Genomic DNA, 45,453 nt, shown 5'->3' on the forward strand with positions numbered 1-45,453 from the left:
ATTACTCGCTAATAATAAAGAATTTAAAGAAGTGCGGTCAATCATTTTTTTAATTGCTTATGGTTTTTAAATTTGCGGCAAGAAGAAGAACCAAATTATTTAAACCAATTATCCATGATAAAGACCATCGATACAGGTGTATTTTCCGAGATCGGGGAACTGGAAGGTGTAATCTTACACACGCCGGGGAAGGAAGTGGAAAATATGACACCGTCTAATGCTGAACGCGCATTATACAGCGATATATTGAATTTATCTGTAGCAGTTGAGGAGTACAGGCAATTCAGTGGTGTACTAGATAAGGTGACGCAAACCTACCAGGTGAAGGATCTATTAGCCGAGATTTTAGAGCAACCCAAAATCAAACTGAGCCTTATAGAGAAAATATGCACCTATGAACAGGTATTAAACATTAAAGAAGATTTATTAGAGTTGCCGGCTCGTGAGTTAGCTCGTCAATTAATCGAAGGTGTAAGTCTTAAGACTGATTCTTTAACCACATTCTTATCGGATGATCGTTATTCACTGAGGCCATTGCATAATTTCTTTTTTACCCGCGATGCCAGTGTTACAATGTATGATAAGGTGTTGATATCGAAAATGGCCAATAAAGTTCGTGAACGTGAAGCGATTGTGATGGAGGCAATTTTCAATCATTCAGCTCGATTCAGAGCGCAAACGGTCAATCCATTGAATTTTTACAACGTTGGTGCAGAAACAATGATTGAGGGAGGTGATGTACAAATTGCGCGTGAGGATATATTGGTTATTGGAAATAGTACCCGAACATCATCGCAGGGGATTGATTTTATTGTTAATCAATTGAAGCAGAAAAAGGAACGTCATTATGTAGTGGTACAACAACTGCCTGATAAACCAGAGTCTTTTATTCATTTAGATATGGTGTTTACTTTCCTTGACAAGGATGCATGTATGGTTTATGAGCCTTTGATTATGAAGGATAGCAGATATAGTACCATTCTGATTACGGTTGATAACGGGGAAGTTGAGTCCATTCAGAAGAAAACAAACCTGGTGGAATGCCTTAAGGAACTGGGAATGGATATGAAACCGATTTTTTGTGGTGGATCAAGCGATATTTGGACGCAAGAGCGCGAGCAGTGGCACAGTGGAGCTAACTTCTTTGCCATGGGACCTGGAAAAGTGCTGGGTTATGCAAGGAATGTTTACACCATGGAAGAGATGAATAAAAATGGTTTTGAAATAATTAAGGCCAATGATGTTATTGAAGGTAAGGTAGAACTTACTGAATATGAAAAGTATGTAGTGACGATTGGTGGCTCTGAACTTTCACGTGGCGGCGGCGGGGCTCGTTGTATGAGTATGCCTGTACGGCGCAAACCTGTTAAGTGGTAGTGTGTAATTTCCAGATAAGAAAAGAGGGATTATCATCAGATAGTCCCTCTTGCTTTTATTGAAAGTCAAAGTTAATTAACAATTTTCTGAACCAAATCAGAGGCCTCTTTTAATGTGATGGCAGAGTATACTTTCAAACCTGATTCGTCGATTATCTTTTTACCACCTTCTGCATTAGTACCCTGAAGTCGAACAATAATCGGAATATTAATCTCACCGATATTCTTATAGGCTTCAACAACACCATTTGCAACCCGGTCACAACGTACAATTCCACCAAAAATATTGATCAGGATAGCCTTTACGTTTGGATCATCTAATATGATTTTCAATCCGGCCTCTACAGTTGTTGCATTGGCACCACCACCCACATCTAGGAAGTTAGCAGGCTCACCACCTGATAATTTGATAATATCCATGGTCGCCATTGCTAAACCAGCTCCATTTACCATACAACCAACATTTCCATCCAGTTTGACAAAGTTCAAATGACTCTTTGCAGCTTCTGTTTCAGCCGGATCTTCTTCTGATAGGTCACGCATGGCTGCATAATCCGGATGACGGAACAAGGCGTTATCGTCAAGATTTACTTTGGCATCTACAGCCAGAATTTTATCGTCCGATGTTTTAAGCACCGGATTGATTTCAAACATGGATGAATCAGTATTCACATAAGCTTCATATAAAGAGCTTACAAATTGAGTCATTTGTTTAAACGCTTTACCCGATAAACCAAGGTTAAAGGCAATTTTACGTGCCTGAAATCCTTGCAAGCCTATTCCTGGATCAACTTCTTCCTTATGGATCAGATAAGGCGTTTTTTCAGCAACTTCTTCAATGTCCATTCCTCCTTCTGTGGAATACATGATTATATTACGTCCCGTACTTCTGTTGAGAAGAACACTCATGTAAAATTCGTCAGTTTCACTTTCTCCGGGATAATAAACATCCTGTGCGATCAGAACCTTATTTACTTTTTTACCTGCAGGTCCTGTCTGGTGTGTGACCAGGTTCATTCCAATTATATCATTGGCTCTTTCTTTTACCTCTTCAAGCGATTTAGCCAATTTAACACCACCACCTTTTCCGCGACCGCCAGCATGAATTTGGGCTTTAACTACCCACCAGCTAGTTCCGGTTTCTTCTTGTAATTTTTTTGCGGCTTCCACCGCTGCATCTGGATTGTCGGTAACAATACCTTCCTGAATTGCTACACCAAATGATTTTAATATCTCCTTTCCTTGGTATTCGTGTATATTCATAATTAAAGGGATTTAGTAATCCTAAAAGGGTACGATTATTATTCGATTACATATAGAAACAGGAATAGTACTATTTTTGTTGTCAAAATTGCCAGTAATGAGAAAATTAAGAACAAGCGAACTGAATCGTTTAACGATAGATGAGTATAAGAACGTTGAGAAAATGCCCATTGTAGTGGTGTTGGATAATATAAGAAGTTTGAATAATGTTGGCTCTGTCTTCCGGACATCAGATGCACTAAAAATAGAAAAGATTGTGTTATGCGGCATTACAGCGACACCACCCAATAAAGAGATTCATAAGACAGCACTTGGAGCCGAAGATGCTGTTGAATGGCAATATTTTGAGGATACAATGGATGCTGTTAAGCATTTAAAATCTGAGGACTGGAAGATTTGTAGTCTGGAACAAGTGGAAAACAGCACATCTCTTCTTGATTTTAATCCTGTTATAGGAGAAAAGTATGCGATAATACTTGGCAATGAAGTGAAAGGAGTTCAACAAAAGGTAGTGAATGCAAGCAATGTTTGTATTGAAATACCACAATATGGGACCAAACATTCATTTAATGTTTCCGTTAGTGCGGGAATTGTATTGTGGGAGTTATTTAGGAAATTAAAGTAGAAGAATTATGGGAATGGTAAAAAGAAAGGGGTGAACATATTGTTCACCCCCTTTTTTATCAGGTAATTATTAATTACTGAACGATAGATTTGAAAGTTGCATCTTCGAAGAATTTAGCAAATTCCATATCCGTTGTAGCTGCAGCTTTGAATTTAGCATCTAGTTCACAAGCTTTACGTAAGCTATCGAACATCATGTCGTTTTCAGCAGTTCTTGCTCCAACAATTGCTTTTAAGTAGTATTTGAAACCTACTTCTTTAGTGTTAGCATTGATTGTTGATAATGCAGCGTCATATTTAGTAGCTAAGATTTTAGCAAGAGCAGCGTTACAGCTTGTATTATTACCGAAATAACGGATAGCAGCGTCGTAGTCACCTTTATGAATTGAAACAATACCTAAGTTGTTGTCTAATTCAGCACCAGCACCAGCAGCAGCTCCGAAATATTCTTCAGCTTTTGCAACATCACCTTCACGAAGAGCGATAACACCAAGGTTGTTGTTTACTTCAGCAACACCAGACTTTAAGCTGTTAGCTTTTTCAAAAGCAGCTTTAGCACCAGCTAAATCACCTTTAGTGTAAAGTGCACAACCGATATTATTTTGAGCTCTCCAGCACTTAGGGAAGTTAGCTGCAGCATCTTTGTAAATCTTTAATTGCTCATCAACATCTTCAGTTAATGTAGCAGCATAAAGAATTTCTTCAATGTTTAACTCACTTGGATTGTTAGCAGCAAATTCTTTGATTTCTTCATCGCTCTTACCAATTACTTCAGCATTGATAGACATTTTTGAACGACGTAATTTAGGAAGAATCTCTTCAGCAATTACACTGAAAGTTTCTGACATATTCTTGATTTCACGCTCACGTACTTCAGGATCGCTATACATTGAAAGAACACGTAAGATCAATTCTTTATCCTGAATGTTCGAAGCTTCCATTTGCTCTTTGAAACCTTCCCAGTCTTCTGGTGTGTTTTTCAAAGTGTACATAGCCTCATCAGTACCACCTTCAACTTTAGCTTTTTTCATTTCGCGAGCTAAGTAATCTTTAGCAACTTTTTCACGACGAGTAGCTAGTTTGCTGTTTAAGTCAGTTGGTCCATCAGGAGAAGCATATGCAGAAATGTCAATACCTTTGAAGTTGATATTTTCAGCAGCTTCAATCTCTTTCATATATTCTTTAAGAGCAGCAATGTCTTCTTTTCTTAACTCAGAACCACGAATATTTGATTGCTGGATTAAGAAGAATAAATCAGCAGCTTTAGATTCAGCAATGATTCTTTGGAAAGCATCCTCACCAATTGCAGACTGAGCACCTTGGTCAGCTACTAATTCAGAAGTAGAAATTACACCATCGGCAATTTTATAATCATCAAATTCTTTAATAGTACCTTTTTTAGTTGCCTTAATGCGAACAACCAAATCAGAAACTCTCATGTTCTCATTATAAGGAACAGAGTTGCTGTAAGTATAAGTTCCACCAGTTGCGTTAGAAATAACTTTGTCGTTACCATCAACATTTTCACCTTGAACACGGTATGATGGGAAAGCAGTTTCGCCTCCTTCATAAACTAATACAGGTGTAGCTTCAACACTTACATTTTTATCGAAGTATTTTTCAGGAAACTGTACAGTCACATCTAAGTTAACTTTACCAGCATGAGCTTCTAATACCGGAGGATTTACCGAATAACTAACGTCCTTAGCACCTTTGTTCATTTTGTCTAAACCAGAACAGCTAGCTAACAAAGCTGCTACAGCTAGAGATGCAATTAGAGAAATTCTAATTCTTTTCATAATGTTTACCCAATTATTTGTTTTGACTTTAATCTACAGTGTTTCCTGCAAAATTAAAAATGTTTTTAAAAAATTAAATATAGATAGGTCATTAATTGACACAATCAATCATTAAAGATAAATAAATAACAGTAAATATGAAGTTTATTCAAAAAAAACGCTGAATTAATCTTGAATAACCAAGTTGTCAGTTAATCATCTCAAAGAAGATTGAACGGTCAATGTAATTTGAATTCGGATTTATTTAGCTGATTTAGTTTCAAAATAATTATAAATTCTTAATTGTTGAGTTAGCTAATATAGCTGTTGATTTTTACGAAGCGTATTTTCTTTTAATTTACCAGAAATATATCCAAATATTAAGCCAACAGCCCAACCAATGCTTATTGTTCCTGCAATTGAGTTTTCGACGATGAAGTAACTATAAATAAATGCAATAAAAGTACCAATGGCCATGCCAATTGTCGTATAAGTTGAGGTTACTCTTCCCTTTACATGTTGTTGATGTCGAACCTTTAAATGCTTTTGAGCCTCATCAGCCCATTGCTCGAAACTTTTGCTCATTTTTATGTTTTGCTCGAATAAAGGTCGAATGTTATTCACAAAATCTTCACCTTGGCGTGAGTGCTTCAAACATTGTGGACATGATTCTTGCTGCTGATCCAGTGCATTCATTAAGCGAGGCAACACAGCAAGACTTACCGTTCTGATTTGTGCTTTTGGTATATCTTTTATTTGTTCGTTGAGTAAATCAAATGCTTCTTCATGCTTCATTGGTAACGAATCTAGTAATATAAACCGTAAATTATTAAAAAGTATGCAGACAACAAAAAGGCCATCCTGTTAAGATGGCCTTAAATGACTAGTTATGTTGCTTTAGTCTTTCTTTACTTTTGGTTTTTCTTTGCGCTCTGGCTTTGGTAAAAGAACCTTACGCGAAAGTTTTAGTTTACCGGAACGTTGATCAACTTCGATTAGCTTAACTTCTACTTCTTCTCCTTCTTTAAGTGCGTCTTCTACTTTTTCAAGTCGGCGCCACTCAATTTCAGAGATATGTAATAAACCATCTTTTCCGGGAAGTATTTCGACAAACGCTCCGAAAGGAACGATTGATTTTACTTTACCACGATAAACTTCTCCAACTTCAGGAACTGCAACTATTGCTTTCACTTTTGCAACTGCTGCATCAATAGAATCTTTGTTTGAGGCAGAAATAGCTACTTTACCCAAATCACCTTCTTCTTCGATTGTGATTACAGTATCGGTAGTAGCCTGAATTTCCTGAATAATTTTACCACCAGGACCGATAACAGAGCCAATCATGTCCTTAGGAATATCAAAGTTCACGATGCGAGGAGCATGTGGTTTATAGTCCTCACGAGGCTGAGTAATAGTCTCATCTAATTTATCAAGAATATGCATACGCCCATCTCTGGCCTGGTTTAACGCCTGTTCCAGAACCTCGTATGATAAACCATCAACCTTAATATCCATCTGAGTGGCTGTAATACCATCTCGGGTACCGGTCACTTTAAAGTCCATGTCACCTAAATGGTCTTCATCTCCTAAAATATCAGAGAGTACTGCAAACTTACCTGATTCTTTATCCGTAATCAGACCCATTGCAATACCTGAAACCGGCTTCTTAACAGGAACACCTGCATCCATTAAAGCTAAAATACCAGCGCATACAGTTGCCATAGATGACGAACCGTTTGATTCAAGGATATCTGAAACAATACGTACAGTATATTCATAATCCTCAGGTAGCATTCGTTTAAGGGCTCTGAATGCCAGGTTACCGTGACCAATTTCACGTCGGCTGATACCACGTGCTGGACGGGCGTCGCCAGTTGAGAATGGAGGGAAATTGTAGTGAAGTAAGAAGCGCTCATAGCTCTTATTCATTACATCATCCACAAGCTTCTCATCCAACTTGGTTCCAAGTGTAACAGTGGTTAATGATTGTGTTTCACCACGTGTAAAAACTGCAGAACCATGCGGTCCTGGTAAGTAATCTACTTCACTCCATATAGGTCGAATTTCATCTGTCTTACGACCATCTAAACGAAACTTTTCTTCAAGAACAACTTTACGAACAGCTTCTTTTTCAACGTCGTGGTAATATTTCTTAATTAAGGTTTCAGGAACTTCTTCTTCTGAATCTTCAGGGTAGTTTTCTGCTATAAATTCATCACAAATAGCACCGAAAGCATCAATGCGTTCGTGCTTGTTCGGATTAGCTGATTTTGCTACAGTATAGGCTTTATCATAAGTTGCTTCCCAAACTTTCTTCTCAAGTTCTTCATCATTTTCCTCGTGACAATACTCACGCTTTTCAGTCTTTCCAAGCGCTTCCATCATTTCCATCTGCGCCTGACACTGAACTTTAATCGCATCATGCGCCACTTTCATGGCTTCTAATAGCTCAGCTTCTGACACTTCTGACATTTCACCTTCTACCATCATAATGTTGTCCAAGGTAGCTGCTACAATAATGTCCATATCAGCACTTGCCAACTGTGTAGCTGTTGGGTTAACTAATAACTCACCATCAACACGGGCTACCCGTACTTCAGAGATAGGTCCATTAAAAGGTATATCAGATACGGCTAAACATGCAGAAGCTGCAAGTCCGGCTAATTGATCTGGTAATATTTCTTCATCAGCCGAAATCAGATTAACAGTCACAAATGTATCAGCATGATAATCGTCCGGGAACAATGGACGTAAAGCTCTGTCGATAAGACGTGAAACTAATATCTCATAATCAGATGGACGCGCTTCTCTTTTCTGAAATCCACCAGGGAAACGTCCAACAGCTGCGTATTTTTCTTTGTATTCAACAGTTAGCGGCATAAAATCTACATCTGGCTTTGCTTCTTTTGCAGAAACAACTGTCGCTAACAAATAGGTATTACCCATTTTTACAACTACCGATCCGTCAGCCTGTTTTGCTAACTTTCCTGTTTCAATGGTAATTGTTCTGCCATCACCCAGTTCAATAACTTTTTCAAATGGTTTAATCATGACAATTTTCTTAATCTTTTTTTATCCTTCTTTTATCACCGCCAAAGATATGATTTATACTTTGATTACTATAATAGTTGGAAGGGAATGTTTTGATTTACACTCAATAAATTAGGTGAGAATGGATTGAACATGAGGGCCTCTGAGGTGAGTGCAAAAAAAGAAGGCAATTATCTTTCTGATAATTGCCTCCTGAATAATTTCTTGATTGCTTACTTACGTAATTCAAGTTCAGCAATAATTTTACGATATCTTGTGATATCTTTTTTCTTTAAGTAGTCTAATAAGCTACGACGCTTACCTACTAGCTTAATCAATGCGTGTTGCGTGCTATAATCTTTGCGATTTGACTTTAAGTGTTCAGTCAAATGAGCAATACGGTATGAAAATAATGCAATCTGGCCTTCAGTAGAACCAGTATCAGAATTCGACTTCCCGTACTTCTCGAAGATTTCTTGCTTTTTCTCTTTAGTTAAGTACATGATACTTTATTTAAATATATTTTGCGAGCGCAAAGATAAGCAATAAATTTAGTGTGGCAAGCAAATGAAAATTAGTTTTTTACAGAAAAGGCAGATTAACGATCGCTAATCTGCCTTTTTTAATATTTTTCTTAGTCATTGGACTAGAAGCCACGCTCTTCAGCCATTTTTTGCATTTCCTGATTGAAAATCTCCTCAAACTTGGCTTTATCGTAATCAACTTGTAGCTTTTGGTTTTTAGACATCTTATTGCTGATACCATTTAAAATATCCTCTTTACTAACTTCAACAGCTACAAAACCTCTGTATTTTCCGTTTGGCAATACGCTTTTTTTCTGGCATGCCACCACCACATTTGAAATAGTTTCGTCAGCTACTTCACGTGTTAAATTCTCAAATTTTTGTTCGAATTCCGATGCATCACCAAATTCTCTTTCATTTACATAGCGGTCGGTTACAGATTTAGTATTTGAGCTAATCAAAGTTACCAGTCTTTGTTTCGCATTAAGAAGAGCTTTTTCTTCGGCAAGACTTAAATCAGAGCTGGTAGCCATTGCACTGGCGCGGAAGTAGTTTTTATCTGAACGACCAGCATCTTCGCATGGCATGTCTTCAAGGATGGTTCCGACCTCATTGTTTGTCGAAACTTTTTCTTTCGATTTACAGCTGTCTAAACCAGCTATTACAACCAAGGATAAAATAGCTATTCCAAAAAATCTTTTTGTATTCATAATTTATAAGTATTTGGGTTTCTAATTAAATATTACCGTCGAATGGCTATCAAAAAGCGAACCAAAAATACGGTTTGTAAATTTTAAATGTGTGTTTAAATTAAAGTGCTGTATACTTTAAAACTTCAAAAAAGGTTCGGACAGAATGCATAAAATAAATTAACGAAGGTTTTACAATCAGCTGCTTATTGCTGGTTGTGTGTCTGTTAAGATTGATTCAAATTGCTCTATTTGTCCAGGTGAACCTAGAACAAATAATTTATCTGCAGGCGTGATTTCAATATCAGGAGAAGGGTTAAATAAATAAGCTCCTTCAGCCGTTTTGATACCTACCAAATTTGCTCCTGATTTTTCACGAAGCCTTAATTCTCTTATCGTTTTTTTATAATTGGATACCGTTAGTTTATTGCAATCAATCTCCATTAATTGCACATCTTTCGAGCGTTGCAAAAGAATATACTCAACAAATTCAACCACATCGGGCTGTGTTACCAATTTAGCCATACGCTGACCACCGATTCGATCTGGCATTATAACGTTGGTTGCACCAGCTCTTCTTAGTTTAGTGTCTGATCTGAAGTCACTGGCACGACTAATGATCTTAATGGCAGGATTCATTTCGGCAGCAGTTAACACGACAAACATGTTGTCGGCGTCGTTTGGTAAAGCAGTAATAAGTGCCCGGGCCTTACGAATTTGTGCGGCATCCAGAACTTCCTCAGAACTGGCATCACCTTGTACGTATAATAGTTCCGGATCTTCCAATATCCGGGAAACAACATGATCACGCTTTTCGACAATTACAAACTGCTCGCCATGCTCTGCTAATTCAACACAAGCCTGGTAACCGTTTCTGCCAAATCCACAAACGATCACATGATCTTCTAGTTTTACAATCTTTTTTCTCAACTGATAAGCTTTATATGATTGATGTAATACCCCTTCAAAAATTATTCGGGTTACTTGTGTAATGACATAACCAAAAATTCCTAAACTAAAAATAATAAGAAAAACCGTAAAAATCTTTCCCGCATCTGTTAAAGGTATCACTTCCCGAAATCCAACAGTAGCCATTGTTATCACGGTCATATAAACAGCATCAACAAAACGGTAACCTTCGATAATCATAAAGCCGGCGGAGCCAATGGCGATGGTTAAAAACAATAATCCCCCTGCTGTAAGCAATGCCCTAATAGTGTCGTGATATACTGTGTTGTTTTCTACGTTTTGCATAAAACCTGATGACCAATATGACAGTTTAAACACTTCCTGTTATTGCAATAGATGTTCTTCAGATGTATGAGAGCTTGTGCCTGCGCTTCATTTTCTGAGATAACACCAATTTCAGCCCACTTATCAATGATATTATTCCTTTCTGTGGGCTGATGATAAAGATAGTAAATGATTTTTTCTTTTTGATCTTCCTGGTTGTGTTTTACTGCATAAATAAACAGGTAAGGGATGATCGTGTTATAAATTATTCGACTAAGTGATTGCTTACCAAGTGTTTTTTTTGATTCTTTTTTTGAAGAGATACCTAGCTGGTAATGAGATAGCCAATAGTTAGATGTGTCAATTGTTAAGTCGCTAAGAGGATTTGAGGATTTATCAAGTTTCAACAGATTATCAAACTGACCCTTTGTAACATGAATTAAGTTGGCTAATTGTGCAATTCGAATGGTTGGAAAATTAACCGGACGCAGTCGTAAGAATTTCCATAAATGACGATCAATATGTTTTAAGTTGTATTTAGTTTTCAGAAAATGGTATTCTTTCTGAAGTTCAATCGCATAATCATCAGTTTCTTTTAAAGGATTTAAGAAGCCTGACTGGCCAAACAGCAGAGCTTCGAGCTGAAATAAGTTATCAGCATGTTTTAATAGGATTTTAAGATCGGTTTGACGTGCCATCAGCTCAAAAGGTAAACCATTGAGACCAAACCCAAAACTTCGAGCTAATAAGATAAAAAAGACCTGATCCCAATTGTTTTTATTGCTTTCAAGCAACGAGTTAATAAGTTTGCTTTTATCTTCTAAGCGCTCAATCAATAACCTGTCCAACCATTGATTAAGCTCAAAGTGGTTGACTGCAGTAATAGTATGCTCACAAGCTACCCATTGTTTATTGGAATTCAGTTTTTGATATCGCTGCACGAATTCTTTGCTCATATGTAGTTTACAAACTGGTATTTTCCTGTTTTTCGAATTAAGTGTATCAGTAGATGTTTGATTAACAACGTGCAGAATAACATTGTCGTAAGCCGAATCAAGGTGGTGGTTGTGCTTATACCAATCGTTATCATTTAGATGAATCTCTACATTACCGGCCCAGAGTGTGCCATCAATTTTAATTTTGGCATTAAAGAAATCAGGGCCGCCATCGGTGTTCTTAATTCCCGGGTGGATGACTTCAATTGATTGTCCTTCAGATGATAAAAGTTCTGGCTGATAACTTTTGTGTTGCCAGGCGTATTGCAAAAGATCTTCGTTCATAGAGGTTTGGTTTTATCTATGAATGTAATTTTTATTAATAAAAGAGTCAAATAAAATGATCAAAGGCATTAAAAAACCCGAAGTATAATATACCCCGGGTTTCAATATTTTCTTGTGGAGAGTTTAAATTAAGCCATGTTCTTTTAATAGTTTCTCCATGTCCTTTTGCACTACGATGGCATTTTCTCGCGCTTTATCAGCGAAATCTTCGGCATCGCTGGCGTAAATAATGCCGCGACTTGAGTTAACTAATAAACCACACTTGCTATTCATACCATTTTTGGCAACTTCTTCAAGGCTTCCACCTTGTGCGCCTACACCAGGTACCAATAAAAAGTGATTTGGAATTAGTTTACGAATATCTGCCAGCATCTCAGCTTTAGTTGCGCCAACAACATACATCAGGTTTTCTTCTGTACCCCACTGAGCACTCGTTTTAATTACTTTCTCATATAGCTTTTCATCATTCTCTTCCATAAACTGGAAGTCGAATGCCCCTTTGTTCGAAGTTAAAGCTAAAAGAATTACCCACTTGTCAACATGTGTTAAGAATGGTTTAACCGAATCTTCACCCATATATGGAGCAACAGTTACCGAGTCGAACTCCATGTGATCAAAGAATGCCTTTGCGTACATGGCAGATGTATTACCAATGTCACCTCGCTTTGCATCTGCGATAATGAAAATATCAGGGTGGTTATATTTGATGTAGTTAACAGTTTTCTCTAAAGAATTCCAGCCGTTGACACCCAGACTTTCGTAGAAAGCCAAGTTCGGTTTATAGGCTACTGCTACATCATATGTCGCATCAATAATCTGCTTATTGAAAGCAAAAATAGGATCTGTCGTGTCTAATAAATGACGTGGAATTTTATTGATGTCGGTATCTAATCCAACACATAAAAAACTCTTTTTCTTTTTAATGTTTTCAAAAAGCTCTTGTGGTGTCATGTTTTCTAAGTATCAAGTATTAAGATTTACAGTTGTCTTCGGTCTTATGTCTAAAATTTTACATTTCGCTTGCTTTCAATCGTTCAGCATTTTCTTCAACAATAAGTTTGTCAATAATTTGCTGAATATCACCATCCATAACAGCTGGTAAATTATAAAGCGTTAAGTTGATGCGGTGATCAGTAACACGACCTTGTGGATAATTGTAAGTACGGATTTTTGCTGAGCGGTCTCCTGACGATACCATTGTTTTACGCTGAGATGAAATCTCATCCAGATATTTTTGATATTCCAGGTTGTAAAGACGCGTACGTAATTCTGCCATCGCTTTGTCAAGGTTCTTTAGCTGTGACTTCTGATCCTGACAAGTTACTACAATACCTGAAGGAATGTGTGTTAATCGAATAGCAGAATACGTTGTGTTAACAGACTGTCCACCAGGTCCAGATGCGCAGTAGGTGTCTTTACGGATGTCTTCTGTTTTTAATTCTATATCAAACTCTTCCGCTTCAGGAAGTACTGCAACTGTGGCGGCTGATGTGTGAACGCGGCCTTGTGTTTCGGTTTGCGGAACACGTTGTACACGGTGAACACCGGATTCGTATTTTAAGATACCATAAACCCCTGTACCAGTTACATTCATCACCACTTCCTTGAATCCACCTGAAGTTCCTTCGTTACTGTTGGTAATTTCAACGCGCCATCCTTTATCCTGACAATATTTGGTGTATAAACGAGCTAACTCACCGGCAAAAATACTGGCTTCATCACCACCTGTTCCAGCTCTGATTTCCAACACTGCATTTTTGCTATCCTGGGGATCCGCTGGGATTAAAAGTACTTTAATTTCTTCTTCCATTACAGGAAGCTTGGCTTCCAGATCGTCCAACTCAATCTTAGCCATCTCCTTCATTTCAGGATCTGTCTCATCTTTGAGCATCTCTTTGGTCGATTCGATATTGTTCAAGGTATTCTCAAATTCATTACGAACCGCTACAACTTTTTCAAGTTCGGAGTACTCTTTATTAAGCTTTACGTATCTTTTGGTGTCTGCAATCACTTCTGGGTTGGTAATCTGTTCAGATACTTCTAGAAAACGTAATCGAAGACCTTCCAGTTTTTCAAGTAAATCGTGTTGTGCCATATCTTAATTGTTGACAATCATTAAACAATGATAAGAGTATAACTCTCTAAATATTAAAAGTCATCAATGACGACTAGTATTCAAAAGTGCCAAATTCACTTTCAATGGTCAGTTTTTTACCATCGTGTGCTTCTACGCGACCAACAATTTGTGCATCAATACTAAATGACTTAGCAATTTCGATAATTCTGTCCGCTTTATCAGGTGACAGATATATTTCATAGCGATGACCCATGTTGAACACTTTATACATCTCTTTCCAATCAGTTCCCGATTCTTCGTGGATGGTTTTGAAAAGAGGTGGAACATCAAACATGTTGTCTTTAATCACATGAACATTGTCGACAAAATGCAATACTTTAGTTTGAGCACCACCGGAGCAGTGCACCATTCCATGAATATCGTTTCGCATTTCATCCAGTACTTTCTTAATAACAGGTGCATAGGTTCTGGTTGGCGATAATACCAGCTTACCAGCATTAACGGGCGAATCATTAACACTATCAGTTAACTTGTAGTTGCCTGAGTAAACTAGATCATCAGGTACAGCACCGTCAAAACTTTCCGGATATTTTTCAGCTAAATATTTAGCAAAAACATCGTGGCGGGCAGATGTTAAGCCATTGCTTCCCATGCCACCGTTGTATTCTTTTTCATAGGTAGCCTGACCTGAAGAAGATAACCCAACAATAACATCACCAGGTTGGATGGTGTGATTTGAAATGATATCACTTCGCTTCATTCGACAAGTTACCGTGCTATCGACAATCACAGTCTTGACTAAATCACCAACATCAGCTGTTTCACCACCGGTTGGGTATATGCTGATGCCCATTTCCCGTAATTCTGCCAATAATTCATCGGTGCCATTAATAATAGCAGAGATTACTTCACCAGGAATAAGGTTTTTGTTACGACCAATAGTTGATGAAACCAGAATATTTTCGGTTGCCCCTACGCATAATAAATCATCAACATTCATGATGATGGCATCTTGAGCAATGCCTTTCCAAACTGATAAATCACCAGTCTCTTTCCAATATAAATAAGCTAATGAGGATTTGGTTCCGGCACCATCAGCATGCATGATGTTACAATATTCATCGTCGCCTCCCAGAATGTCAGGAACAATCTTACAAAAAGCTTGTGGAAAAATACCTTTGTCGATGTTTTTAATGGCGTTGTGTACATCTTCTTTAGAAGCTGAAACGCCGCGTAGGTTGTATCTCGAATCTGAGCTCACAAGTATAAATTTATCAGTTTTTTACCCTATTTCGGAGTGCAAAAATAGTACAATCTTTCGGCATCATCAAAAAAAGACCAGTTCTGTTCTTTGTAATAATTAAAACTAATTAAGTAGCTTGATTTAATCGTTCGGGTTAAGAGAAATAATCGGTATTAAGAGTTCAGTATAGTGTACAAGTGTTCTTTCTGATTCCAATTCTGGAAGTTCGTTTGTACAATTCATGAAAAAATTATTCCTTTAAATGTTAAAATTATTTAAATTGCAGCGGTACATGTTACTTTGTTAACATAGAAAGTGGTGAGCCTTTTATTGAAAAGAGGCAATAAAGCTATTAGGTATAGGAAATTTGAATCTTTTACGGGGAATCGGGATTGAAAACTAAATTGAAAAATAAAGGTTCTGACAATTCATTATTAGAAGATGTTCATGGAGAGCATTTTGAAGAATTGTATTTTAAGTATCATGGTCGTTTAGTGCTTTATGCCAATAAATACTTGCACGATTTAGAGTTAGCAAAGGATATTGTTCAGGAAGCCTTCATTGCTCTATGGGGGAAAAATGATAAAACGGTAGTAATAGAACATCCCAAGGCTTATCTCTTTCAAAGTGTAAGAAATAAAGCTTTAAATCATATTCGGAGTAATGCGAAAGAATTGGTAAACGATTATGATGTAAGTGAAATACTTAACTTTCATGAAAGAAGAGTGTTATCTGATGCTAAAACTCCATTTAATAGTTTATTAGAACTCGAATTAGAAGAACAGTTTTCTATAGTTAAAGATAAACTACCTAAAGGTTGCCTGCAGGTTTTTGAAATGAGCAGGAGCGAAGGTCTTAAGAACTTTGAAATAGCAGAAAAGTTAGGGGTGTCAATAAAAACTGTAGAAAAGCATATATCTAAAGCTTTAAAGATTTTTCGTAAAGAACTTCTTCCTTATTTATCACTATTGTTTTTTGTATAAGAGTGCTATTCATTTTATTGGATATGCAATAGGCTAAATAGCTTATTGTACATCTATTTCTTCAATTATATTTACATTCTAATGTGGGGATAAGTATTTATAATTGAGGTGAGTATGATTGTATTTGTAAAAAAGTGTAAAAAAATATCAAAGTAGAGGTAGGGTGTTTATTCGATTTTGTGTCTAAGCAGTGAACAACAAATATCAATGGAACTAACCGACAATACAAATAGAGTAATAAAATACCTTGAGGGTAAATTATCAAAAGAAGAAACCGGTGATTTAGTCAAATGGGTACAAGAGAGTGAGGCTAATGCCAGATTTTATGCAGAAACTAAAGATATTTGGGAAGCAAGTATTGTAAATGCTAATAAGGTAGCAAATACAAGCACCGAGTGGAAAAAGTTTCAACTTCAGGTAAAGCATGTATCAACAAATGTTGGTTCACAACTAAAACGCTCATTGAGAATCTGGCAGTCAGTCGCTGCTATATTAATTGTAATGCTAACTGTTGCCGGTGTTTTTGTTGGACTAAATGTGTATAACCAAGGGTATGATGATAATTTAGTTGTACAGACAATTGTTCCAAGCGGAGAAAAAAGCCAGATTGTACTTCCGGATGGTACCAAAGTATGGGTGAATTCAGCTTCTGTTTTAAGTTATAATACTGGTTACGGTAAACAAAATCGTGATGTAACCATTGAAGGAGAAGCTTTCTTTGATGTAGCTCATAATGCCGAAATGCCATTTAAAGTACTTACAAAGGATTGTGAGGTTAAGGTACTTGGGACTAAATTCAATGTTAGATCATACGACTCAAATGACCAGACTGAGACTGCATTATTAGAGGGGAAAGTAGAGGTTACCTTATTAAATGGAAAACAAGTTGATTTAAATCCGGGCCAACTGGCTGTTGCAAATAACGTTAAAAACGAATTAAAGGTAATTCAAAAGAGTGTTAGAAATAGTATTTGTTGGAAAGATAATGTTCTCAAGTTTGATAATACTCCATTACCTGAAGTAATCGAAAAACTCAACTATTGGTATGGCATTAATATTCACTTGTCGAATGCACAACAGTTCGAAGAGGAGCGATTTACATTTACAGTAAAAACAGAATCCTTAAGTGAATTACTTAGTATTATGAAGTTAGCCCAACCAATGGAATATAAGATTAAAGGAGAAGATGTTTATATTGATATAATAAATAATTAATAGAAGCCTATGTAGAAAAATTATCTATGAGATGAAAAAAACAGGAACATGCGCCAACATGCTCCTGATTAAAAAAATTAAACATCCAATTAGTAGTTGGATATTTATTAACCTTCATTACAAAATTATGAAAAAAAATGCAGAAAAAATCTGTGTAAGGAGATGGTATTCTTCTCACATTAAAACCATAAGGTTTATGAAACTACTATCCTTGTTAATTTTAGTAGGAACACTGCAGGTTTCAGCAAGTGTTTACTCGCAAAACACAAAAGTAAATTTACACTTAAAAAATGCAACCTTAAAAGAGGTTCTGGAAGAAATTGAAAAGCAAACCGATGTGACTTTTATTTATAGTGATAGCAATATCGACGTGAATAAAGCAGTTACGGTTGATGCTAACAATAAGGATTTAGATCGTTTACTGAATGATTTATTCAATAACGATCAGGTTAGATATTCTATGATCGAAAAGCATGTTGTTTTATCAGCAATAGTTGAAGATAATAATACAACAATGCAACAAACTATTAAAATTACCGGTAAAGTTGTTGATGCTAACGGCGATCCACTGCCAGGTGTAAATGTTTATGAGAAAACAAACCCTCAGCATGGTGTAATTACCGGTATCGATGGAACTTATTCAATTGAGGTTGATTCACCAGAAGATGTACTCATTTTCTCTTTTATCGGTTTTGATGATCAGGAAATTACTGTTGGAGGAACTCGTCAGATCAATGTAACTTTAATGGAGGAAGCAACAGGTTTGGACGAAGTTGTTGTTACAGCCCTTGGTATTAAGCGTGAGGTTAAGAAACTTGGTTTTGCGATGACTGATGTTGAAGGTGATGAAATATCATCGGTAAACACAGTAACGGCAGTAGACGCTTTGAAAGGTAAAGCAGCAGGTTTATCAATCGGACAATCTGATGGTGGTTTATTCGGTAACCAGAAAATTCAGATTCGTGGAGTATCCGTGATGAACTCTAATAACAACAACCCAATCTTTGTAATTGATGGTGTTATAGTTGAAAATACTGTTTCGACAGCACATGCTGATTGGGCAGGAAGTTCGAATGACTTTGGTAATATCCTTAAAAACCTTAACCCGGATGATTTTGAGTCCGTTTCAGTTTTGAAGGGTGCGGCAGCAACCGCTTTATATGGTTCTCGTGGTATCAATGGTGCCATTGTTATCAAAACAAAAGATGGTACAGGTCAAAAGGGATTAGGTGTTCGAGTAACTCAATCTTTTGGTATCGACCATGTATATAATCAACCAGATATTCAGTATGAATACGGACCAGGAGCATTGCCAGGTTACACTAACTATGGTGAGAAAGATGAAAATGGTGATTACTACCGTTTCTCAACTAACCAGTTTTATACAAATGAAGATGGAGTTCCAACCAAACAAGGACATCCATGGGAGTGGGCTGGTTATGGACCAAAGTATGACGGCCGCGAGATAATTGATTATGATGGAACCATGACTACATACAGTCCAGCTAAAGATAATATGATGGATGCTTATGAAACTGGTTTTAACAGTAATACTTCTATTGCTCTTAGTGGTGGAAATGATAAAGGAACATTCTACCTGTCTGATTCATATCAGAAGCGTACTGGTATTTTCCCATCAAATGAGTTTACAAGAAACGCATTGCAATTTTCTGGTTCATATAAGCTGGCAAAATGGTTAAAGGCAGATGCTTCTATTTCATTTACAACATCTGTTCCTAAAAACCCACGTAATGACCTGGGTGGACGTTTTGTGTTAGGAGACTGGGTTAACTGGTATGATACTAACAAATGGAATAAACGTGAAGTTTATCAGGCTCCTCATGGAGGTACTCCAAGTAGTGCTTATGGTGATGATTTTGCACGTGTACCAGGTAATAATGTATGGTTTGCCTACAACTTAAATGAAAGTCAACGTACAGAGCAGGTAACTCGTCCGATCGTTCGTTTAACTGCAGATCTAGCTAAGTGGTTAACTGTTACAGCAGAAGGTAATATGAATCACTATTCTATTGCTTATGAACAGAAAGATTTAGGACAAGGTTATGCAAATGAAGGTGGTTACTATGAAATAAACCATACTGTTGATGTAAGCCGCACTGGTAAGTTAAACTTTAATATTAATCGCCAATTAACAGATGAGATTTCAACAAATCTTATTTTAGGTGGTGAAATCTGGGATCAGGAAAAGTCATATTCACGAGTACGCACAGACGGTGGTCTGATCGTTCCTGGACAATTCTTTATGGGCAACTCGAAAAAAGCGTTGTTATCAGAAGCAAAGATTTTTGATACAAAACAGATTAATTCTTTATACTTCCTGGCTAATTTTGGTTGGAGAGATCAGCTTTATTTAGATATTACGGGTCGTAATGACTGGTCAACAGCTTTAGTTTATACTGATGGAACTGGTAACCACTCATACTTCTATCCATCAGTAAGTACATCATGGATATTCAGCGAAACCTTGAATATGCCATCATGGGTATCATTTGGTAAGTTACGTTTGTCTTGGGCACAAGTAGGTAATGATACAAGTCCATACTATATCAATACAGGTTATAGCATTGAAAACTATGAATTAGATAGTGGAAATATCTATGCTAATAAAATGCCGGATAGAATTGTAGATCCAAACATTAAGCCAGAGCGTAAAAACTCGATTGAGGCAGGTTTTGATGTTCGTTTCTTTAATAATCGTTTGGGAGTTGATTTTGCATGGTATGATGAAACTATTACTGAGCAAATTGGCCAGGTGCCACTACCAGGAGAGAGTGGATTAAGTGGAGGTTTAATTACTAACGTTGGTACTTTAACAAATGAGGGTATTGAATTGTCTGTTGATGCAACTCCTCTTAAGACGCACAACTTTAGTTGGAAAACCACATTCAATTATTGGAATAATACAACTACGGTAACTGATTTACATGAGAGTTATGGAGAGTACCGCACATTGGATGGATATGTGAATTATGGTAACTTTAGAATTGGTTCAGTAGCCTACGATGGTGGAGAATATGGTGTTCTAATGAGTGATACCAAGCCACTTGAATGGAATAACGAAAATGATGCCAACGATCCTCGTAACGGAATGAAAGTGTTGAACTGGAGTGATTCACGTCGTGGAGCTTATTATGAAAGAAGTTACGAAGTACAGAAAGTAGGTAAACTTCAACCAGACTTTGAAGGATCATGGAACAATGAGTTTACATATAAGGGACTTTCTCTTTCAGTATTATTAGATGCTCGTTTCGGTGGTCATATTGGTTCATACAGTAACAAATATGGTACATCATACGGATGGATGGAAACATCATTGAAATATCGTGATGCTTCTCATGGTGGTATGACCTGGACATCTGGATATGCAGATACGCAAGGTAGAACTTATAATGATGGTATGATTCCTGATGGTATTTTTAAAGAGGGTCAGACTGTAACAGCACCTAATGGTTCTACTGTAGATGTAGGTGGTATGACGTATCAAGAGGCTTATGATGCCGGTTATGTTGAACCTACACATGCGGGTTTTAATACTTACTTTAATAACTCATGGAGTCGAGGTACTGTTAATGATGACTGGTTTAGTGAAGTGAAATATATAGCATTACGTAATATTTCAATTGGTTATAACTTACCAAAGTCATTCGCTGAGAAAATCAAAGCACAGAATGTATATGTAGCGTTTAATGCACGTAACCTTGGATACTTGTACAATTCACTTCCAAACAATTTGAATCCTGAAAGTTTCCGTGGTACATCTAGTAGTATGGGATTCCTTGAGCGTTCAATGACACCTTATACGGCAACTTACACATTCACGGTATCACTTGATTTCTAATTTAAAAAGAGAAGACTATGAAAAGTATATATTTAGTAATATTTGCCTTGATGCTATTTATAGCATATGGGTGTGATAAAGATGAATTCGCCGAAATAAATACCAACCCGGCAACTTTGTCTGAACCGGATTTAAGGTTCTCGGCCACGAAAGCAATCCAACAAATGTATAATAACGATTATACAACTTGGTTCTACGATAACTTCCAATATATTTACCCTTGGACTCAGGTGACAACCACCCAAGGCGGTAATGGCCCGGCTTTTCATGAAATGGGAGCTTACTCAGGTGGTCAGGGATTATATGGTGATTTGATGCGTCAAACACGTGATATTCAGTTCAGAGTTGATGCTTTGCCTGAAGAAGATAACGCAATTCACCAGGCTTTAAAGGCAATTTCTTATGCAATGCAGATTCAGCCAGCTATCACGAATATTGATAATAAAGGATCAATCTTTTATTCAGAAGCGGTAATGGCACCCTTTACAAATCCTCCTTTGTTAACCCCAAAGATGGATACCCAAGAAGAGTTATTTAATACCTGGTTAAGTGAATTAAATGCTGCTATTGCAGTTCTTGAGGATACTGAAGGTCAAGTTACCTTAGGTCAGCAGGATTTAGTTTACGGTGGAGATTATTCAAAATGGGCCAAGTTTTGCAATTTGCTTAAGTTGAAAATAGCAGCGCGTCTTGTTAATGCCGACAGAAGTAAGGCACTTGATATTGCGGAAGAGGTTGCTAATTCTTCAGTGGGTTATATGAATGATTTGTCTGATGACTTCGTTTATCACAGAGGAATCAAATATCATGGAACAGGTAATGGTTTTTGGATTGGATATGGTAATAAAACTCTTGTTGATTTCTTAATCAGCAATAAAGATCCGCGAGTTCGTTTCCATTTCAAGAAAAATAATTTCAATGCCGAAGTGGTTCAAGCCTTTGTTGATGTAAGTAAAGATTTACCTCCTTATGTTGAGCAGTACGTTAATTTTGATGGTGACGGTAATTTCGATAGCTGGAAAGCACCAGGTGAGCCATGGGTACGTTTCCACGGTGCTCCTATTTCACCAGATGCCACAATTGACGGAGATAATGATATCTATTTCAACCAAGGTGTTCTTTACCGTATCACAATGGATGGTGTTGAAAAATCTTATTCAGCTACTTCATTGTTTAATGAAAAAGTAACAAGAACAACTTATGATTATACCTACCCTACTAAACCAGGTGGTCGTATTATCGAGTTGAAGGATAATGATCCTCCTTTAAATGTAGTTTTAGGAAGTGCAGCTGAAACAAACTTGTATTTAGCAGAATTTAAGTTGTTAGGTGCAACACTGCCATTAACAGCTCAGGAATACTTCAATAAGGGTGTAGAATTGTCAATATTAAGAGCAGATGCATTAGCAAAGAATAATCAATTGCCTTATTACGATTCTGATCCTGTATATACTGATCCAATTGAGGCGGAAGCAGCAGCTACTAAATTAAGATCTAACGAAATTACGGATCTATTGGCTTTACCAATTTGTGATTTAGCAGTTGATGGACTTGAAAAAGTATATATTCAACAGTATATCAACTTTATGAATACACCTGGAGACATCTGGACAACTGTTCGTCGCTCAGGTATTCCTAAGAAAGGTAGTGCTTATTTACCATGGGAATCATTCTTAGCTTCCGGAGCAGAAATGACTATCCCACGTAGATTTGTTGTTGGTGAGCCAACTGAAGATGACTTGAACTATGCTAATAAGAAAGCTGGTATCGACGCTCAGGGCTTTACCACAGGTACAAACGATCCTGGAACATTAAATACAGAACGTTTGTGGTTTGATAAGAGTAACCCTAACTATGGTGAGGGACCTAAATAATGAGAAAGAAAAGAGGCTGTCCATTTGGACAGCCTCTTTGGTTTTTATCCATTAATAAGAAGAATCTTACTCCTCAATTCGAATATCATCATTAGCCGTATTATAGATGGCTGCTTCATCAAATGAAGTCATTTTATTGAACATAGCCACGCTACCTTTAATTATCGAATAAGCAACAGCTGCTCCGGTTCCTTCTCCTAATCTAAAACCTAAATCAAGTATAGGATGACCTTTCATAAAGTCAACCATATATTTGTGACCTTGTTCCTGAGACTGATGCGAGAAAAAGGCATAATCAACTACCCGTGGATTAATGGCATGAGCAGCTAATAATGCAGAAGTTGTAATAAAACCATCCGTAATTATCACCATACGGCGAGCAGCTGCTTCCAACATACCACCTGCTATGGTAGCAATTTCAAGCCCCCCAAAACGGGCAAGGTTTTCAATCGGATCATCAGAGATACCGTGTTTTTCAATTGCTTCTTTAATTACCTTCGCCTTGTGCTTTACGCCATCTTTGCTTAAACCCGAACCAGGCCCAACACTTTTTTCAATACTCAACCCTGTATAAACTGACAGCAATGCTGATGCCGGAGAAGTATTACCAATGCCCATCTCACCAAATCCAATGACATTACTTTCTTCGTCAGCGAGTTGTGCTATTATTCGTCGTCCGTTAGTTATTGCTTGTAAGCATTCCTTCAAGGTCATAGCAGGTTCCTTCAGGAAGTTACGTGTACCTTTTCGAATTTTTGCATCAATTAGCTTAGGGTGTGGCTTGAAATCATAATTAACGCCCGCATCAACTACTTTCAGGTCCATGCCATATTCACTTGCAAATAGCCCGATACCACCACCCCCGTTTAGAAAATTAAGACATTGTTGCCAGGTGATTTCTATAGGACAAGGACTGACACCTTCTTCGCAGATACAGTGGTCGGCTGCTACCGTCAACATGACAGGCTTTGTGAGCTTAGGAGACATACTTCCTTGTATTAACCCAATTTGTAGTGCAATCTCCTCCATTTGGCCCAAAGAACCAATTGGCTTGGCTTTTTGATCTATTTTATATTGTAATTGTTCTTCCAATTCGCGATGAAGCGGCTCAATATTTAGATTCTCTAATTTTATCATCTTATAAATAATAATTGATTGCCATTGTCAGGATAATGCTGACAGTACATACCAGGTGATTTATTCGTGCACTTGTTTGAACGTCACTGTATAATAGCTGGCGATTGTCGTATCCAATATATGGTTTGTCGATTAATTGTCCGTGATATACATTTGGCCCTCCAAAACGAACATTCAGAATTCCTGCTAATGCTGCTTCAGGATATCCGGCATTGGGGCTGCTATGTTTGTGACCATATTTAAAAATAAACAATATAGCACGCGATGAGAATGCTCCTGCTGCCATTAATAAAGCGGTTAGTCTGGCTGGTATATAGTTGGCTGCATCATCAATGTAAGCAGCTACTCGTCCGTACAAAAGGTATCGATTGTTTTGATAACCAATCATCGAATCGAGTGTATTAACCATCTTATAGGCCATCATACCTGGTATGCCCAGCAAAGCAAACCAGAAAATGGGAGCCACCACACCGTCACTCAAATTTTCCGCCATAGTTTCCAAAGTTGCCTTTTTTATTTGTTGCTCATTCAATTGTGAAGTGTCACGACCAACTATTCTGCTTAGTTGTTTTCGACCGGCATCAAGGCCATTCTTCTCCAATACCTTGAATACATCTTTGCCTTCTTTGATGAGTGTTTTATTGGCAATACCGTAAAAGAAGAAAAGGCAAGTCAGGAATAGATAAATTACGGGAGATAATTTCCATGCCCATGTCATTAAAAAGAAAAACAGGCAAAAAACAGTCAGAATCAGAATTATACTGCTCATTGCCCCTTTGAATAATCGGTTTTTACCTTTATTCATTCTCTTCTCGGCCTGGGATATAGCTTTTCCAAAATAAACAATAGGATGTGGTAATTTCACAGGATCACCCAAAAGCAGGTCGAGGAGGTAGGCCATGCATACAGCTATTATAGTTATAATTGCCTGCTTATCCATTATTGAAAAATGGTTTTAAAAGCCTTGATCAGGAGCTTATTCTCTTCACGGCTTAATGTTGCCAATCGAATATGGTAATCACTAAGAGTTCTGAAATTAGAAGCATCACGAATAAGCAAACCATATTCCTCAATCAGGATATGTTTTAATTCGGCTGCAGGCGCTGGTGTTTTTAAAAGAAAAAAGCCTGTTGACGTCGGAAAGGTTTCAATGCCATTAATACATTCCAACTCAGATCTCAGGTCTCGCGCTAAACCAAGGTATTGTATTAATTCTTCGTTTGAAATAAGCCGATGGTTCAATGCAAATTCACCCGCTTTTAATGCCAGACAGTTAACAGACCAAGGTGGTCTTATGTTTTCCAGCTCTTTAATCCTCTGCTGGTGCCCTAATATATACCCCAATCGCAGACCTGGCAGGCAGTGATTTTTAGTTAAAGATTTTAGTATAAGCAGGTTTTTATATTTACCAATGAACGGAACCATAGAGATATCTTCAATACAGAAATCAGCGTAGGCTTCATCAATTATAAAAAGTGTCTGAGGGTTATTATTCAATAAATCAATAAGTAGCTCTTTTGAAAATAACTGCCCTGTTGGATTATTGGGATTGCACAACCAAAAAATATCTGTTTTGGTATACATACCTTCTGATACAAAGTTTGCTCCACAAAAGCTTATTTGATGTTGATAGGTTTGACAGGCATGCTCATATTCAGAGAATGTTGGGGTGATGATGCGACTAGAAGCTCCTCCATGAGCCTGAGCTATATAAAAAATACCTTCAGCCGTACCATTGCAAACTAATACCTGATCGTTCGCCAGATGATGATAATCGGCCAACATGGCTGTTAATGACTCACTTTGTAGTTCGGGATATGACGCGATATCACCTATTTCCTTTCGGAGCAACTCAACGAGGTCAGGGTGAGGTCCCAGATACCAGGTGTTCGTACTGAAATCAGCCTTTATTTTATGATGAAAACGATACCCATCGTTGCCATGGTCAAAACAACCGCTCTTATTTACTGTAGATAGTTGCGCTTTCATATATGGCATTGATATTAATATGTTGACGTAAGTGATCGGCTAATCGATCATATTGCTGATCTTTAAATTCACGGTAGGAGAAGTCTTTTCCTTGTTGATTGGTATATGGCGCCAGTATACTGTTAATGACTACTTGATTATCCAATATTCCATGCATATATGTTCCCCAGCATTTCTCATTGATGTAAATGCCATCTTCCTGCCCGTCTGTTGTGGTGACCAATGGTTCGGCTTCTTTCAATCTTTTACTTTGCCCCATGTGTATTTCATATCCTTCGCATAATGTTTTATTCTTCAGGAAGAAAAATTGTTGTTGAACGGTTGTCTTTTCCCTGGTAATAGTGGTTTCCATTGGCAACAGTCCTAAACCTTGCGTTTTGTCAATACTTCCTTCGATATGATTTGGATCGCTTATGCTAACACCCATCATTTGGTAGCCACCACAAATACCAATGATGCTTTTCCCTTCCTGATGCATTTGGTGAAGTTGCTTTGGTATACTCTTGCTTTTAATGAATTCCAGATCCTTAATCGTACTTTTCGAACCAGGTAAAATAACTATATCGGCCTTTCCTATCTCGCTGACATCATCAGAATAAAAAACGTGGTTACGCTTATCAAATTCCAATGCATTAAAGTCTGTGAAATTCGACATTTGTTGCAATTTTACAATAGCCACATTCACCTTGTTTTCGACTGCTTTATTCTTTCTTGAATCAAGTACCACCGAGTCTTCATCTTCTATGTAGATATCTTTAAAATAAGGTACTACCCCCACCACAGGTATGCCTGTTAAGTCTTCGATAATCTGCTTGCCTTCATCGAATAAGCGTACATCGCCTCTGAACTTATTAATGATGATGCCCTTTATAAAGCTTCGTTCTTCTTCACTCAGTAGCATAACGGAGCCATACACACTCGCAAAAACACCACCTTTATCAATATCAGCAACCAAATATACATCGGCACCAACACGTTGTGCCATTCGCATATTAACAATATCTCGCTTTTTCAGATTAAGTTCTGAAATTGAACCGGCTCCCTCTAATACAACAGGTGAGTAATGGTTTTTCAGGCGTTGAAAGGCAGCATATGCCTCATCAAACAATTGTTTATTGTCATCTTTTCGGAAATACTCATATGCCGAACGATTACCTATCGGTTTTCCATTGACTATCACCTGCGACATCATCTCACCGCTGGGTTTTAACAGCACAGGATTCATATCGGTGTGACAAGCAATTCGGCATGCTTCAGCTTGGGTAGCCTGTGCCCGTCCTATCTCATAACCTTCGGGCGTTGCATAACTGTTTAAGGACATATTTTGTGCCTTAAAAGGTGCCGGATGATAACCATCTTGTAAGGCAATTCGGCAAAATCCCGTATTGATAACACTTTTACCAGCATCGGAGCAAGTGCCAACAAACATGATTGGCTTAAGCTTATTCATAAAGCAAGGGTAAAAAATTCGAGCAAATATAGCAATTAATAAGGGTTGCTAAAATGACTTAAGTAGTCGTGCTTCAATATTATTTCATTGGTAACCTTAATCAAATCATAAACAACAATTCTATTCTTATAAAGCATTGGCACTAAATGAGAAATTTATGGCCCTGAATGAAAAAATAGTGGTCCTCAATCATTTTCAGGTGGTCCTGAATGAAATGCAAAAGGTTCCCTGTCATTTTCAGATGGTCCCGAATGGAATATTTGTGGTCCTCAATGAAATATGTGTGGTTCCCAATCATTAGTAAGTAGTACTGAATAAAATGTTGTAGGTCTTTAGTTATTTGTAACTCGTTCCCATGAAAGATTAGTGGTACTTTGTTATTTTTAGACTGTTCCCAATGGAGTATTGATAAAACAGTATATCTTTAAAGCTGATTGTCTAAACCCATTTACTTAACGAATGAACGAATCAAATCCCAGCCCTCAAGAATTGATCAGGTGTAAAAACTGTGACCATCAATTCACAGGGAAGTACTGCTCAAATTGCGGTCAATCGGTGAAAGAACTTGAACGTCCCATACGCTTTATGATAGCTGATTTTATGGGGACTATTATCACATTTGATACGCGACTGGTTAAAACGCTTGTTACCATTTTATTTAAGCCCGGTTTTCTAACCCTTGATTTTTTGGCAGGGAAGCGAGCGCGATACATGCCTCCATTTCGTTTTTACTTGTTCATTAGTTTCGTGATGTTTTTGTTAATGTCCACCGTAACAAACCAATCAATTAAAAACAATTACGATGACACCAAAGAGGAACTTAAAACCGGAACTGAAGCATTGACTGCCATTGCTGATTCAGTAAAGCATAGCAATGATTCGGTGTATGTCGTTACACGTGAGGCCATCAAAACAGAACTGGATAGTGCTGCCATTGATTCCAGTGATATAGATGGAGTTGATGAAATCGTTTCAACCATAGAAGAAGTTGTTGAAGGTGTTGAGAATGATGAATCGAAATATGGAAAAACGGCAAAAATGATCCGCGACTATCCTGGGCTATACATCAATAAGCTGTACCAGTTCACTTCCTGGTCACTGTTCTTATTCATGCCCATCTTTGCTTTCTTTTTATGGATTTCGTTCTTCAGAACCCGCAAGCTTTTTATTGGTCATTTGATTTTTGCACTTAATATTCACTCGTTTATATTTACTATAACTGCCATTGTTATTGCTGTTAACCTTATTTTTAAGAACTATCCAACAGCTTGGATTGGCTACTTGTATTTTCTGGTTCCTATTTACCAGGTAATAGGTGCCAGAAGGCTGTACAAACGCAAATGGTTTAATTCATTTATGAAAATGACATTGGTTTGGATGATGTATGGATTTGTTTGGTTAATAGGTCTAATTGCAATTGCTGCTTTGTCGTTTGTTGGATTGAACTAACTTTTGAATGAAGATTAGGGTCTTGTTAGACGTATATATTTATAAACCATATAAATAGTCTTGATACTTTGTACTCCATACTTGATACTTATATTTAATGCCTGAAATCTAATGATCTATTGTATCTTTGCAGCACTCAATAAAAAATGTTGTAATGATTCAGATTGATGATAAGATAATTAGCACTGATATTTTTGAAAAACGATTTGTTTGTAATCTGGACAAATGTAAAGGTGAGTGCTGTGTAGAGGGTGAATCAGGAGCTCCTCTTGAGGATGAGGAAACAACTAAACTGGAAGAGATTTATCCAATTGTTAAACCTTTTCTGACAGAAAAAGCTGTTGAAGAAATCGAGAAACAAGGTAAATGGATTATTGATTCAGATGGTGACAAAGTAACGCCCATCATTAACGGACGCGAATGTGTTTACACCTATTTTGATGAAAAAGGCATTTGCAAATGTGCAATAGATAAAGCCTATCAGGAAGGATTGATTGATTTTAAAAAGCCGGTATCGTGTCATTTGTACCCAATTCGTATAACAAAATACCCCGATTTTGAAGGGCTTAATTACCATACGTGGCCTATCTGTCATCCGGCACGTGAGTTTGGCAGTCAGTTGGGAGTGCCGGTTTATAAATTCTTGAAAGAACCTATTATCCGCAAATATGGCGAAGCATTCTTTAAGGAGATGGAAGATGTGGAGCAAACCCTTATTAAACAAGGCATTTTAAAATAGTCTGGAATCAGTAAAGAAAAATGTTCATCAAGCGATAATATTCTGATACTAATTCGCTCGATGAACATTCTGTATTTATTGCGCTAATGTTTGCGATTTCACCTTAAGTCTATAGACCAAAGATCTTTTATTATTTAATTGGAATATAAATCGCAGTTAACCAGTTTTCAGGATTAGTTTCCTTAGTAGGATCATTCAGATAAATTTCGATCGGATCTATCTTTTTGTTCATTTTGAGTTTCTTATATCTCAAATAACTAAATGCAGCAGCCCATCCATTTCCCAGGTGCTCATAATCACCTTTAAAGGTCACCTTAACAGCCTTAATATTAGGGTATGAATCTTTATAAAAACCATCAGTAAGGTTCAGATCTTTTGTTACTGGTACACCCGAAGAGTAGGTACACTCAGGATCGGTAAAATCAAATTTGTGATAAATTGAAAATGCTGTCTCATTCTCAATTGATTCGTTACCACATAACTCATTGATTTTTCCAAAAGTAGCTTTCATCGACGGACCAACTTCATACATTGGACAGGTTTCTTTAATAGCTACAAAATCAAAGGCATCCAAAGAACTTACTCCTTCAATGTTCACTTCAGAGGCAATCGAACCTTTTTCAAGCAGGTCTTTAATCATCTTTAAACCTCTTTCGTAATCCATACCAATCCATGGTTCCATCTTTTTTGCCATAAACTTAAAGAAGAATGGCATGACACCTTTCATTCCCCAACTAAGCTCACAACCATCTTCCGCTTCGGCAAATGTCCAATACACTTGTGACTTTGATTTGAAAGGCTTGATAAACCTAATTTCTTGATTAATAGATTCATTTTCTTTCAATTCAAGATGTTCTATTTCGCCGGAACCAACCAGGTCGCCCACCCAGCTATTTATAGCTCCAACACCTCTACCATCTTGAGATATGTCAACCTTAGCATCTGGTTCCATACAAAGCCATGGTGACCATGTTTTCCAGGTTTTATAATCCGATACCAGATCATAAACGGTACTTACCGGTGCTTTGATCTTCATGGACTTTTTCACATGATACGAACCATCAATGCTGATTAGCCAGATGATTGCACCAAGCAGAATAACACCAACTACGATTAAAACTATTTCCATATTGTATAGGTTAAATTAGTAATGGCCTTAAGTTAGAAAAGATTTCCATGCTGTTCAAATGTTATTTTTTAAGAACCCATCTTTCTTACTAAGCAAACTATATTGGCTGAGCAATCCCTAATTAAGTTGTAACAAGGTCACTTTGACATTGAGGAACTCTTTAATCTTAATAATATATACGCACGGGCTCACTTAATGGTCCCTCTGCATTATAGCTATTTAAATTTGCCACGCGAATCAGATATTCTTTCTTTAGATTCGACTTCTTTTTGGGTAATTTAAACCGATTATTATAGCTGATAGCGTAAATAAACTCTGGATTTGAAGGATCAAAAGCCTCGAATGGACTATATCGATACACAATGTATTTGCGCAACAAACCTTTCTTTTCTCCTTCAGTTTTCCATTTAATTCGTTTTGAATTTGCTTTAAGACTGATTATTCGGGAATTTTCAGAAGTATCCTTATTACCAGGCAATTGAGGCACGAGAGCTTGATGTTGGTAATAATAATTTATCAATGAATCCTGAAATCCCATTAAATCCCTTTGCAAGTGCTTGTAGCTAAAGTAAACACTGCCATTCAGATGATCTTTTTGTCTAACATTCTTCAATTGTGTTGGTAACTGTTTAGGATCTTGCCAATCCGGTTTATCATTTCCAATTTTATAGATGCCATGGCCAATGTACACCGGAACATTGTAATGGTTTTCATTCCACCAATCAACCAGCTTGTTGTAATTGGCAACCGGATGTGATGTTCCCCAATAAAGCTGTGGTACTACATAATCAATCCACTTATTCTCCATCCATTTCAATATATCCGCATGTAGCGCATCGTAATTTGTGGCTCCGGCTTTAGTATCAGAACCTTTTGGATCTTCAGATTTGTTTCGCCACACGCCAAAAGGACTTACTCCAAATTGTACCCAAGGCTTTGTGTTACGAATGGTTGTCTGAATGGATCGAATGGCCTGATCTACGTTATCGCGTCGCCATGCATTAATATCATCAAATTGCTTACCATATTTCCGGTATGTTGCAGAATCAGGGAACTGTTTGTCTTTTATCGGGTAAGGATAAAAATAGTCGTCCATGTGAAGTCCGTCAATGTCGTAGTTTTCAACCAACTCTTTAACGACCTTACTGATGTGGGTAATGGATTGGGGATGTCCCGGATTAAAATATAGTTTATCACCATATTCAACAAACATCTCGGGGTTTTGATGATAAGGATGTAGTTTGGGCAAATCGTCATTCAGATTCATCGAAGCGCGGTAAGGATTGATCCAGGCATGCAACTCAAGACCATGCAAATGGGCTTGCTCAATCCAATACTTCAACGGATCGTACCTTGGATTCTTTCCGGCGGTGCCACTTAAAACTTTCGACCAGGGCTCATAAATAGATTTGTATAATACATCAGTTGAAGGCCTTACTTGCAGAAAAATAGTGTTTAACCCGATCTGCTGACAGTGTTGTATAATCGCTAAAGCTTCCTTTTTTTGTGTCTTCACCGGTAAGCCTGGCTGGCTTGGCCAATCAATATTAGCAACAGTGGCTACCCATACACCTCGCATTTCATGTTTCGGATGTTCAGTGTATGATTGGCTGTTAGAAACAAATGGGATTGCTAATAGCAATAGAAGGGCAAGGAATTTGTTGTGCATATACAAATCTGTCATGATATCAGGTATTGGTGATCAAAAATAACAAACCCATCTATATTCCGGCAATCAACAAATTAGTTTTAACCCGGATTATGCATTAGAACTTCGTCATGAACATTGAAAGTGCAATAAAGCAAGGCTTTACTGAAACGAGGCATAGCATCGTTCTGGTGAGTTGAAGTGAAGAAACGAAGTGTCTTGTTTTGAAGTAATTTCAATGTGTAATAGATTTTCTAATGCATATTGCGGGTTTAATATTCTGTCTGTTTTTCATGACCTTAAATTGTTGTTATATTTATGATCTGATAATTAAGAAATAATAAGATTTATGGGGCAGTTTCGTTTAAAGGGGATGGCAAAGTCAATTCAGAATAAGGTGGTAATAGCTTTTGTTATAATTATTCTGATTATGTCTGTTGTCTCTTTTTTAAGTATTCGGGGTATACGGCGATTATCTTATGTGGTAACCAGTACAGAACAGGTCAACCAGTTGCAAAATAATATTTATCACCTCCGTCTGAACGAAAAACGAGCTATCATATCTGGAGATACAGCGTTGATTAATAATGTGGATTCACTTACACATAGAATTAGTAGTCTCCTGCAACAAATCAGTCAGTCAAAAGCCAACCCTGAAACAAAAAAGATTCTGGCTCCAATGCTAGATCATATTACGACATTTAACAAAGATTTTAAACTATATGCCTCTTTACACGGATACAAAAATACATTGGCTTTTAAATCAGACAGTATTTACTCAGTTATTGAAAATGAGGAAATAAGGCAGCAGAGTTTACTTGATAAGCGACAGGTAGAAAACAATAAATCACAACGGGAAGCTTTAGATAATTACAATAAGGCACACAATTCGTTAATGAATATTCGTGCCATGCAAACAAGAATTGGGGTTGATAATGTGGGAACCGTTAATAGGGACACTTTGGAAGGGATGTTCGACAAAACACTTAATCTGACGTTTATAATCGAAAATCAGCTAAATATTATTCATGCCAGAACATATATGAAACAGTTCAGGGCTGACCTTAGGCATTACGAACAAACCATTCTGAGAACCATCGATCTTGTACAGAATATAGGGAATGTTCAAAAATCATTGAGAAGCAATGCAATACTTCTTCAGGAAAAAGCTGAACAGGCATCGTTAATACAGTCACAGATGCTTACCAAGTGGGGAGAACTGAGTTTAAACTTCCTGGTAATTCTGGTGTTTATAGCAATTGTTTCAGGTTTATTGGTTTTAAGGTTTTTCGTTTATACCATTACATCAGATGAGCGAAAGAGACGGCATGCCGAAAATGCAATTGAAGACAACCGTCGTTTGCTTAATGATATTATCAATAATTCAAAAGCACTGATCTATGTTAAAGATCTAGAAGGTCGTTATTCGCTGGTAAACGAAAATTGGTGTGAGGAAGTAGGTTTAAAAGAAGAAGAAGTTATTGGAAAAAAAGGAGATTCACTGTTTAATAAAACTTTGGCAGAAGAATCTCGAGAGGTAGACCTGCAAGTGATAAATAGTGGAGTCCCAATCCAGTATGAAGAAGAAATTGAGCTTCGTGCGGGTAAACGGTACTTCTTGTCAAATAAGTTCCCGATCAGAAATAAAAGAGGAGAAATTCAGGCGATATGCGGTATTTCAACTGATATAACGGAATTGAATAAGGCACTGCGAGATTTAGAGAAAAGCCGCGAGAACTATCGAAATATTGTTACCAATGTACCGGGTATTGTATATACAGGTTTGGTAGATGACAGTCGAACCATGTTATTCCTTAGTAGTGGTTTTACTAAGGTTACCGGGTTTGAGGCCGAAAACTTTCTGGATGGTGTTCACTCATTTACAAACCTTATTTTTGAGAACGATCGGGAACGTGTATTAAACACCATTAAGCAGGCTGTTACCCGAAATCATGCTTATGAGGTTGAATATCGTATTGCCGATGTTCGTGGCGAAATGCGTTGGTTGCACGAAAAAGGAATGTCAGTGAAGCAAAGTGATGGTGGACATTACTTACAAGGAGTAATGATTGATGTAACAGCCACTAAAGAGGCTATCTCAGAAGTGATGATGCGTGATAGATTCTTAGAAGGTGTAGCCGAGGCTGTTAAAGAGCTAATCATTAATCAGGATTCCAATGAGGCAATTCATAAATCCTTGCGGATTGTTGCCCAAAGTGCTATGGTTGATCATTCATTTATCTTTAAAAATGATGAGGCTGAGGGAGATAATCAACCAACAGCAACCCACCTTTACGAGTGGCATAAAGAGAAAATAAAACCCATTGAACGACAAAGCCTTAAAACTGTAAAATATAGTCAGATTGGCTCACGTTGGTTCCACTTCTTATCTGATAAAAAAGATATCAGTGGTTATAAGGATGATTTTATAGAGGAAGAACAGTTCTTGTTTAACGAATTAGGTCTTGAAAGTTTATTGGTTGTGCCTGTGTTTGCAAGAGATAACTTTTGGGGCTTTATAGGGTTTGGTAATACTGATAAAGGAATGCCATGGGTGGAATCGCATCGCGCCATTTTCAGAGCTTATACTGTTACTTTGGGAATTGCAATTGCTAAAGAGAAGGATGCCGTTTTATTAAAGGAAGCGAAAGACGGTGCAGAAGCGGCAACGCGTGCAAAAAGTGACTTCCTTGCCAGAATGAGTCACGAAATCCGGACACCTATGAATGCGATAGTCGGATGGACACATTTAGCCATTGAGAAAGAAGAAAACCCAGGGCAGGCTGATTATTTGAAAAAAATACAGGGGAGTTCGAAAGCATTGTTAGGTATTATTAATGACATACTTGATTTCTCGAAAATAGAAGCCGGTAAATTGGCTATTGAAAGAATAGACTTTGATCTTGAGCAGGTATTTGATGATTTAAGCAATATGGTTGCTTATAAAGCTCATGAGAAAGGACTTGATTTTGTTTATGCTCTTCATGCAGATATACCACTCAATCTTATCGGCGACCCACTGCGTTTATCACAAATTTTAGTGAATCTGGTAAATAACGCCATTAAGTTCACCAACTCTGGAGAGATTGTAACAAGTGTGTTGGTATTGCAGGAAGATGATAACGAAGTGGAGTTGTTGTTCGAGGTAAAAGATACAGGAATAGGTATCAAAGAAGAGCTACAGGAATTTCTTTTCGATTCGTTCTCACAAGCCGATGTATCAACAACACGCAAATACGGAGGTACAGGCTTGGGATTAGCCATCTGTAAGCGACTATCAGAATTAATGGGGGGACGTATTTGGGTGGAAAGTACTTATGGGGAAGGAAGTTCATTCTTCTTTACAATGACAGCTGGTAAGCAAAAGGCTCAGAAACGCGATTTGCTTATTCCGCCACCTGATCTGAAAAGTAAGCATGTTCTTGTTTTAGATAACCATCCATCAACATCATCCATTATAAAGGATATGCTTGAATTGTTAATGTTCAAGGTAACCTTGGTCAGAAGGTGTGATGCAGCTATTATAAAGCTGGTCGAAAGCAAGCAGAATGAAGCTATTGATCTAATTATTGCAGATTGGAATATTCCTGGCAATAAGTTTAAACACGCGGTTCAGGAGTTATATGTTAATAATACGCAAAAAATACCAACCCTTGTATTGATTAGTGCTTTTGGTCATGATAATGAGCTACAGGCCTTTGTGAAAAATAATGCTGTTGGCTCGATTATCAAACCTGTAAACTTCTCAACATTACATGATGCTTGCCTTGAGGCTTTTGGTAAGGAAAAGACAAAATCCGCCTGGCGTAAAAAAGAACCGGGATTATACCTGAATGAATTGCGCGAACAGGAGGATGTAAAAGTATTATTGGTAGAGGATAATGAGACAAATAAACAGATTGGTATTGAGTTGCTTGAATTGGCAGGTGTTAGCGTTGATGTTGTTTCTAATGGAGAAGAGGCCATTGCTGCTGTGCGCGATGGTGGCACCAACTTTTTTGACTTGGTATTAATGGATATTCAGATGCCGGTGATGGACGGATTTGATGCGACCAAAGGTATTTTAGAAATGGAAGACCATGCCAGTCTACCCATAATTGCGATGACTGCTGATGCCATTGGTGGCATTAAGAAGAAATACCTCAATGCCGGTATGGTTGATATGATAGCCAAACCCATTGATCCGGAACAGGTGTATAAGAAAATACTTAAGTGGGTTGAGAAGCAGAGAGGTAAAAAGAGGCGTAAGCGTAAACCAATAAGTATTAAAGAAAAACCAATAATTGAAGTACAAGAATCATCAAATAATTTACCTGAAATCAATGGAATTAATGTGAGCGACGGAGTAAAACGATTTGCCAATAGATGGGATTTTTTCAAACGATTGTTGCAAAGGTTCTATGTTGATCATGTAAATTTTATCGAAGAATTTAATGCTGTAAGGGAGAAAGACCGTGATGTAGCCGAGAGAATGTTGCATTCCTTTAAAGGTATTTCAGGTACGATATCAGCTCCAAAATTGTATGAATTGGCCATTGATGCGGAGCAGGAATTTAAGAACGAAAGTCCTGATTTCAATGAGCGATTTAAAGAATTAAGCACTGAATTAGAAACAATTTTGCATGAATTAAGTACAAATAAATCAATTGATGTGGAGGGATTTGAGAATGCAAACTAATTGACATGAATTATATATCCTGCTGTTTATTAGGGCTAATACTAATTATAATTGTATCGTCTTGTGAAAACGAAACCTCAATTGGTAAGCCACTCATCCACTATAGTTTCAATAATAATTTGAGTAATATGGGGATGGCTAAAACGGCCATTTACGGACCTCAGTCAGTTACCTATGAATACGAAAAAGAAGACACTTGCCTTGATTTATCAATCAATGCGATGACCCGTCAGGCTTTATCTATAAAGTTAAAGGATAACTTTTCTTTGGATGATTATAAAGGCTTTACGGTTTCCTGTTGGGTTAAGAAGCATCCAGGTGATCCTGAACCATATACTATACTATCCCAAACTCAGAAAGATTCGATAGTGATGAGTGGATGGCAAATCAAAACTCAGACTAACGGGGCATGGGAATGGTGGTTTTCTGATGGGTTCAAAACCTGGAATTACAGACCAACAATAAAACAGAAAATTGACGATGGGGAATGGCATCTTTTGACTTTTTCTTTTGACAGAGATCTCAAACAGGCCCGCCTTTATTATGATGGCAATAATGTTGCAATCTATTCTCTAAATGATAGTCAGATCAGGTTAAACAGCTCACTTATTCATATCGGAACCGCAACACCGGATGAAGAAAAGCCGGATTTGTTTAATGGTCAGCTTGATGATCTGCAAATTTGGTCTCGCGTTATCAATGATGATGAGGTTAGGATACTATATAAGAAGAAAGAGTATCAGTGCTTTCAGAAACGGATCAATGCGAAGTCGATTAAAGTGATGACATGGAATCTGTGGGATGGGGGAACTCATGATGGAAAATATGTTGGTGTTCAGCGAATAATCAGGTTGGTTGAAAATGAAATGCCTGATATACTTCTTTTACAGGAAGCTGGTGAAGCAGGAATTGCTATTGCCGATGCACTCAACTATAAATTATACAAACGAAGTGATAATCTTTGCGTTTTAAGTCAATACCCAATCGTTGATGCGCACAATATTTTTAAGTCGGATATAATTGGTTGTGTTCAGTTACAGGTCAAAAAAGATCAAAGTATTTTTATTTGTCCTGTACAATTAAGCGAAACACCACTCTTAGAAGAATATTTGAAATCGACAGAGGTAAATGTTGATTCAGTGCTCGTTTGGGAAATGGAATCAAGAGGTAAAGAAGTGCAGTTTCTGCTAAGTGAATTAAGCCATCTGACTTATAATGCAGATATGAAGCCACTCATAATTGGAGGCGATTTCAACACAGGTTCTCATCTTGATTGGACAACTAATAATACTAAAAAGAATTTTGGCCTCAGTATTCCATATCCAACCAGCATGCAAATGGAAGCTAAAGGTTTTATTGATAGTTACCGGCAAGTTTATCCTGATGAAACTATCGATTTTGGTTATACATTATCCCCACGGACAGATTCGATAATGAAGAATCGAACCAGCTTCATTTATTACAAAGGAAAGCACCTGGCAACTGTTGAATCATATACTCTAAATGATTATGCCTTTGATTTCCCATCTGATCATGCTGCAGTTATCACTACCTTTGAATGGCAGGATTAGTAAGATAATTTACAATTGATGGCAAAAAAATGTAAATTAGATAAGGGAAAAAACTTTCCTGCCTGTCCTATAATAAACTAAACATTGATGGCCACAAACCTTAAATCGAATAATCAGGATGATGTGCTTTTAAAAAGAATAAAAGCTGGTGATGAGTATGCCTTCGAGTTAGTTTTTAAAAATTATTACCCACATTTAGTTCTATTGGCGCAAAAATATTTGGGCGATAGAGATTTATCTGAAAGTATTGTTCAGAGTGTTTTTGTTCAGATGTGGGAAAAAAGAAAGACGGTTAAAATACGATCTTTAAAAGGTTTCTTAGTTGTGGCAGTGAGAAATCGTTGCACGAATGAGTTAAAACACCGTAAGATTGTTCGTGATTATGAAAACGATCATGATCATCAAGCTGAGCAAGTGTGGATGACTTTTAATGAAAATGTTTACTTGCAACGCATCAATAAGGTCATTGATGAATTGCCGGAACAACGGCGACGGATATTCAGGATGAGTCGGATGGATGGATTGAAATACAGAGAAATAGCAGAAAAACTAAATATATCGCCAAAGACTGTTGAAGTACAAATGGGAAAGGCCCTGAAATACCTGAGGGAACAACTTCAACCATTAAAAAAGCAATTGTTGGCAACCATTGGGTTATTAATAATGCTTCAAATGTGAGTAAGATGAAGAAAGAGAATGAAAATATTAGTTGGAGCCTGTTGGCGAAAGATGTTTCGGGTGAGTTAAGTGCTCAGGAACACCTTCAACTCCAAAAGGAGTTGGCCGAAAATCCAGATATCGAAAAGCAGGTAAAAAAACTGTGGGGAGATGCTCATTATGCACAGGAGTTAAGAACCATTGATACAGAAAATGCTTGGTTTAGTGTTAGGAATAAAATGAATCAAGGTGGCAAGTATAGAAAATTTAAATTCATTGCATCAATAGCGGCCCTTTTTATTGTTATCCTTGCTTCTGCATTGTTTATTAACATTTATACTAATCAAGGACAAACGGTCATATCAACATCTGAAGCAGTTGAAGAGGTTAATTTGCCAGATGGATCAATAGCAGTTTTAAACTACGGGAGTAAATTATCATTCCCTAAAGACTTCACGGGCGAAACAAGGGCTGTAAAACTTTCAGGTGAGGCGTACTTTGATGTGGTTAAAAATGATGAGCAACCTTTTATAATTGAGACTGAATTGTTAAATATCAGAGTGTTGGGTACATCATTTAATGTAAAAGCATATAAAGGATCAGGTAATTCTGAGGTTGTTGTTTCAAATGGTAAGGTGAAGGTTGACGCTATATCCATCAACGAAAATGTTTTTTTAGAAGCGGGGGAAGCTGCAAGTTTCTCAATGGAGTCAAATACCTTGAAGACTCACAAGGTATTTACTTCTAACTATAAGGCATGGAAAACAAAAGAGATTGAATTTAATGATACCAATTTGAAGGATATTGTAAGAATTATAGAAGAAACATATCATATAGAAATAGAATTGGATGAGAATATTGCTTCTGAAAAACAGGTTTTAAATGCTACATTTAGCCAACATTCATTAGAGCATGTTCTTGGTTCGGTTTGCGGTACTTTCAATTTATATTATTCAATTGACAACAATATTTATTACATACGTGCGAATTAAAATATACGATTCGAATTATGAGAATGGACAGATAATCTTTTAATTTAAATTTTATACATTGTAGTGAATTATAGATCATCAATAACTTCATAAATCTAACCTGCTAATGAATAAGCATCTATATTGTAAATATTTAATACTACTTTACTTTATTTGCTTATCACATATTACTAATGCACAAATCATATCGTTTGAGCAGCAAAATATAACCATTGAGGCTTTATTCGATTCTTTAACGATTAAAACAGATATTGATATAGCATACGATGTCAATGCTTTTAATTCAGATAGTGTGGTGAATGCCAATTATCAGGATAAACATGCTCTATTGATTGTGCAAGAGGTTTTAGGAAAAAATGCTGTAGATATTAGTTATTCAAATGGGCAGATTATTATTAGTAAACAAATAATCCGGCCCAGTTCCCCCAAAGCAATTCGTCTGACTGGCACGGTTTATAATCAGCCCGATAGTACTTTTTTGTCCCTTGTTAATATATCGGTCAATGGAAAACCATTGGGAACAATAACCAATTCAGAAGGACTGTATGAATTTAAATTACCATTAAATTATGCGGATGAACAACTGGCATTCTCGTTTTTAGGCTATCATACGACTTTAAAGTCAATACCAGAAAGTGACTCTGTCATTAATGTTTATTTAGAACCAAGCTCAGTTAAGTTAGATGAAGTTGAGATTACCTACAAGGATCCCAACGTTATTATCGAGCAGCTGAAATTAAATCATGATGAAAACTATTTTTTACAACAAACAGTTCTGGAAGGGTTTTTTCGTGAGTCAATAAAGCAGGATGGTGAATATGTGCAAGTGTCAGAAGCCATTATTAAAATAATTAAACCCGGTTACTTAAATCCTTCCAACATGGAGCGGGTCAAATTTATAAAAGGGCGGAAAAAGAATGACCTCCAGTCAATGGATTTTATTGACTTTAAACTTGAGGGAGGACCTTTTCAATTTTCTCGTGTTGATATTGCCAGGTACCAGGATTTTTACTCACCTGATAATTATTTATACAAATATAGCTATGATGGCATTGATGTACTAAATGATGAACTTGTATACAAAGTTAAATTTCGCCCTGTTGAAGATAATGGTAACCTTTTGTACAATGGTATATTATACATTCATTCGGAGAGTTTTGCATTGGTAAGAAGTGAATTTGAATTAACCAACAGAGCATTGCGAAGCAGTGGTAAATCACTTATTCGTAAAGCATCACGAAAAGTTAAGGTAAAGCCACTTAAAGCCAGCTACTATATTGATTACAGAATGTTCGATGATAAATGGATATTAAACCGGATTGAAGGAGAAATAGTGGTCAGGATCAATGATAAAAAACAAAAGATCAACTCTGTTTTCTCAGCTGTAACAGAACTGTTAATAAGTGATTGTGAGAAGAATAATAAATTCAAGCTTAAACCATCCGAATTATATAAATCAAAATATGTGCTGGCTGAGCACATTAAAGAAAATGATGAACAATTTTGGAAAAATTATAATATTATTCGACCCGATCAGGCTTTGGAAATGGTTTTTAAGAAAACAAAGGTTGTTTCCAAATAAGTTGATGGGACGATAAAATGAGTGGTTTTATTGTCTTGTTTGGAAACAACCTCATGGGATTGGTCATTGAAAAATCTTATGCACAATGCTTCTGTAAATAGTCAATGGTCGATTTTACAGAAGTCAGTTGAGGAATCTCCTCATTTTGTATAGCTACATCGAACCGCGTCTCTAAATAAAACAAGAAACAGTTCATATCTAAATCATCAACAAAAAGTTCATCACGTAGCGAGGCCTCTTCACTAATCCGGTTCTTCGGTACACCAGTTTTTCTTAAAACTTTGTACAAATTACGCCTAATCGCTTTAGCATTCATATCAGTCTCATTTTTGTTTACATTTATAAGACAATCGTATCCGTATTTGGACGTATAGTTTTTTTGAATTTTTTTCAATAAAATTCAATTTCATCTGGACTTATTGTGTAAGTTGCTGGAAATCAGTAATTGTTATTTGTTATTTTTTCTGGTTATATTTGGAAAAATTAAATACATCTGCGATTAAATTGTGAGAAATCTTTTATTAATCTCCTTCTTTGTGTGTTTTGCTAGTACACAAGCTCAGGTTGATACCACCAGGAATAAAATAATCAATAATATCGATTCACTGCGTTTTGCCGAAATTGAAGGTAAAACTTTTAAGCTGATGCCCTATATTGCACCTTCTTATACACCAGAAACAGAGTTTCTATTATCTGGTGGTGGGCTAATCACATTTAAAACAGATAAAGACAGGTTTCTGAATCTTTCTTCCATACCATTTTCAGCAGGTTATAGCTCAAATGGAGCATTTGCTGTAAGAGCTTTAAATGTTATTTATTGGAAAGGTGATAAAATTCGTTCTGTTGGTGAGTTTCAATTAAGGGATATGCCAGATAATTATTGGGGTGTAGGTTACGAAAATGGCGTTAATGTACCTATGTCGGATACAACTACAGCTTATACGCGCAACTATTGGCGCTTTTATCAGCGTCTGATGTTTCGAACCAGGAATAATTTATTTGTTGGGTTTGTAATAGATATCAACAGGACGCGGGCGATGAATATGAATCCGTTGATGCAGCAAGATGAATATATTTTATCGCAGGGAACAGATGTATTCAATACAGGCATTGGTTTCGAGATTAATTACGATACCCGGGATTTCGTTCAAAATGCATACGAAGGCACATTTATAAGCGGCATTTTCACAAACTTCAATAAATTTTTTGGTGGGGATGCTCTGTATAATATCTTAGATCTGGATTATCGTCAATATAAAAGCATTGGCAGGAAAAGAAGAACGTTGGCCTGGCAAGTAAAAGGTCGGTTCACTTTTAGTGGTGAAACTCCGTGGACAGATAAATCAATGCTTGGAGGTCTGGATAACATGAGGGGTTATACAATGGGAAGGTTCCGCGATGATAATATGGTTTTTACCACTGTTGAATACAGGCACATGTTTAAGCGCGGGAAGCCAAATAAGAAAAATAACTATAATAGTCGTTTGGGATACGTTGTATGGCTTGGCGCTGGTTCAGTGTCTTCATCATTTGATAGGTTTGTTAACTGGTTGCCCAATGGTGGAGTTGGACTTAGAGCTGAATTACAGCCACGAATGAATGTACGTGTAGATTATGGTTTAGCAAAGGGAGAGCAAGGGTTTTATGTTACAATTTCAGAGATTTTCTGATCTTATTTATTAGTTTGGGGAGCTAACAAACATGTTAGGCTCACTTTAAAGTGAATTTTATAACATCTAACTTAAAACTTCTGATAACATTTTGGCTTGTGCCATTCTGTCTTATCTTTGCCTGACTAAATTGAAAATTATTATGCAGAACTTATTTGAGTGTAAAGTCAAATACGATAAAATAGATGAGCAATCAGGCAAAGAAAAAAAAGTAAGTGAAACCTATTTGTTTGATGCTGTATCTTTTACTGAGGCTGAGTCAAGGATATATAAAGAAATGGAATCGATGATTCGCGGGGAATTCGTCGTAACAAATATCAGAAAAGCTAATTATACCGAGATATTTGAAAATGAAGATGGGGATATCTGGTATAAAAGCAAAATTTCATTTGCTTCGGTTGATGAAAAGTCGGGCAAAGAAAAAAAGGTTAGTAACCAGATTTTAGTTTTGGCTAGTAATGTAAAAGATGCTTACGACAAGATAAATGAAGGAATGGGCGGCATGACAGTTGATTTTGATATTAATGCCATTGCGGAAAGTCCAATTCTGGATTTCTTCCCATACTTTAAAGATGAGGAAGTTAATGAGGAAATACCTCCCAACCTCAAACCTCTTAACAAGGAAGAGCAGGAAAGTGAAGTCCATGAAAATTCTCCTGAAGAAATATAATATTGAATCGGCCTTAAGCAAACCGCTAAGGCCGTATTTTTATAATAAGTTTTTAATCCTGCTATCGAGCTCTTTTTGATCGTTCATGAATGCAAAAAGACCGGCTTTGTTCAGAATAGTGTCAATACCAATCTCGTAATTTTCAATCCTTCCGCTCCACTTATTGTGTTGTGGTATTTTTCCATCATTATTTAAGTGATCTAGTTCATCCTCATTAAAGTGGGGGAATATATCATGACAACCATAGTGGTCAAATAGATTTACCAGCTCTGTTGTATTTGTGGGTACTTTCTCTGCCAAGTGTATTGCGACTTCTTTCTCGGCATTTCGTATTTGCCACAAATGTTTTAGGTTTAGTTGTTTCTCCACGGCTCCATCCAGCTTGCCATTAGCATAATTCGTAATACCTGAATGTTTAGCATAGATGTCTTCTTTCACAGTTTGATCAACAATCTTAGCAGGAATGGTAAGTACATCTGTGCCTACAAGGTTTATCAACTGGTCTGTATTTCTGATGCTTGCTGCAATCAACTTGGTGTTGGATAAGCCGCGTTCATTTACTTTTCGCAGGCACTTTTGAGTTTCGGAGCATACTTTTTCGGCGATATTCTCAACCTTAAATCCATTATTTGAAAAATAGGCTCCAACCCGACCTACAAAAACATTTGAATAAGCAGGTTTAGCAATTAAACTGGCTATCACATTCTGTCTGACGCTAAAACATAAGGTTAGATTAACAGGTACGCCAGCATCATGGAGCTTTCTTGCACCAATTAAACCTGCAGAAGAGAAAGGAACCTTTACAATAAATTGATCAGGGCATAACTCAAACAAACGAAGGCCGGTATTAAAGGTGCCTTCAATATCGTTCGCTAAATCAGTATGTAATTCTACACTTACCTTACAGTTAAATAATCGTGCCAGACGTAAGCCATGAATGGCATTTATACATAAACCAATTTCTTTTACCTGTTCGTCAGGTTGTAAGTCTCTTAAAGAAGAAGCTAATTCCGAAATAACAATATCATACTCGCCTTTTTGTAC

Annotated in this window: 34 protein-coding genes; 15 read left to right on the top strand and 19 right to left on the bottom strand. The window is 37.0% G+C overall.

The genetic code is table 11. The features are described from left to right. Window positions 1–114: 114 nt before the first annotated feature. Entirely contained in the window at window positions 115–1,377 is a 1,263-nt protein-coding gene (locus AC4MRQ_RS08210) for an arginine deiminase (RefSeq protein WP_491197180.1), read from the top strand. Window positions 1,378–1,448: 71 nt separating this feature from the next. On the opposite strand, the gene sucC is transcribed toward AC4MRQ_RS08210, so the two are convergent. After that, entirely contained in the window at window positions 1,449–2,639 is a 1,191-nt protein-coding gene (gene sucC, locus AC4MRQ_RS08215) for an ADP-forming succinate--CoA ligase subunit beta (protein WP_491197181.1), read from the bottom strand. Between the two features lie 97 nt (window positions 2,640–2,736). Between sucC and AC4MRQ_RS08220 the strand changes: the two genes are divergently transcribed. Beyond that, complete coding sequence (locus AC4MRQ_RS08220; protein ID WP_491197182.1) at window positions 2,737–3,264, top strand: RNA methyltransferase; 528 nt, start codon at window positions 2,737–2,739, stop codon at window positions 3,262–3,264. Between the two features lie 73 nt (window positions 3,265–3,337). Here AC4MRQ_RS08220 and AC4MRQ_RS08225 read toward each other — a convergent pair whose 3' ends face one another. From AC4MRQ_RS08225 to AC4MRQ_RS08270, 10 genes are all read right to left on the bottom strand, one after another. Beyond that, a complete protein-coding gene (locus AC4MRQ_RS08225; RefSeq protein WP_491197183.1) occupies window positions 3,338–5,062 on the bottom strand; it encodes a tetratricopeptide repeat protein in 1,725 nt (574 codons plus the stop codon). Between the two features lie 294 nt (window positions 5,063–5,356). After that, a complete protein-coding gene (locus tag AC4MRQ_RS08230) occupies window positions 5,357–5,836 on the bottom strand; it encodes a hypothetical protein (protein WP_491197184.1) in 480 nt (159 codons plus the stop codon). Window positions 5,837–5,938: 102 nt separating this feature from the next. Continuing rightward, complete coding sequence (pnp, locus tag AC4MRQ_RS08235; RefSeq protein ID WP_491197185.1) at window positions 5,939–8,092, bottom strand: polyribonucleotide nucleotidyltransferase; 2,154 nt, start codon at window positions 8,090–8,092, stop codon at window positions 5,939–5,941. A gap of 212 nt (window positions 8,093–8,304) precedes the next feature. Then, window positions 8,305–8,574 carry a 30S ribosomal protein S15 gene (gene rpsO, locus AC4MRQ_RS08240; RefSeq protein ID WP_491197186.1) on the bottom strand — a complete coding sequence of 90 codons (270 nt, stop codon included), beginning with the start codon at window positions 8,572–8,574 and terminating at the stop codon, window positions 8,305–8,307. 143 nt (window positions 8,575–8,717) lie between these two features. Beyond that, window positions 8,718–9,305 carry a hypothetical protein gene (locus AC4MRQ_RS08245; protein ID WP_491197187.1) on the bottom strand — a complete coding sequence of 196 codons (588 nt, stop codon included), beginning with the start codon at window positions 9,303–9,305 and terminating at the stop codon, window positions 8,718–8,720. Window positions 9,306–9,482: 177 nt separating this feature from the next. Continuing rightward, window positions 9,483–10,538 carry a potassium channel family protein gene (locus AC4MRQ_RS08250; protein WP_491197188.1) on the bottom strand — a complete coding sequence of 352 codons (1,056 nt, stop codon included), beginning with the start codon at window positions 10,536–10,538 and terminating at the stop codon, window positions 9,483–9,485. After that, on the bottom strand, window positions 10,526–11,797 hold the full coding sequence (locus AC4MRQ_RS08255) for a DUF2851 family protein (RefSeq protein WP_491197189.1): 1,272 nt from the start codon (window positions 11,795–11,797) through the stop codon (window positions 10,526–10,528). The genes AC4MRQ_RS08250 and AC4MRQ_RS08255 overlap by 13 nt, the downstream gene beginning before the upstream one ends. A 123-nt stretch (window positions 11,798–11,920) precedes the next feature. Then, complete coding sequence (gene pyrF, locus AC4MRQ_RS08260) at window positions 11,921–12,748, bottom strand: orotidine-5'-phosphate decarboxylase (protein WP_491197190.1); 828 nt, start codon at window positions 12,746–12,748, stop codon at window positions 11,921–11,923. Window positions 12,749–12,806: 58 nt separating this feature from the next. Beyond that, the gene (gene prfA, locus AC4MRQ_RS08265) at window positions 12,807–13,892 is read right to left on the bottom strand and encodes a peptide chain release factor 1 (RefSeq protein ID WP_491197191.1); all 1,086 of its coding nucleotides are present in this window, start codon (window positions 13,890–13,892) and stop codon (window positions 12,807–12,809) included. Between the two features lie 73 nt (window positions 13,893–13,965). Further along, entirely contained in the window at window positions 13,966–15,135 is a 1,170-nt protein-coding gene (locus AC4MRQ_RS08270; RefSeq protein ID WP_491197192.1) for an AIR synthase related protein, read from the bottom strand. Between the two features lie 386 nt (window positions 15,136–15,521). Here AC4MRQ_RS08270 and AC4MRQ_RS08275 point away from each other — a divergent pair, with 386 nt between their 5' ends. The 4 genes from AC4MRQ_RS08275 to AC4MRQ_RS08290 all read left to right on the top strand — a co-directional run bounded on the left by AC4MRQ_RS08275 (window position 15,522) and on the right by AC4MRQ_RS08290 (window position 23,048). Continuing rightward, entirely contained in the window at window positions 15,522–16,100 is a 579-nt protein-coding gene (locus AC4MRQ_RS08275; protein ID WP_491197193.1) for an RNA polymerase sigma-70 factor, read from the top strand. Window positions 16,101–16,307: 207 nt separating this feature from the next. Then, window positions 16,308–17,315 carry a FecR family protein gene (locus AC4MRQ_RS08280; protein ID WP_491197194.1) on the top strand — a complete coding sequence of 336 codons (1,008 nt, stop codon included), beginning with the start codon at window positions 16,308–16,310 and terminating at the stop codon, window positions 17,313–17,315. 196 nt (window positions 17,316–17,511) lie between these two features. After that, on the top strand, window positions 17,512–21,174 hold the full coding sequence (locus AC4MRQ_RS08285; RefSeq protein WP_491197195.1) for a SusC/RagA family TonB-linked outer membrane protein: 3,663 nt from the start codon (window positions 17,512–17,514) through the stop codon (window positions 21,172–21,174). Window positions 21,175–21,191: 17 nt separating this feature from the next. Further along, window positions 21,192–23,048: a SusD/RagB family nutrient-binding outer membrane lipoprotein gene (locus tag AC4MRQ_RS08290; protein ID WP_491197196.1), complete on the top strand. Its 1,857-nt coding sequence runs from the start codon at window positions 21,192–21,194 to the stop codon at window positions 23,046–23,048. A gap of 66 nt (window positions 23,049–23,114) precedes the next feature. Here the strand turns inward: AC4MRQ_RS08290 and cobT are convergent, their stop codons facing one another. Genes cobT through AC4MRQ_RS08310 form a run of 4 tightly spaced genes read right to left on the bottom strand, consistent with a single transcriptional unit; the run spans window position 23,115 to window position 27,624 of the window. Then, entirely contained in the window at window positions 23,115–24,185 is a 1,071-nt protein-coding gene (cobT, locus tag AC4MRQ_RS08295) for a nicotinate-nucleotide--dimethylbenzimidazole phosphoribosyltransferase (protein WP_491197197.1), read from the bottom strand. Window position 24,186: 1 nt separating this feature from the next. Further along, entirely contained in the window at window positions 24,187–25,125 is a 939-nt protein-coding gene (cbiB, locus tag AC4MRQ_RS08300; protein ID WP_491197198.1) for an adenosylcobinamide-phosphate synthase CbiB, read from the bottom strand. Next, window positions 25,125–26,174, bottom strand: coding sequence for a pyridoxal phosphate-dependent aminotransferase (locus tag AC4MRQ_RS08305; protein WP_491197199.1), 1,050 nt, complete (start codon window positions 26,172–26,174; stop codon window positions 25,125–25,127). The genes cbiB and AC4MRQ_RS08305 overlap by 1 nt, the downstream gene beginning before the upstream one ends. Beyond that, window positions 26,146–27,624 (bottom strand): cobyric acid synthase, encoded by a 1,479-nt coding sequence (locus tag AC4MRQ_RS08310; RefSeq protein ID WP_491197200.1) that lies wholly within the window; start codon window positions 27,622–27,624, stop codon window positions 26,146–26,148. The genes AC4MRQ_RS08305 and AC4MRQ_RS08310 overlap by 29 nt, the downstream gene beginning before the upstream one ends. Before the next feature lie 555 nt (window positions 27,625–28,179). Between AC4MRQ_RS08310 and AC4MRQ_RS08315 the strand changes: the two genes are divergently transcribed. Both AC4MRQ_RS08315 and AC4MRQ_RS08320 read left to right on the top strand, forming a co-directional pair. Then, window positions 28,180–29,073 carry a DUF3667 domain-containing protein gene (locus AC4MRQ_RS08315; protein WP_491197201.1) on the top strand — a complete coding sequence of 298 codons (894 nt, stop codon included), beginning with the start codon at window positions 28,180–28,182 and terminating at the stop codon, window positions 29,071–29,073. A 154-nt stretch (window positions 29,074–29,227) separates the two neighbouring features. Next, window positions 29,228–29,812: a DUF3109 family protein gene (locus tag AC4MRQ_RS08320; protein WP_491197202.1), complete on the top strand. Its 585-nt coding sequence runs from the start codon at window positions 29,228–29,230 to the stop codon at window positions 29,810–29,812. Between the two features lie 130 nt (window positions 29,813–29,942). On the opposite strand, the gene AC4MRQ_RS08325 is transcribed toward AC4MRQ_RS08320, so the two are convergent. After that, on the bottom strand, window positions 29,943–30,941 hold the full coding sequence (locus AC4MRQ_RS08325) for an SRPBCC family protein (protein ID WP_491197203.1): 999 nt from the start codon (window positions 30,939–30,941) through the stop codon (window positions 29,943–29,945). A 166-nt stretch (window positions 30,942–31,107) separates the two neighbouring features. Further along, window positions 31,108–32,625 (bottom strand): glycoside hydrolase family 10-like protein, encoded by a 1,518-nt coding sequence (locus AC4MRQ_RS08330; protein ID WP_491197204.1) that lies wholly within the window; start codon window positions 32,623–32,625, stop codon window positions 31,108–31,110. A 313-nt stretch (window positions 32,626–32,938) separates the two neighbouring features. Between AC4MRQ_RS08330 and AC4MRQ_RS08335 the strand changes: the two genes are divergently transcribed. From AC4MRQ_RS08335 to AC4MRQ_RS08355, 5 genes are all read left to right on the top strand, one after another. Next, complete coding sequence (locus AC4MRQ_RS08335) at window positions 32,939–37,267, top strand: response regulator (protein ID WP_491197205.1); 4,329 nt, start codon at window positions 32,939–32,941, stop codon at window positions 37,265–37,267. A gap of 5 nt (window positions 37,268–37,272) precedes the next feature. Then, window positions 37,273–38,838 (top strand): LamG-like jellyroll fold domain-containing protein, encoded by a 1,566-nt coding sequence (locus tag AC4MRQ_RS08340; RefSeq protein ID WP_491197206.1) that lies wholly within the window; start codon window positions 37,273–37,275, stop codon window positions 38,836–38,838. An 87-nt stretch (window positions 38,839–38,925) separates the two neighbouring features. Beyond that, window positions 38,926–39,516: an RNA polymerase sigma-70 factor gene (locus AC4MRQ_RS08345; protein ID WP_491197207.1), complete on the top strand. Its 591-nt coding sequence runs from the start codon at window positions 38,926–38,928 to the stop codon at window positions 39,514–39,516. A gap of 5 nt (window positions 39,517–39,521) precedes the next feature. Further along, a complete protein-coding gene (locus AC4MRQ_RS08350) occupies window positions 39,522–40,487 on the top strand; it encodes a FecR family protein (protein ID WP_491197208.1) in 966 nt (321 codons plus the stop codon). 106 nt (window positions 40,488–40,593) lie between these two features. Then, window positions 40,594–42,069: a carboxypeptidase-like regulatory domain-containing protein gene (locus AC4MRQ_RS08355; RefSeq protein WP_491197209.1), complete on the top strand. Its 1,476-nt coding sequence runs from the start codon at window positions 40,594–40,596 to the stop codon at window positions 42,067–42,069. A gap of 76 nt (window positions 42,070–42,145) precedes the next feature. On the opposite strand, the gene AC4MRQ_RS08360 is transcribed toward AC4MRQ_RS08355, so the two are convergent. Further along, on the bottom strand, window positions 42,146–42,463 hold the full coding sequence (locus AC4MRQ_RS08360) for an acyl carrier protein (protein ID WP_491197210.1): 318 nt from the start codon (window positions 42,461–42,463) through the stop codon (window positions 42,146–42,148). 142 nt (window positions 42,464–42,605) lie between these two features. Here AC4MRQ_RS08360 and AC4MRQ_RS08365 point away from each other — a divergent pair, with 142 nt between their 5' ends. Beyond that, entirely contained in the window at window positions 42,606–43,739 is a 1,134-nt protein-coding gene (locus tag AC4MRQ_RS08365) for a BamA/TamA family outer membrane protein (RefSeq protein WP_491197211.1), read from the top strand. 142 nt (window positions 43,740–43,881) lie between these two features. Continuing rightward, window positions 43,882–44,409, top strand: coding sequence for a DUF4494 domain-containing protein (locus AC4MRQ_RS08370; RefSeq protein WP_491197212.1), 528 nt, complete (start codon window positions 43,882–43,884; stop codon window positions 44,407–44,409). A 39-nt stretch (window positions 44,410–44,448) separates the two neighbouring features. On the opposite strand, the gene AC4MRQ_RS08375 is transcribed toward AC4MRQ_RS08370, so the two are convergent. Further along, window positions 44,449–45,453 (bottom strand): transaldolase family protein (locus AC4MRQ_RS08375; protein ID WP_491197213.1); only part of this gene is annotated, 1,005 nt, incomplete at its 5' end.

Source organism: Carboxylicivirga sp. (assembly GCF_982718395.1).

Bases quoted from the DNA above. Each gene is read 5' to 3' on its own strand.
- AC4MRQ_RS08245 (WP_491197187.1), bottom strand. From the start codon at position 9,305: ATGAATACAAAAAGATTTTTTGGAATAGCTATTTTATCCTTGGTTGTA.
- AC4MRQ_RS08345 (WP_491197207.1), top strand. From the start codon at position 38,926: ATGGCCACAAACCTTAAATCGAATAATCAGGATGATGTGCTTTTAAAA.
- AC4MRQ_RS08280 (WP_491197194.1), top strand. From the start codon at position 16,308: ATGGAACTAACCGACAATACAAATAGAGTAATAAAATACCTTGAGGGT.
- AC4MRQ_RS08340 (WP_491197206.1), top strand. From the start codon at position 37,273: ATGAATTATATATCCTGCTGTTTATTAGGGCTAATACTAATTATAATT.
- pyrF (WP_491197190.1), bottom strand. From the start codon at position 12,748: ATGACACCACAAGAGCTTTTTGAAAACATTAAAAAGAAAAAGAGTTTT.
- AC4MRQ_RS08335 (WP_491197205.1), top strand. From the start codon at position 32,939: ATGGGGCAGTTTCGTTTAAAGGGGATGGCAAAGTCAATTCAGAATAAG.
- AC4MRQ_RS08290 (WP_491197196.1), top strand. From the start codon at position 21,192: ATGAAAAGTATATATTTAGTAATATTTGCCTTGATGCTATTTATAGCA.
- AC4MRQ_RS08325 (WP_491197203.1), bottom strand. From the start codon at position 30,941: ATGGAAATAGTTTTAATCGTAGTTGGTGTTATTCTGCTTGGTGCAATC.
- AC4MRQ_RS08255 (WP_491197189.1), bottom strand. From the start codon at position 11,797: ATGAACGAAGATCTTTTGCAATACGCCTGGCAACACAAAAGTTATCAG.
- AC4MRQ_RS08230 (WP_491197184.1), bottom strand. From the start codon at position 5,836: ATGAAGCATGAAGAAGCATTTGATTTACTCAACGAACAAATAAAAGAT.
- AC4MRQ_RS08310 (WP_491197200.1), bottom strand. From the start codon at position 27,624: ATGAATAAGCTTAAGCCAATCATGTTTGTTGGCACTTGCTCCGATGCT.
- AC4MRQ_RS08285 (WP_491197195.1), top strand. From the start codon at position 17,512: ATGAAACTACTATCCTTGTTAATTTTAGTAGGAACACTGCAGGTTTCA.
- rpsO (WP_491197186.1), bottom strand. From the start codon at position 8,574: ATGTACTTAACTAAAGAGAAAAAGCAAGAAATCTTCGAGAAGTACGGG.
- AC4MRQ_RS08220 (WP_491197182.1), top strand. From the start codon at position 2,737: ATGAGAAAATTAAGAACAAGCGAACTGAATCGTTTAACGATAGATGAG.
- sucC (WP_491197181.1), bottom strand. From the start codon at position 2,639: ATGAATATACACGAATACCAAGGAAAGGAGATATTAAAATCATTTGGT.
- prfA (WP_491197191.1), bottom strand. From the start codon at position 13,892: ATGGCACAACACGATTTACTTGAAAAACTGGAAGGTCTTCGATTACGT.
- AC4MRQ_RS08225 (WP_491197183.1), bottom strand. From the start codon at position 5,062: ATGAAAAGAATTAGAATTTCTCTAATTGCATCTCTAGCTGTAGCAGCT.
- AC4MRQ_RS08320 (WP_491197202.1), top strand. From the start codon at position 29,228: ATGATTCAGATTGATGATAAGATAATTAGCACTGATATTTTTGAAAAA.
- cbiB (WP_491197198.1), bottom strand. From the start codon at position 25,125: ATGGATAAGCAGGCAATTATAACTATAATAGCTGTATGCATGGCCTAC.
- AC4MRQ_RS08350 (WP_491197208.1), top strand. From the start codon at position 39,522: ATGAAGAAAGAGAATGAAAATATTAGTTGGAGCCTGTTGGCGAAAGAT.
- pnp (WP_491197185.1), bottom strand. From the start codon at position 8,092: ATGATTAAACCATTTGAAAAAGTTATTGAACTGGGTGATGGCAGAACA.
- cobT (WP_491197197.1), bottom strand. From the start codon at position 24,185: ATGATAAAATTAGAGAATCTAAATATTGAGCCGCTTCATCGCGAATTG.
- AC4MRQ_RS08355 (WP_491197209.1), top strand. From the start codon at position 40,594: ATGAATAAGCATCTATATTGTAAATATTTAATACTACTTTACTTTATT.
- AC4MRQ_RS08250 (WP_491197188.1), bottom strand. From the start codon at position 10,538: ATGCAAAACGTAGAAAACAACACAGTATATCACGACACTATTAGGGCA.
- AC4MRQ_RS08305 (WP_491197199.1), bottom strand. From the start codon at position 26,174: ATGAAAGCGCAACTATCTACAGTAAATAAGAGCGGTTGTTTTGACCAT.
- AC4MRQ_RS08330 (WP_491197204.1), bottom strand. From the start codon at position 32,625: ATGACAGATTTGTATATGCACAACAAATTCCTTGCCCTTCTATTGCTA.
- AC4MRQ_RS08210 (WP_491197180.1), top strand. From the start codon at position 115: ATGATAAAGACCATCGATACAGGTGTATTTTCCGAGATCGGGGAACTG.
- AC4MRQ_RS08370 (WP_491197212.1), top strand. From the start codon at position 43,882: ATGCAGAACTTATTTGAGTGTAAAGTCAAATACGATAAAATAGATGAG.